The organism is Streptomyces sp. NBC_00536, from assembly GCF_036346295.1.
Lineage (GTDB): Bacteria > Actinomycetota > Actinomycetes > Streptomycetales > Streptomycetaceae > Streptomyces.
In genome coordinates this window covers 7,714,092-7,768,823 of sequence record NZ_CP107819.1, presented here as the reverse complement: position 1 = coordinate 7,768,823, position 54,732 = coordinate 7,714,092, and the positions used below count along the sequence as shown (strand labels likewise).

General features: G+C 73.0%; 56 protein-coding genes and 2 pseudogenes (2 of these 58 running past the window's edge). 34 read left to right on the top strand and 24 right to left on the bottom strand.

Features of this window, described 5'->3' with window-relative positions; genetic code table 11:
* Positions 1-264, top strand: the 3' portion of a protein-coding gene (locus OHS33_RS33275; RefSeq protein ID WP_330335300.1) for an SHOCT domain-containing protein. Its footprint begins 51 nt before the window's first position; 264 of the gene's 315 nt are visible here — the last part of the coding sequence; the start codon falls outside the window, past its left edge; its stop codon occupies positions 262-264.
* 58 nt (positions 265-322) lie between these two features.
* On the opposite strand, the gene OHS33_RS33270 is transcribed toward OHS33_RS33275, so the two are convergent.
* Positions 323-1,294, bottom strand: coding sequence for a tellurite resistance/C4-dicarboxylate transporter family protein (locus OHS33_RS33270; RefSeq protein WP_330334132.1), 972 nt, complete (start codon positions 1,292-1,294; stop codon positions 323-325).
* A 111-nt stretch (positions 1,295-1,405) separates the two neighbouring features.
* Here OHS33_RS33270 and OHS33_RS33265 point away from each other — a divergent pair, with 111 nt between their 5' ends.
* Together OHS33_RS33265 and OHS33_RS33260 are read left to right on the top strand one after the other, a co-directional pair.
* Entirely contained in the window at positions 1,406-1,603 is a 198-nt protein-coding gene (locus OHS33_RS33265; RefSeq protein WP_330334131.1) for a hypothetical protein, read from the top strand.
* Between the two features lie 116 nt (positions 1,604-1,719).
* Entirely contained in the window at positions 1,720-2,748 is a 1,029-nt protein-coding gene (locus OHS33_RS33260) for an AI-2E family transporter (RefSeq protein WP_330334130.1), read from the top strand.
* A gap of 6 nt (positions 2,749-2,754) precedes the next feature.
* Here the strand turns inward: OHS33_RS33260 and OHS33_RS33255 are convergent, their stop codons facing one another.
* Positions 2,755-3,972: a hypothetical protein gene (locus OHS33_RS33255; RefSeq protein ID WP_330334129.1), complete on the bottom strand. Its 1,218-nt coding sequence runs from the start codon at positions 3,970-3,972 to the stop codon at positions 2,755-2,757.
* Positions 3,973-4,062: 90 nt separating this feature from the next.
* The gene (locus tag OHS33_RS33250; protein ID WP_443065379.1) at positions 4,063-5,169 is read right to left on the bottom strand and encodes an alpha/beta hydrolase; all 1,107 of its coding nucleotides are present in this window, start codon (positions 5,167-5,169) and stop codon (positions 4,063-4,065) included.
* A gap of 273 nt (positions 5,170-5,442) precedes the next feature.
* Between OHS33_RS33250 and OHS33_RS33245 the strand changes: the two genes are divergently transcribed.
* From OHS33_RS33245 to OHS33_RS33235, 3 genes are read left to right on the top strand one after another with little or no spacing between them, the layout of a single operon-like run.
* Positions 5,443-5,871: a hypothetical protein gene (locus tag OHS33_RS33245; RefSeq protein ID WP_330334127.1), complete on the top strand. Its 429-nt coding sequence runs from the start codon at positions 5,443-5,445 to the stop codon at positions 5,869-5,871.
* A complete protein-coding gene (locus OHS33_RS33240; RefSeq protein ID WP_330334126.1) occupies positions 5,865-6,137 on the top strand; it encodes a helix-turn-helix transcriptional regulator in 273 nt (90 codons plus the stop codon). Before OHS33_RS33245 ends, OHS33_RS33240 begins: the two co-directional genes overlap by 7 nt.
* On the top strand, positions 6,134-7,099 hold the full coding sequence (locus OHS33_RS33235; protein ID WP_330334125.1) for an NAD(P)-dependent alcohol dehydrogenase: 966 nt from the start codon (positions 6,134-6,136) through the stop codon (positions 7,097-7,099). Before OHS33_RS33240 ends, OHS33_RS33235 begins: the two co-directional genes overlap by 4 nt.
* A 12-nt stretch (positions 7,100-7,111) precedes the next feature.
* Here OHS33_RS33235 and OHS33_RS33230 read toward each other — a convergent pair whose 3' ends face one another.
* A complete protein-coding gene (locus tag OHS33_RS33230; protein WP_330334124.1) occupies positions 7,112-7,696 on the bottom strand; it encodes a TetR/AcrR family transcriptional regulator in 585 nt (194 codons plus the stop codon).
* 124 nt (positions 7,697-7,820) lie between these two features.
* Here OHS33_RS33230 and OHS33_RS33225 point away from each other — a divergent pair, with 124 nt between their 5' ends.
* Both OHS33_RS33225 and OHS33_RS33220 read left to right on the top strand, forming a co-directional pair.
* Positions 7,821-8,117, top strand: a complete 297-nt coding sequence (locus OHS33_RS33225) for a hypothetical protein (RefSeq protein ID WP_330334123.1) — start codon at positions 7,821-7,823, stop codon at positions 8,115-8,117.
* Between the two features lie 86 nt (positions 8,118-8,203).
* Positions 8,204-8,713 carry a hypothetical protein gene (locus OHS33_RS33220; protein WP_330334122.1) on the top strand — a complete coding sequence of 170 codons (510 nt, stop codon included), beginning with the start codon at positions 8,204-8,206 and terminating at the stop codon, positions 8,711-8,713.
* Positions 8,714-8,857: 144 nt separating this feature from the next.
* On the opposite strand, the gene OHS33_RS33215 is transcribed toward OHS33_RS33220, so the two are convergent.
* The 4 genes from OHS33_RS33215 to OHS33_RS33200 form a co-directional block, all read right to left on the bottom strand.
* The gene (locus OHS33_RS33215) at positions 8,858-10,471 is read right to left on the bottom strand and encodes a phospholipase (protein ID WP_330334121.1); all 1,614 of its coding nucleotides are present in this window, start codon (positions 10,469-10,471) and stop codon (positions 8,858-8,860) included.
* Positions 10,472-10,580: 109 nt separating this feature from the next.
* Complete coding sequence (locus OHS33_RS33210; RefSeq protein WP_330334120.1) at positions 10,581-11,003, bottom strand: GntR family transcriptional regulator; 423 nt, start codon at positions 11,001-11,003, stop codon at positions 10,581-10,583.
* Positions 11,004-11,115: 112 nt separating this feature from the next.
* Positions 11,116-12,111, bottom strand: a complete 996-nt coding sequence (locus OHS33_RS33205; RefSeq protein WP_330334119.1) for an ABC transporter permease — start codon at positions 12,109-12,111, stop codon at positions 11,116-11,118.
* Entirely contained in the window at positions 12,108-13,043 is a 936-nt protein-coding gene (locus OHS33_RS33200) for an ABC transporter ATP-binding protein (protein ID WP_330334118.1), read from the bottom strand. Before OHS33_RS33200 ends, OHS33_RS33205 begins: the two co-directional genes overlap by 4 nt.
* Before the next feature lie 137 nt (positions 13,044-13,180).
* Here OHS33_RS33200 and OHS33_RS33195 point away from each other — a divergent pair, with 137 nt between their 5' ends.
* The 7 genes and pseudogenes from OHS33_RS33195 (at position 13,181) to OHS33_RS33165 (ending at position 18,536) form a co-directional block, all read left to right on the top strand.
* A complete protein-coding gene (locus OHS33_RS33195; RefSeq protein ID WP_330334117.1) occupies positions 13,181-13,576 on the top strand; it encodes a VOC family protein in 396 nt (131 codons plus the stop codon).
* 77 nt (positions 13,577-13,653) lie between these two features.
* Positions 13,654-13,842, top strand: a complete 189-nt coding sequence (locus tag OHS33_RS33190) for a DUF6381 family protein (protein ID WP_330334116.1) — start codon at positions 13,654-13,656, stop codon at positions 13,840-13,842.
* Between the two features lie 150 nt (positions 13,843-13,992).
* A complete protein-coding gene (locus tag OHS33_RS33185; protein ID WP_330334115.1) occupies positions 13,993-15,189 on the top strand; it encodes a serine hydrolase domain-containing protein in 1,197 nt (398 codons plus the stop codon).
* 192 nt (positions 15,190-15,381) lie between these two features.
* A pseudogene (locus tag OHS33_RS33180) lies at positions 15,382-15,795 on the top strand (TolB family protein); the annotation flags it as partial.
* 290 nt (positions 15,796-16,085) lie between these two features.
* Positions 16,086-17,801, top strand: a pseudogene (locus OHS33_RS33175) (amidohydrolase); the annotation flags it as partial.
* Positions 17,696-18,028, top strand: a complete 333-nt coding sequence (locus OHS33_RS33170) for a helix-turn-helix domain-containing protein (RefSeq protein WP_443065488.1) — start codon at positions 17,696-17,698, stop codon at positions 18,026-18,028. The pseudogene OHS33_RS33175 and the gene OHS33_RS33170, both read left to right, overlap by 106 nt.
* A gap of 64 nt (positions 18,029-18,092) precedes the next feature.
* Positions 18,093-18,536 carry a hypothetical protein gene (locus OHS33_RS33165; protein ID WP_330334114.1) on the top strand — a complete coding sequence of 148 codons (444 nt, stop codon included), beginning with the start codon at positions 18,093-18,095 and terminating at the stop codon, positions 18,534-18,536.
* 3 nt (positions 18,537-18,539) lie between these two features.
* On the opposite strand, the gene OHS33_RS33160 is transcribed toward OHS33_RS33165, so the two are convergent.
* Complete coding sequence (locus OHS33_RS33160; protein WP_330334113.1) at positions 18,540-19,907, bottom strand: M64 family metallopeptidase; 1,368 nt, start codon at positions 19,905-19,907, stop codon at positions 18,540-18,542.
* Positions 19,908-20,056: 149 nt separating this feature from the next.
* On the opposite strand from OHS33_RS33160, the gene OHS33_RS33155 reads away from it, so the two are divergent.
* Positions 20,057-21,430, top strand: a complete 1,374-nt coding sequence (locus OHS33_RS33155; RefSeq protein WP_330334112.1) for a tetratricopeptide repeat protein — start codon at positions 20,057-20,059, stop codon at positions 21,428-21,430.
* A gap of 106 nt (positions 21,431-21,536) precedes the next feature.
* On the opposite strand, the gene OHS33_RS33150 is transcribed toward OHS33_RS33155, so the two are convergent.
* From OHS33_RS33150 to OHS33_RS33120, 7 genes are all read right to left on the bottom strand, one after another.
* Positions 21,537-21,866, bottom strand: coding sequence for a TcmI family type II polyketide cyclase (locus OHS33_RS33150; RefSeq protein ID WP_330334111.1), 330 nt, complete (start codon positions 21,864-21,866; stop codon positions 21,537-21,539).
* A gap of 41 nt (positions 21,867-21,907) precedes the next feature.
* Positions 21,908-22,387, bottom strand: coding sequence for an SRPBCC family protein (locus tag OHS33_RS33145; protein ID WP_330334110.1), 480 nt, complete (start codon positions 22,385-22,387; stop codon positions 21,908-21,910).
* A 1-nt stretch (position 22,388) separates the two neighbouring features.
* On the bottom strand, positions 22,389-22,643 hold the full coding sequence (locus tag OHS33_RS33140; protein WP_330334109.1) for an acyl carrier protein: 255 nt from the start codon (positions 22,641-22,643) through the stop codon (positions 22,389-22,391).
* Between the two features lie 72 nt (positions 22,644-22,715).
* Positions 22,716-23,981, bottom strand: a complete 1,266-nt coding sequence (locus OHS33_RS33135) for a beta-ketoacyl synthase N-terminal-like domain-containing protein (protein ID WP_330334108.1) — start codon at positions 23,979-23,981, stop codon at positions 22,716-22,718.
* Positions 23,978-25,249 (bottom strand): beta-ketoacyl-[acyl-carrier-protein] synthase family protein, encoded by a 1,272-nt coding sequence (locus tag OHS33_RS33130; protein ID WP_330334107.1) that lies wholly within the window; start codon positions 25,247-25,249, stop codon positions 23,978-23,980. The genes OHS33_RS33135 and OHS33_RS33130 overlap by 4 nt, the downstream gene beginning before the upstream one ends.
* The gene (locus tag OHS33_RS33125; RefSeq protein WP_330334106.1) at positions 25,246-25,701 is read right to left on the bottom strand and encodes a cupin domain-containing protein; all 456 of its coding nucleotides are present in this window, start codon (positions 25,699-25,701) and stop codon (positions 25,246-25,248) included. Before OHS33_RS33125 ends, OHS33_RS33130 begins: the two co-directional genes overlap by 4 nt.
* Before the next feature lie 83 nt (positions 25,702-25,784).
* On the bottom strand, positions 25,785-26,891 hold the full coding sequence (locus tag OHS33_RS33120; protein WP_330334105.1) for a SchA/CurD-like domain-containing protein: 1,107 nt from the start codon (positions 26,889-26,891) through the stop codon (positions 25,785-25,787).
* A 212-nt stretch (positions 26,892-27,103) separates the two neighbouring features.
* Here OHS33_RS33120 and OHS33_RS33115 point away from each other — a divergent pair, with 212 nt between their 5' ends.
* Complete coding sequence (locus OHS33_RS33115; protein ID WP_330334104.1) at positions 27,104-28,741, top strand: FAD-dependent oxidoreductase; 1,638 nt, start codon at positions 27,104-27,106, stop codon at positions 28,739-28,741.
* Positions 28,742-28,846: 105 nt separating this feature from the next.
* On the opposite strand, the gene OHS33_RS33110 is transcribed toward OHS33_RS33115, so the two are convergent.
* The 3 genes from OHS33_RS33110 to OHS33_RS33100 all read right to left on the bottom strand — a co-directional run bounded on the left by OHS33_RS33110 (position 28,847) and on the right by OHS33_RS33100 (position 31,982).
* A complete protein-coding gene (locus tag OHS33_RS33110; RefSeq protein ID WP_330334103.1) occupies positions 28,847-29,077 on the bottom strand; it encodes an acyl-CoA carboxylase epsilon subunit in 231 nt (76 codons plus the stop codon).
* Positions 29,078-29,228: 151 nt separating this feature from the next.
* On the bottom strand, positions 29,229-30,698 hold the full coding sequence (locus OHS33_RS33105) for a UDP-N-acetylmuramoyl-L-alanyl-D-glutamate--2,6-diaminopimelate ligase (RefSeq protein WP_330334102.1): 1,470 nt from the start codon (positions 30,696-30,698) through the stop codon (positions 29,229-29,231).
* A 492-nt stretch (positions 30,699-31,190) separates the two neighbouring features.
* Entirely contained in the window at positions 31,191-31,982 is a 792-nt protein-coding gene (locus OHS33_RS33100) for a carbonic anhydrase (RefSeq protein WP_330334101.1), read from the bottom strand.
* Positions 31,983-32,158: 176 nt separating this feature from the next.
* On the opposite strand from OHS33_RS33100, the gene OHS33_RS33095 reads away from it, so the two are divergent.
* The 5 genes from OHS33_RS33095 (at position 32,159) to OHS33_RS33075 (ending at position 38,032) form a co-directional block, all read left to right on the top strand.
* Complete coding sequence (locus OHS33_RS33095) at positions 32,159-32,464, top strand: hypothetical protein (protein WP_330334100.1); 306 nt, start codon at positions 32,159-32,161, stop codon at positions 32,462-32,464.
* Between the two features lie 210 nt (positions 32,465-32,674).
* Entirely contained in the window at positions 32,675-34,504 is a 1,830-nt protein-coding gene (locus OHS33_RS33090; RefSeq protein WP_330334099.1) for a galactose oxidase early set domain-containing protein, read from the top strand.
* Positions 34,505-34,571: 67 nt separating this feature from the next.
* Entirely contained in the window at positions 34,572-35,114 is a 543-nt protein-coding gene (locus OHS33_RS33085) for a GNAT family N-acetyltransferase (RefSeq protein ID WP_330334098.1), read from the top strand.
* A gap of 29 nt (positions 35,115-35,143) precedes the next feature.
* The gene (locus tag OHS33_RS33080; RefSeq protein WP_330334097.1) at positions 35,144-36,961 is read left to right on the top strand and encodes a glycoside hydrolase family 15 protein; all 1,818 of its coding nucleotides are present in this window, start codon (positions 35,144-35,146) and stop codon (positions 36,959-36,961) included.
* Positions 36,962-37,141: 180 nt separating this feature from the next.
* On the top strand, positions 37,142-38,032 hold the full coding sequence (locus OHS33_RS33075; RefSeq protein WP_443065487.1) for a glycoside hydrolase family 19 protein: 891 nt from the start codon (positions 37,142-37,144) through the stop codon (positions 38,030-38,032).
* 24 nt (positions 38,033-38,056) lie between these two features.
* On the opposite strand, the gene cynS is transcribed toward OHS33_RS33075, so the two are convergent.
* Both cynS and OHS33_RS33065 read right to left on the bottom strand, forming a co-directional pair.
* Positions 38,057-38,527, bottom strand: coding sequence for a cyanase (gene cynS / locus OHS33_RS33070; protein ID WP_330334096.1), 471 nt, complete (start codon positions 38,525-38,527; stop codon positions 38,057-38,059).
* 84 nt (positions 38,528-38,611) lie between these two features.
* Entirely contained in the window at positions 38,612-39,199 is a 588-nt protein-coding gene (locus OHS33_RS33065) for a carbonic anhydrase (RefSeq protein WP_330334095.1), read from the bottom strand.
* Between the two features lie 135 nt (positions 39,200-39,334).
* Here OHS33_RS33065 and cynR point away from each other — a divergent pair, with 135 nt between their 5' ends.
* From cynR to OHS33_RS33015, 10 genes are all read left to right on the top strand, one after another.
* A complete protein-coding gene (gene cynR, locus OHS33_RS33060; RefSeq protein ID WP_330334094.1) occupies positions 39,335-40,255 on the top strand; it encodes a transcriptional regulator CynR in 921 nt (306 codons plus the stop codon).
* 116 nt (positions 40,256-40,371) lie between these two features.
* Positions 40,372-41,172: a methyltransferase domain-containing protein gene (locus tag OHS33_RS33055; RefSeq protein ID WP_443065486.1), complete on the top strand. Its 801-nt coding sequence runs from the start codon at positions 40,372-40,374 to the stop codon at positions 41,170-41,172.
* 269 nt (positions 41,173-41,441) lie between these two features.
* Entirely contained in the window at positions 41,442-42,110 is a 669-nt protein-coding gene (gene upp / locus OHS33_RS33050) for a uracil phosphoribosyltransferase (RefSeq protein ID WP_330334092.1), read from the top strand.
* Positions 42,107-43,081: an EamA family transporter gene (locus OHS33_RS33045; protein WP_330334091.1), complete on the top strand. Its 975-nt coding sequence runs from the start codon at positions 42,107-42,109 to the stop codon at positions 43,079-43,081. The genes upp and OHS33_RS33045 overlap by 4 nt, the downstream gene beginning before the upstream one ends.
* On the top strand, positions 43,078-47,001 hold the full coding sequence (locus tag OHS33_RS33040) for a non-ribosomal peptide synthetase family protein (protein ID WP_330334090.1): 3,924 nt from the start codon (positions 43,078-43,080) through the stop codon (positions 46,999-47,001). The genes OHS33_RS33045 and OHS33_RS33040 overlap by 4 nt, the downstream gene beginning before the upstream one ends.
* A 75-nt stretch (positions 47,002-47,076) precedes the next feature.
* Complete coding sequence (locus OHS33_RS33035) at positions 47,077-47,310, top strand: tautomerase family protein (RefSeq protein ID WP_330334089.1); 234 nt, start codon at positions 47,077-47,079, stop codon at positions 47,308-47,310.
* Complete coding sequence (locus OHS33_RS33030) at positions 47,307-48,260, top strand: pseudouridine-5'-phosphate glycosidase (protein WP_330334088.1); 954 nt, start codon at positions 47,307-47,309, stop codon at positions 48,258-48,260. The genes OHS33_RS33035 and OHS33_RS33030 overlap by 4 nt, the downstream gene beginning before the upstream one ends.
* Positions 48,257-48,922 carry an HAD family hydrolase gene (locus OHS33_RS33025; protein ID WP_330334087.1) on the top strand — a complete coding sequence of 222 codons (666 nt, stop codon included), beginning with the start codon at positions 48,257-48,259 and terminating at the stop codon, positions 48,920-48,922. Before OHS33_RS33030 ends, OHS33_RS33025 begins: the two co-directional genes overlap by 4 nt.
* Before the next feature lie 95 nt (positions 48,923-49,017).
* Positions 49,018-49,998, top strand: a complete 981-nt coding sequence (locus tag OHS33_RS33020) for a GlxA family transcriptional regulator (protein ID WP_330334086.1) — start codon at positions 49,018-49,020, stop codon at positions 49,996-49,998.
* A gap of 111 nt (positions 49,999-50,109) precedes the next feature.
* A complete protein-coding gene (locus tag OHS33_RS33015) occupies positions 50,110-50,742 on the top strand; it encodes an isochorismatase family protein (RefSeq protein WP_330334085.1) in 633 nt (210 codons plus the stop codon).
* A 46-nt stretch (positions 50,743-50,788) separates the two neighbouring features.
* Here the strand turns inward: OHS33_RS33015 and OHS33_RS33010 are convergent, their stop codons facing one another.
* Positions 50,789-51,490 (bottom strand): NADPH-dependent F420 reductase, encoded by a 702-nt coding sequence (locus tag OHS33_RS33010; protein ID WP_443065485.1) that lies wholly within the window; start codon positions 51,488-51,490, stop codon positions 50,789-50,791.
* Positions 51,491-51,658: 168 nt separating this feature from the next.
* Between OHS33_RS33010 and OHS33_RS33005 the strand changes: the two genes are divergently transcribed.
* Positions 51,659-52,780, top strand: coding sequence for a glycosyl hydrolase family 18 protein (locus OHS33_RS33005; RefSeq protein ID WP_330334083.1), 1,122 nt, complete (start codon positions 51,659-51,661; stop codon positions 52,778-52,780).
* 31 nt (positions 52,781-52,811) lie between these two features.
* On the opposite strand, the gene OHS33_RS33000 is transcribed toward OHS33_RS33005, so the two are convergent.
* Complete coding sequence (locus tag OHS33_RS33000) at positions 52,812-54,041, bottom strand: hypothetical protein (RefSeq protein ID WP_330334082.1); 1,230 nt, start codon at positions 54,039-54,041, stop codon at positions 52,812-52,814.
* A 133-nt stretch (positions 54,042-54,174) separates the two neighbouring features.
* On the opposite strand from OHS33_RS33000, the gene OHS33_RS32995 reads away from it, so the two are divergent.
* A complete protein-coding gene (locus OHS33_RS32995; protein WP_330334081.1) occupies positions 54,175-54,597 on the top strand; it encodes a hypothetical protein in 423 nt (140 codons plus the stop codon).
* On the opposite strand, the gene OHS33_RS32990 is transcribed toward OHS33_RS32995, so the two are convergent.
* Positions 54,594-54,732 carry the final stretch of a MarR family winged helix-turn-helix transcriptional regulator gene (locus tag OHS33_RS32990; RefSeq protein WP_330334080.1) on the bottom strand. Its footprint extends 320 nt past the window's final position, so 139 of the gene's 459 nt are visible here — the last part of the coding sequence; the start codon falls outside the window, past its right edge — the gene reads right to left on this strand; the stop codon is at positions 54,594-54,596. The two genes, OHS33_RS32995 and OHS33_RS32990, sit on opposite strands and share 4 nt — an antisense overlap.

Here is a 54,732-nt window from a genome sequence, read left to right as displayed (position 1 = left end):
CTGGTCTGGGCAGCCGTGATCTTCACCGTGGTCACCGTGCTGCGCCGCACCGTGTGGCGCGGCGGACGCGGCGGGCGCGGCCCCTGGGCGGCGGCCGGACGCGTCGCCTACGGCGAGAACTCGCCGATCGCGATCATCGGCCGGCGGTTCGCCACCGGCGAGATCGACGAGGACGAGTACTGGCGCCGGCTGTCGGTGCTGGACGAGCAGTTCGGCCGGACCGGCGTCGAAGGCGGCGGACGCGGCCGGGACATGCCCGTCTGAGCCGGTGCGGATCGGCCCCGGGGCGCCGCGGCGAGGGCCGCGGCGCCCCTGGGCCGTCTCAGCGGTCGCCTCCGGGGTGGGTCCTGACCAGGGCGGTGAAGGTCAGCAGCCAGGCGGCCAGCGCGACCCAGAGCAGGATCTCGCCCAGCGGCCGCAGCCATCCGACGCCGGTCGGACCGGCCGCGGAGAGGCACGCCGCGGCGGTCATGCCGAGCGGGAAGACGGTCGCCCAGCGCCGGATGTCGTAGCGCGGGCGCGGGCGCGCCAGTTCGGCGGCCAGCAGGACGGCGTACCAGACGAGCGAGAGGGCGAGCGTCACCAGGGTGGCGGTACGCAGGGCGGTGTGCGCCCAACCGGCCCATACGGGTGAGGCCGTGAGTTTGGAACCGGCCAGGGCGCAGATGGCGAGCGCGCCGCCCGCCACCCACTGGTCACCCGCGCCGTGCACCACCTCCCGGAAGTCGAACCGGACGAGGGCCTGCGCGTACAGCAGCAGCCCGAGGCAGAAGGCGGCGAGCGCCGCCCACGCGAGCCAGTCCTGGCCGCTGTCCGCGGCGACCACGGCCGCGAGGACGGCCAGCGCCTGGGTGGCGACGCAGACGAGGAACGCCGCCCCGGGCGCACCCCGGTGCCAGTGCCGCAGGACCGCGAGCATCAGCCCGGGCCAGAGCAGCGCGGCCAGTGCCAGCAGGACGACGGCGACCGGGCGCCAGCCCAGCAGGGACAGCCGGGTGCCGAGCACCGCGGTGGCGGCGACCGCGGTGAGCGCCGCGGGAGTGTCGGCCTCGGAGCGGAACCGGCCGCGGTCACCGGCCAGCCGGGCGCCGAAGTCGGCGGCGAGTACGAGCCACAGGGCCCCGGCGACGGCCAGTGCGACGAGGGACGGCGCCTCGTGGCCGGTCAGGTGCAGACCGACCGAGATGATGCCCGCGGCCATGACCGCTGCGCCCGCCGCCGGGGGCAGGCCGGCCCACCAGCGGGGGCCCAGGGTGTCTGGCGTTCCCCGGGGCCGCTCGGGTGCGGGGTTCACCCTTCCAGCGGACACCGCGGGCGCGCGGTGCGCGAGCGCAGGGGGCCATTGGGGCCAACGGTCCGGGCCGCCCGTGAGGCGCGGGGGCCGCCGCGGCCCTTTGATGGCTTCATGGCGGATCACCGGCGGGACGACGGAACGGGCGCGGTGCGCGGGGTGCGCGGCACACGCGGGGCACTCGGGACACGGGCGGGGCGGCCGGGCGACCGGTCCCGCGCCGTCTGGCCCGGTCCGGCCGGTCCGGGCCAGACGGCGCGTATGGCCCGTACGGCCCGTACGGGCCACGAGACCCACCGCCCCGCCGCGTAACCGTGACCAGGCGAGCCCCGGCGGGGACGGCACGGCGCTCCGCCGGACGGCGCGGGCGGCGGCGGATCCCCCCGCCGCCCAGCCGGTACCGGACCCACCCGGCGGGGTCGGCGCGCGTGTCGCCGCTGCTGCGGACCGTCGCCGCCTACGCGTGGCGGCTGCTGATCGTGGCCGTCCTGGCCTACGGCGTCTTCGTGGTGCTCGAACGCTTCCACGAGATCGGGCTCGCCGTCTTCCTCGGGCTCGTCGCGACGGCGCTGCTGCGGCCGCCCACCCATCTGCTCTCCCGCTGGATCCCCAGACCCCTGGCGGTGGCCTGCACCCTGATCGGCTCCATCGTGCTCGTCCTCGGCGCACTGGCGTTCGTGGGCGAGACGGTGGCCAGCCAGTGGACCGACCTCGTGGCGGAGTTCCGGGACGGGCTGGGCCGGATCGAGCCGTGGCTGGAACGGGCCCCGTTCCGGCTGGATCCGCACGCGCTCAGTGACATACAGGCCCGGATCGGCTCGTACCTCTCCAGCCACAGCGCCACGCTCCTCGACACCGCCGTGACCGGGGCGGGGAGGCTGGTACAGGCGCTCACCGTCATCGCCCTGGCCCTGTTCTGCTCGGTCTTCTTCATCCATTCCGGCGACCGGCAGTGGGCCTGGTTCTGCGCCCAGTTCCCGCGGGGCGCGCGGCAGCGGCTCGCGGACGCGGGCCGGGCGGCGTGGCGGACCTTCACCGGGTACACCCGCGGCATCGTGCTGGTGGCCGGGACCAACGCGATCCTCGTGGGCGTCTCGCTGCTCCTGCTCGGGGTGCCGCTGGCGGCGCCGCTCGCCCTGCTGGAGTTCGTCGCCGCGTTCATCCCGCTGATCGGATCCCCCGTGGCACTCGCCGTGGCCGCCATCGTCGCACTGGCCGTGAAGGGGCCGCTGATCGCCGGCCTGGTGGTCGTACTGATCGTGGTCATCGGCCAGATCGAGGGGCACCTGCTGCATCCGCTGGTGATGAGCTGGGCCGTGCGGCTGCACCCGGTGGTGGTGGCGCTGTCCGTGATCGCGGGGGCCATCGCCGCCGGGGTGGTGGGCGCGGTGGTGGCGGTGCCGCTGGTCTCGGTCCTCTGGTCGGTCCGCCAGACCCTGCGCGCGCCCGCACCGTAGCCGGATTCAGGCTGCCCGGCGGCCGCGGCCGAGGAGCAGGCCGAGGAGCACCTCGACGTCGGGGGTCCTGGCGAGCGGGAGGACGACGTCGCGGGCGGGTGTCTTGATGAGCGCCCGGCCGGGGGACTCCATCCGCAGCCCGCCGACGTCCCGCCAGCCGAATTCCCCGCCGGGGGTCCGCAGGCCGGTGGGGGTGGCGGTGAAGGTGCCGAAGGGGACGCTCCGGCCGTCGGCCAGGTCCCGCACCGCGCGCGGCCAGGCCGCGGCGAAGACGGCTTCGGAGGCGGCGCGGCGCAGCTCGGCGAACCCCGTCCAGCCGGAGGGGCGGAAGGTGTGGCGGGCGCCGCCGTCGGCCCGCACCGTGAACCCGGCGGTGTCCGCCGCCTTCCCGGCGGTCTGCGGTACGCCGAGCAGGCTGGCCTCGCTCCACGGGCAGACGAACACGCTGGTGTCGCCGGTGAGAACGGCGAGCCCGCGCCGCCCGATCAGGACCGCTCCGCGCTCGCCGCGGCGCACCTCGGCGAGCAGTCCGCGGCCGGCCGCGAGGACCACGGCGAGGGCGGCCGCCATGCCGGCGATCCCCGGCAGCAGCCCTTCGCCGGGGGGCAGCAGCACGGCGACCGCGAGGAAGGCCCCGAAGACCACGACCGCGCCCTCCACCAGCAGCATCGACCGGTAGTCGGGGCGCGCGGCGTACCGCCCGAGGACCTCGCCCACCGCCCCGGGCACCACCCCCGGCGCCGCCCCCGTCATGGCCGCCCGGCGGCGGCCACGCCGCAGCAGCACAGCGCTCGCGGCGGCGCCGAGCAGGGCGACGCCGGCCAGGGCGGCCGTGGTGAGGGCGGCGACGCTCTGGGAGAGCCGGGGCTCGCTGTAGGCCGTGTCGCCGAGCGCCCGGGCCCGGCCGCTGTACGACAGCGGCTCGGTGCCGGGACCGGCGTAGAAGAGGGCGCCGCCGTGGATCTCGCCGTTGTGCGGGCGCAGGGTGCCGGTCACGGTGCGGCCGTCGACCGTCCACCGGGCCCCTTCGCAGGTCGTGGCACCGCTCGACCCCATGACGGGCACCTTGCAGGAGTGCCCCAGCGTCACGGTCACCGGGGTGGCGCGCACGTAGTAGTCGTAGAGCGAACCGCTGATGACCCAGGTCAGGAGCAGGCCCACGGCCAGCAGGACGACATTGCAGTAGAACACCGGGCGTGCCGACGTTCGGTGATTCCCCGTCATGGGTCGAGTCTGGAGCAGCCCGCTTCGAATCTGGAAGGTTTTCTAGAAACTATTTCTATGAAGCCGGCTGCCCCACCGCGTCGGGGCCGGTCACTTCCCCAGGCGGGCGCTCATCCACTCCATGGCGGGCGGGATCTCCCGGCGCCAGGTGTTGAAGCCGTGTCCGCCGCTGTCGAGGGTGATCGACGCGACGCTCGCACGGCCCTTGGCCTTCTCGACGAACTCCCGCGTCGGCTTCAGGTTCGACTCGCCGATGAGGGAGGTGGTGACCAGGAAGGACGACTTCCCCTTCGGCAGGTGCTCCAGGTTCGTCATCAGGTCCGAGCGCTTCTCCAGCTTCTTGTCCCCGTGGAAGAGGTCTCCGGACTGGGCGTCCACCTCCGGCTTGTAGTCCGCCGACAGACCGATGGCCACCGAGTAGCTCTCCTGGTGCTGGAGCCCCATCTTCAAGGCGCAGTAGCCGCCGGTGGAGTCGCCCATGATCCCCCAGTCGCGCGCATCGGTACCCGTCCGGTACGACTTGGCGATCGTCCGGGTCAGGTCGGTCCCGAAGAAGGTCTCCGTGGCCGGGCCGCCCGGGATGTCGATGCACTGCGAGTTGGACGGGACGACGGTGGGCCGCATCATCACCAGGATCATCGGCTTCATCTTCTTCTCCTTGGCCAGCGTCCACGCCGTCCTCGGATAGCGCAGGTTGCGCACCAGGTTCTCGGCCATGCCCGGGTATCCGGTGAGGACCACCGCCGCGGGGAACTTCCGCTTCTCGTTCCCCTTCTGGAAGTACTCCGGCGGCAGGTAGACGTACGCCTCACCGCCCTGCCGGGACCGCTCGCCCGTCAGCAGGACCTTCTCGACCACCCCAGCCGAGCGCGGATCGGCGCTGCCGGGCACCTCGGGCTTCTGCCGCGCGAGGACCTTGACGGCGGATCCGCCGGGCAGGGCGTCGCCCTGGGCGGCTTCCGTCTTCTGTCCGGCGAACAGGTCGCCCCACGACCCGTAGAGCAGGAAGGTCCGGTTCGCCACGAGGCCCACCGAGGCCAGGACCAGCACCTGTGCGACGAGGATCAGCCCGACCCGGCCCAGCACGGCCCGCCAGGTGCGCCGGGCCAGCCGCGGCCACAGCCACACTCCGGCCACGAACACCAGAAACGTACCCAGCAGGATGGTCACCAGGAACGCGTTACTCATCAGACTCACGGATCAGAACTGCTCTCTGCGATGTTCCGGGCCGGACCCCCCGGGTCCGGGCGCCCGCCTCCGGTGCGCGTCAGGGTAGACAGTCAGGCCGGTCGATCCGTTCCACTTCGGCGCCCCTCACTCGCTCGGGTGTGCCATGCGTGCCTCCATACGGCTCCATCCCGACCCGGAAGTAAAGAATCATTGACATGAGGTCAAGCAGACCTTACGTTCACGGTGTCAAAGATGCTTTACATGACTTGAGTTGGCTCTACACGGCAACGGGGAGCACGCATGTCGTTCGAAGAGAAGCGCGCCTGGACGATGGGGCTGGTGGCCGTCGCGGCGTACGCGGTCTACCTCTCCCTGCTCCTGAGCCGGGCGGGGGACGGCCCGCTGACCGAAGTGGCGTACGTACCGCTGCTGCTGTGGTCGGTCGGCGGTTCGACCGGCGCGACCATCGCGGTCACCATCGCCCTGGGCATCGCCTCACCCCGGGGCGGCCGCAGAACGGACCAGCGCGACCGGGAGATCAGCCGGTTCGGCGAGCACATCGGACAGTCCTTCGTCGCCATCGGCGCCATCGCGGCGCTGCTGATGGCGATGGCCGACTGGGACCGCTTCTGGATCGCCAACGCCGTGTACCTGGCCTTCGTCCTGTCGGCGGTGCTCGGTTCCGCGGCGCGGATCGCCGCCTACCGGTCGGGCTTCCAGCCATGGTGAAGCCGACGGAGGTCACCAACAGCATCCGCGCCCTGCGGTTCGCGCACGGGGAGATGACCCAGGCCGAGCTGGCGGACCGGATCGGTGTGACGCGCCAGACCGTCATCGCCATCGAGAAGGGGCGCTACTCCCCCTCGCTCCAGATGGCGTTCCGGATCGCCCGCGTCTTCAAGGTCCCGCTCGACGAGGTCTTCCAGTACCCGGACGACGAAGCGTCCGGCACCGACGGCACAACGGAAACCGACACCGGAAGCGGGACACCATGAGGGCCATCGTCCAGGACGCGTACGGCACGGCCGACGCGATGAGGTTCGACGCCGACACCGAACGGCCCGTCCCCGGGGACGACGACGTCCTCGTACGGGTGCGCGCCGCCGGGGTCGACGCCGGGGTCTGGCACCTGATGACGGGGACGCCGTATCCGGTCCGGCTCATGGGCTACGGGCTCCGGCGGCCCAGACACCGCATCCCCGGCATGGACCTCGCGGGCACGGTCGAGGCGGTCGGCCCGCAGGTGACCCGACTGCGGCCGGGCGACGAGGTGTTCGGGATCGGCAAGGGCGCCTTCGCCGAGTACGCGTGCGCGCCACAGGCCAAACTCGCCCTGAAGCCGCCCTCCCTGAGCTTCGAACAGGCCGCCGCGCTGCCGGTGTCCGGGCTCACCGCGCTCCAGGCCCTGCGCGACAGCGGCGGGTTGGCGGCCGGTCAGAAGGTGCTGGTCATCGGCGCTTCCGGGGGCGTCGGATCGTACGCCGTGCAGCTGGCCAAGGCGTACGGCGCGGAGGTCACGGGGGTGTGCGGCACCGCGAAGACCGGCCTGGTCCGCTCGCTCGGCGCGGACCACGTCATCGACTACACCCGCGCGGACATCGGCGACGGCTACGACCTCGTCCTCGACATCGCGGGCGGCCGGCGCCTCTCCCGGCTGCGGCGGGCCCTCACGCCCCGGGGGACGCTCGTCCTGGTGGGCAACGAGAGCGGCGGCCCGTGGACCGGCGGGCTGGGCCGCCTGCTGCGGGCCGCTCTGCTCTCGCCGTTCGTCGGGCAGCGGCTCCGGCCGATGGCCGCGGTGGAGCGGTACGAGGACCTGCTGGCGCTCGTCGGCTTCGTCGAGGCCGGGCAGCTGATCCCGGCCCTGGACCGGACGTACCCGCTGCGCGAGGCGCCCGAGGCCGTCCGGAGCCTGGCGGAACACCGGGTCCGCGGCAAGTCCGTCGTCACCATCTGACCCGCCTGCGGCTCAGGTCGCCGTGAGGCGGCGGACCGCCTCGACCAGGGCCGCACGCTGCGCGGTGGCACCCTCATCCGCGACGGCGGGGACCAGCATCCGGGAGAGCTGCGGCAGGTTGAACCAGGACACGGTCAAGGAGATCACCGTGTGCATGAGCTGCCCGGGCGCGACGGCTCCGGTGAGCGCGCCGGCCCGCTGGGCGGCGGCGATGGCCGCGATCTTCTCGTCGTAGTGGTCGGTGCGCTCGCACTGGGCGGCCACCCAGTCCTGGCACTGGAGCCCCTCCCAGGCGAGGAGGCGCACGAAGTGCGGGTGCTGCCGGTGGTAGTCGAACACCCGGCCCGCGTAGTCGCCGAGGTCCTTGGCCTGCGCTTCGTCCAGCGGCACCGCGGCGGCGAGCTTCTGCAGTTCGCACTCCAGGACGGCGGCGAACAGCTTCTCCTTGCCGCCGAAGTACTGGTAGATGCGCTCCTTGTTGACGCCCGCGCGGGTCGCGACACGGGCGACACGGGCGCCTTCGGGGCCGTGTTCGGCGAACTCCTCGACCGCGGCGTCGAGCAGGAGCTGTTTCGTGCGCGCAGTGTCCCAGGCCATGGCCCGACTCTAGCCCATCTCCAACCAGTGGGTTGGAAATGGAGTGGATCACGTGCAAGACTCCAACCAGCTGGTTGGAGATCAGGGATCCAGCCGCTCGGCACCCCATGACCAGGAGACCCCCATGCCCGCGACCACGCCCGCCCCCGTTCCCGCCACCCCGGCCACCCAGGCCGCCTCTCCGGCCGTTCCGTCCATACACCGCCGGGCGCTGATCACCTGGCTGGCCGTCTACCCGACGATCACCCTCGCCCTCGGACTGCTCGGTCCGGTCACCGCCGGTCTCCCGCTGCCGCTGCGGACACTGATCCTCACCGGGGTGGTCGTCCCCGTGGCCGCCTACGGCCTGATCCCCCTCCTGATGAAGGCCAACGCCGCACTCGGCCGCCGCACCGGTGGAGCCATCCGGCCAATTGCATGACATGGGCCTGACATTTCAAGGTCCCTGTGGGACGTTCCCTGGCGCGTCAGTCCACCCCACTGGGCCATGACAATGAGGAGCGCACGATGAGCATGACCAGCATCAGGAAATGGACGGGCCTGACCGCCCTGGCCGCCGCCACGGTCCTCGCCGGATCCTCGGCGGCGATCGCCCTCGGACCCACCGCCGACCAGCGGGCCGACGGCGTCATCGTGGTCTCGGGCAACACCTGCACCTGGACCAACGCCAAGACGAGCGCCAATCCCCCCACCGCGCTGACGGTCGACCGCACCACCATCAACACGCCGGGCGGCAACCTGTCCTGTACCGGCGGCATCACCGCGGCGCTCAACAACAACCCCGCGTTCACCTTCGACGACGCGAACGGCCTCGCGAAGACGGACGCGATCGACATCACCGGCAAGCAGAGCTTCGTCTCCTGCCGCTACAAGGCCACCAACATCGCGTGGAACCGCGACGGGGCCACCCGCAAGTACCTCAACCAGGCCTTCACCGCGACCAAGACCTCGGGGAGCTTCCTCTGCCCCGGCTCGGTCACCACGGCCGCCGGCGGCGCGTCCATGCTGTTCCACTGATCCGCCGATCCACTGATCCACTGAACCGCCGATCCGCTGATCCGCTGATCCGCTGATCCGCTGATCCGCTGATCCGCTGATCCACCGCTCGACTGACCGGTGGTGCGCCGCGACCCCGTCCCGGGCCGCGGCGCACCGCCCGTATCAGCGACAGATGCCCTGCTCGTAGTCGACCGTGGCGGTCGCCTTGGAGTACTGCCACTGCGGCGCGAGCAGTTGCGTGCGCAGCTGCCCCGCGGCGGCCGGGCTCTCCACCACATAGCCGAAGTCCTGGAGCCACGCGGGGTAGAGGTTCTTCGACCCGATGTAGAAGGCCGCGTCGTCGACGGAGACCAGCTTGTGGTGCTGCGCGTACGGGTGACCGTCCGCCCAGGTCGGGTTCGCGGCGCTGCGGAAGGTGGCGAGCTGGAGCCCGGAGCACATCACGGTACGGGCGCGGGCCTGGTCGCCCGTGAGGCGCGCCAGGCGGTCGCGGAGCGTGTCGCTGATCTCGGAGAGGGACTTGATCTGCGAGTAGCCCCCGCTGCCCACGGCGCCGCGGTTGGCCGGATCACTGACGACGATGCGGACCTTGACGCCCGCGGCCAGGCGCTCGGCGAGGGCGTCGTAGGTGCGGATGTCGTAGCGCGGCAGGGGCGGGCAGGTGGCGTTGAGGTCCTGCTGTGAGATCTCGATGTGCGCGCCCGCACTGGAGATCAGCGTGCGCAGGGCGCTCTCCTCGGGGTTGACCGTGTCGTAGTCGCGGTCGGCGTTGGTGTTGTCGTGCAGGCCGACGACGCATTTGGTGTCGGGCGCGGTCGGCAGGACTGACTGGAAGAGCGAGGCCGGGTCGTTGCGCCGGATCCCCACGCCGAGGCCGCCGACCGCGATCACCGGTACGTCGCCCGTGGCGGGCGCGGGCGGCTCCACCCGCGCCAGTGCGGGCAGGCATCCGGCGCCGTTGGAGGAGGCGAACCAGACGCTCGCGATGTTGCCCTTGTTCTGGCAGGTCCAGGACCACAGCTCGTCCAGGTACTTCCCCGCGGAGGCGGCGGCGGGGCCGCTCAGCGCGAGGTCGACGTCGGACACCGGGTGGGCGGTGTCGAGGTAGTCGCCCTTCCAGCTGTTGATGCCACCGGTGACGGCCGACTGGCCGTCGACCACGAGGAGTTTGGAGTGGTTCCAGGAGAACGCGGTCTTGGAGGTGGTCATCGAGGCGACGTTGAGCGTGACGTTCGGCGCGTCCGCGCCGAGCCTGCCCACCAGTTCGTCCCGGTACTTCGACGGTACGACGTTCAGGTGGTACACCGGGGCCGCCCCGACCAGCACCCGGACCGTGAGCTTGTTCCCGGCCGCGGCCGATGCCTTCAGGCCGACGACGAGGGCGTCCTGGAAGGCGCCGTCGGGGAACGGCGCCAGGGTGGATATGTCCACGGTGTGCCGCGCGCGGGAGATGTTCTCGGTCATCTTGTCGAGCAGCCGCCGGGTGCCGGGGCGGTCGGCGCAGGTGGCGTCACCCCAGCAGCCGGGGGTCTGGAGCAGCCAGTCGCCGCCGCCCGGTGTGGACGCGTCGAGGCTGTTGCCCGCGGTGCGCTCCCACACCCGGCCTTCGAGACCGGGGCTGACCTGACGGAGCGTCCGTTCGACGGAATCGAGGTGCGGCGCGTCGGCGGCGGCCGCCGGGAGGACGGGCAGCAGCGCCAGCAGGAGCGCGGGAAGGACGGGCAGCGCGACGCGGGTGAACGGCGCGGCAGGACGGAGTGAGGGCTGGCGGACCAATGTGGGTTCCTTGCACGAGGGGATCGCCGTCGCACTCTGGGGCGACCGGCAAGATCAACTCGCGGAACCTATCAGTCCGATATGCGGAGTTGGTACTCCGCATATCGGATCAGGCCAATTTCGGCTCTTTGTCGCGCGGCCGCGTCCCGGCGCCCGGGAAGGTATCCGTGAGCACCGCTTCGAACAGGGTCACCAGGTCCTCGGCGGCCAGCCCCTGTTCGCGCGCCTCGCGCGCCCACTCGGCGAGCCGGGCCCGCAGCGGGGACTCGGGGCCGGTCTGCGGTGTGACCAGGGTGCGGGTGATGAACGTACCCGCGCCCTGGCGCACTTCGACCAGCCCGGCCCGTTCCAGCTCCCGGTAGGCCTTGAGCGTGGTGTTGGGATTGACCTTCGTACTGGCGGCCACCTGCGCCGCGGTCGGCAGCTTGTCCCCCTCGACCAGCGCGCCCATGCGCAGCGCCTGCTCCACCTGCGCCACGATCTGGAGGTAGGTGGGCAGGCCCGCGCGGCGCTCTATCCGGAATACGACCACGTGAACCCGCCTCCTCGCTTCCCGTTCGGTGTGCCTTCGCCGCTGTGGACAGTGTGGACCCTCAGGGCCGGAGCGGTCCGTGCCGTCCGCACGGTCCGCGCGGTCCGCGCGTTCAGCTCGGGTACCGCCGGATCCACCACATGGCCAGAGCGGTCAGGGCCGCGGCCAGAACCAGGTAGATCCCGGCCTCGGTCCACTGCATCCCGGGCATCTGGTCGAAACTGAGGTAATCCCAGACCGAGTTCACGATCCCGAGCCTGGCCCGGCAGGCGTCCGGGACCGCGTCGTGCACACAGGTGCCGTACCCGTAGAGCTTGCCGGAGGCCGTGCCCACCCACTGGTCCGTCTGGACCGCGCGGTCGAGCACCGGGTAGTGGTCGGCGAAGGGATAGGTGATGCGGTGCGTGGTCACCAGCCGGAGCCGGAGGGATTCGACGGCGATGACCGCCGCGGCGGACAGCACGTAGGTCGCGGCGCTCGCGGCCACCGCGCGGCGGGCCATGACGCCGATGGCCATGCCCAGCGCGGTGGCGAACAGCGCGCTCGCCACCAGGACGGGGCCGGTGGCGCCGAAGACGCTGCCCTGGAGCCAGTCGCCCGCGCCGAACGGGGCGATGGAGTGCCACCACCAGGTGTGCAGGGCGCTCAGCGTCCCGGTGACGACCGTGACCAGGACCAGGGCGAAGCCCAGCTTCCAGCGCAGCCACCGCCCCCGGGACACCGACTGGGTGGCGACCAGCCGCGCGGTGCCCGATTCCCGGTCCACCGCGATCAGCGGGGCGCCGAGGAAGACGCCGAACAGTACGGGCAGCCGGGTCAGATAGCCGCTGTAGGAGTTGAAGTCGTTGCCGACCCGGTTGACCACATCCGGGTCGAGCGCGTCCGCGGGCGTGCCGGGCCATCCGGCGGCGTGCAGGGTGTCGAGCATCGCGCCGCGCTGGTGGACGGTCCAGGCGGCGCCGAGCACGGTCAGCGCGGCGCAGACGATCAGGACGGTGCGGTGCTGGCGCGCGATGAGCCAGGCCAGGCCGCGCAGCCGACGGGGCCGGCCGGGACCGGCGTCCTGGTGCGCGGGGGCCTCGTCGATGGTGTGGGTGGGCACGCTCATGCCGCGCTTTCCTCTCGGTGGACGGGAACGGCGGACGGGGACAGCAGGGCGGGCGCGTGCGGTGAGCGGAGGTAGGCGAGCAGTACCTCCTCCATTCCGGGTTCGGCGCGCTGCCAGTCACCGCCGAGGGGGCCCTGGCGGCGCACCATCGCGGTGAACTGCCGTCCGGCGGTGCGGACTTCGATCAGGGTGTGGTCGTGCAGCGCCGCGGGCAGCTCCCCGTCCACGGTCAGTCCGGTGACCACGCTGTGCATGGCCACCAGTTCATCGGCTTCACCGGCCATGCGGACCCGGCCGTCGGTGAGGACGAGGACGAAGTCGCACATGCCCTCCAGCTCCGCCAGGACGTGGGAGGACATGAGGACGGTGGTTCCGTGCTCGGCGGCCTCGGACATCAGCAGGGCGCCGATCTCATCCCGGGCCACCGGGTCGAGATCGGCCAACGGCTCGTCGAGGAGCAGGAGTTCGGGGCGCTTGCCGAAGGCGAGCGCGAGGGCGACGCGGGTGCGCTGGCCGCCCGAGAGCTGACCGGCGCGGGCGTTCGCCGGGATCCGGCCCTCCGCCACGATCCGCTCGGCGGTGGCCCGGTCCCAGCCGGGGTTGAGTTCCCGTCCCATCCGCAGGTGCTCCGCGACGGTGAACCGTTTGAAGAGCGGCTTGTCCTGACCCAGGAAGGACCAGCGGGACATGCCGTCCGGGGATCCGGCCGGGAGCCCGAGGATCCGCAGCTCCCCTTCCGTCGGCGCGTCCAGGCCCGCCGCCAGCCCCAGCAGGGTGCTCTTGCCCGCCCCGTTGGGTCCCACCAGGGCACAGACCCGGCCGGCCGGGACCCGGAACGAGCAGTCCCGCAGCGCCCACCCCCGCCGGTACCTCTTGCCCAGGCCGCCCGCCTCCACGGCCCATCGGGCGCCTGTCGTACCGGACATGGTCATGTTCCGCCCCACCCCCTATCCATCAATCCACTATGCGACTAGTGGAATAATCAGTCAGTGGATCTTCCCTGTCAACCAGCGTCCGCCCCGGCGCCCGACCCTGGGCCCCGGACGGGCACGGACTACGATGGATGACCATGGAACTCACTCAAATCCGCCTGCTGGTCACGGACTTCACCGCCTGCTACCGCTTCTACCGGGACGTTCTCGGCCTCACCCCGCAGTTCGACGACGAGCGGGGCCCGTACGCCAAGCTCTCGCCCGACGGCGGCAGCGCCGCGATAGCCCTGCACGACCGCGCACAGATGGCCGCACTGGTCGGGTCGCTCGCCGAGGCGCCCGAGGGCCACCGGGCGCTGATCGCGCTGCGGGTCGACGACCTCGATGCCACCCACGCCCTGCTCACCGCGCGCGGCGGCGTGTTCCTGCGCGATCCGGCCCCGCTGGGTGACCGGATCAAGGTGGCGCACCTCGCCGACCCCGAGGGCAACCTGGTCGAGTTGCAGGAGTGGGTCCGGGCTCACCCCGCGTAACGTCCCGGGATGCGGACGGGGCGTACTGCTGGTTCGCTGAATGCGCCCGCTCTCCCCGATCGACCAGAGGAGTGATCATGAGCGTTGCAGGCGAGTCCGGTGGCCGGGCCGGGCAGATGCGCGCGAAGGCGCAGGAGCTGAACGAGGCGGCCGAGCGGGCCGCCGACCCGCAGGACCGCCAACGGCTCAAGGACAAGGCGAAGCGCCTGCAGGAGCAGAGCGAGCAGGAGAGCAGGATCGACGATCCGGGCATGGACCTGCGGTAGTCCGCCCGGCTGTCCTGCCGGCCCCGCCGCGCGGGACCGGCGTGGCATCCGCGATGAATTCGCGCGGCCCCGGGAGTCTCTTCTCCGAGGGGCCGGCCGCGGGAGCGTGCGACCGGCCGGACGGACGTCGGACACGTGGAGTGTGGAGTCATGACCGGTCTGCGCGGGATTCTGGAACCGCCGGTGAACGCCGGGACACTGCCGGGCGCGGTGGCGCTGGTGGCCCGGGGCGACCGGGTCGAGGTGGCCGCCGTGGGGACCGCCGAGGCCGGCGGGAGCACTCCGATGGCCCGGGACACGATCTTCCGGATCGCCTCGCTGACCAAGCCGGTCACCGCCGCCGCGGTGATGCTGCTGGTCGAGGAGGGCCTGCTCACGCTGGACGGCCCGGTCACGCCCTGGCTGCCGGAGCTGGCCGACCGGGTGGTCGTCCGTACCCCGTCGAGCCCCGTCGCCGACGTGGTGCCCGCGGTCCGCCCGATCACCGTGTCCGACCTGCTGACCTTCCGCGCCGGATACGGCTTCCCCCGGGACTTCTCGCTCCCCGCGGTCGGCCTGCTCTTCAGCGAGCTGCGCCAGGGCCCGCCGCAGCCGCAGCGGGTCGCGCCGCCGGACGCCTGGATGAAGGCCCTGTCGGGGATTCCGCTGCTGTACCAGCCGGGCGAGGCCTGGCTCTACAACACCTGCTCGGACATCCTGGGCGTCCTGATCGCACGCGTCTCGGGGCAGCCCCTGCCGGAGTTCCTGGCCGAGCGGATCTTCGCGCCGCTCGGCATGACGGACACCGGCTTCGCCGTCCCGGCCGCCTCGCTGGACCGTTTCACCGGCTACTACCGGGCCGCCGCCGAGGAGGGCGGCGCGCCGGAGCTGGTCGACGCCCGCGACGGCGGGTGGACCCGCGTGCCCCCGTTCCCCTCCGGCACGGGCGGGCTGGTCTCGACCGTGGACGACTGGTACGCCTTCGCCCGGATGATGCTCGCCGAGGGAGCCCTGAGCCCCGGCACGGGCACGGGTACCGGCACCCGCACCGGCGCCACCGCCGCCCGGCTGCTGTCGCCCGGGTCGGTGCGGCTGATGACCACCGACTGCCTGACCCCGGCCCAGCGCGCCGGGGGCGAGCTGTTCCTGGAGGGCCAGGGCTGGGGCTTCGGCGGATCCGTCGACGTCGAGACGCGCGAACCGTGGAACGTACCGGGCCGCTACGGGTGGGTCGGCGGCACGGGCACGGCCGCGCACCTCGTCCCCTCCACCGGCGCCGTCTCGATCCTGCTGACCCAGCTGGAAATGAGCGGCCCGACGCCGCCGCCGCTGATGCGCGCCTTCTGGCGGTACGCGGCGGGCAGCTGACCGCCCCGCGCGGCCGGATCCGGCCACTCGTCACACAACCCCCGCGCCCGGGTGGTCCGTTCGTGCGGCAGCGGCCCCGTCCTCGCCGGAACCCCACCCCGGCTCCCCTGTGTTCGTCCCGTGGATCAATGCAGCGGGCCGCCCCGCCGTGATGTCGTCCGGGTCGCGATGGGCGGAGCCGCCGCGCTGGCCGCCGCCGCCGTCCCCCCGCCCGGGCTGGATCCGGCCCGGGTGTCCTGGTCGCCGGACGGTTCGCGGGTCGCCGTGTGCGCGTACCAGGACGGCGGGTTCCACCTCTGGACCATGGCCCCGGACGGTGGCGGGCTGCACCGGCTGACCTCCGGGCCCTGGGACGACCGGGGCGTGTCCTGGTCGCCCGACGGGACCCGGATCGCCTTCTCCTCCGAGCCCTGCGGCGACCCGGCGACGGGGGCCCCGTACCGGATCTGGACCGTGGACGTGCGCTCCGGCGCCCTCACCCGGCTGACCGGCGAACCCGGCGCCGAGGACTACGACCCCGCCTGGCACCCGGACGGCAGCCGCGTGCTGTTCGTCCGGGCGGGCGCCAAGGGCGGCCGGACGCTCGCCTGGGTCCCCGCCGCGGGCGGCGCGGCGACGGTGGAACGCACCCTGGACGACGGCGTGGCGGTGGGCCCGGCCGTCGGCCCCGGCGGCCGGGTGGCGTACGTACGGATGGCCGACTCGGCGCGGCCGGGCTCGGCGGCCAGTGCTGTGGCCGGGGAGGTTTGCCGGGTCGCGGTGTCCGGTGCCCTGGGGTCTCCCCAGGCCCGAAGGGCCGAGGGGACGCATCGCAAGGCGGAGGGCCGCGACTCGTACTGGACGTACCGTCGTGGTCCGACAACGCGGCGAGGCGCCGTACCGGGCGCCGCGACACGGTGAGCCTTCCCGGCCACAGCACTGGCTGCACCCTGATGGTCGACGGCGAACCGGTGACCGCCGATGAGGACGTCTCGCCGACCCCGCCCTGCTGGACCGCCGGGGGCGACCTCCTCTATGTGGCCGACGGGCAGGTCCGCCGGCTGCGCCCGCGGGACATCCCGCGCAGCGTCCCCTTCAGCGCGTCGCTGCGCGTCCCGCGGCCGGAGTACCGGCGCAAGCGGCACGCGTTCGACGGGACCTCCCCGCTCCCCGTGCGCGGGATCCATCTGCCCGTGCTCGCCCCGGACGGCGGGTCCGTCGCCTTCGTCGCGCTCAACTCCCTCTGGGTGATGCCGATCGGCGGCCGTCCGCGCGAGCTGGTGCCCGCCGATCCCTGCGCCTACGTGCAGATGCCCTCCTGGGCGCCGGACGGGCGCAGCGTGCTGTACTCCTCCGATCAGGGGGACGGCGCCGGGAGGGGCGACGGCGCGACCGGGCTGATCCGGGTGCACCGGCACTGGCTGGACGACGGGCGGGACGAGGTGCTGGCCACGGGCGGGCGGCTGAATCCCGTCCTGTCCCCCGACGGCCGCCGCCTCGCCTGCCAGGACACGACCGGCAACCTGCTGCTCCGCGATCCCGCCTCCGGTACGGAACGCCTCCTCGTCGCCCCGCTCGGCGGCAACGGGTTGCCGAGCGCGCCCAGTTGGTCACCGGACGGCCGCTACATCGCTTTCTGCGACCGCAACCGGATCAACCAGCGCTTCCGCGAGGGATACAACCTCATCCGGGTGGTCGACACCGCGACGGGCACGTGGACCGTCCATCTCCCGTCCCTGCACGCCTCCTTGTCCGACCGCGGCAACGGCGGTCCGGTCTGGTCGCCGGACGGCCGGAGCATGGCGTTCGTCATGGAGTCCGCGCTGTGGGTGCTGCCGGTGCGTCCCGACGGGGTTCCGGCGGGCGAGCCGCGCCGGATCACCGACGAGGCCGCCGACCACCCGTCGTGGTCCGGCAACTCCCGGACCCTGCTGTACACGTCGGGGGGCCGGCTGCGGACCGTGCGCGCCGATGGCTCCGGCCGCCAGGAGGTCCGAGTGCCCCTGGAGTACACCCGGCGGCTGCCGCCGCCCGCGCGGGTCACCCGGGTGCACGCCGGGCGGCTGTGGGACGGCACCGGGGAGGCGGTGCGCGAGGACGTCGACCTCGTCATCGGCGGCCACCGCGTCCTCGCCGTCGAGCCGCACCGCCCCGGCCCCGCGCGGCCCGGCGAGACCCTGCTGGACGCCTCCGGGTCCACGGTGATCCCGGGCCTCTGGGACGCGCACACCCATCCCTGGCCGCACACGTACGGAGCGCGGCAGGGCGCTCTGATGCTCGCCTACGGGATCACCTCCAACGCCTCGCTCGGCGGTTTCGCCCACGAGGGGGTCAGGATCCGGGAGTCGGTGGCGGCGGGCCGCTCGGCCGGGCCGCGGCTGTTCACCACGGGCGAGCTGATCGACGGCAGCCGGGTCGCCTACAGCATGGCGCGCGCCCACCGCACCGAAGAGGGCGTACGGCGCACCCTGGAGCGGGCCGTCGCGCTGGACCACGACTTCGTCGAGACGTACGTCCGCGCCCCGGCCTGGATCATGCGGGAGGCGGCGCGGACCGCGCACGAGCGGCTCGGCGTCCCCGTGGGCAGCCATCTGCTCTCGCCCGGGGTGGCCATGGGCCAGGATCTGATGACCCGGGGCTGCCGCCGAAGCGCGCCGCGCAGCTCGTCCGCTTCGACAGGGCGGTACACCGCCTCGCCGCGGGTGACGCCGCGGTCCGGGTCGCGGCGGACGGCGGCTACGCCGACCAGTCCCACCTGCACCGTGACGTGGCGGCCTTCGCCGGAGTGACCCCGTCGGCCGTGGCCCGCGAGCCGTGGCTGGCCGTCGACGATGTCGCCTGGCCCGGCCGCACGCGCTGACTGTCCGCGGCCCCGGCTAGAATCACCAGCTTGTTCGATTGCCGGGTGAAGTGGGGGTGCGTGGATGTCCGCGCAACTGAGGGATATCGCGAGTGAGTTGGCCGCCGTCCTGTGGCGGGAGCACACCGTCTACCGGGACCGGTCGGGCGAGGTGGTGATCCGGGGGGATCACGTGCAGCGGTGGATCAGCCTGTCCTCGGGCGCGGGAGCGGACGAGGTCCTGCTGCGCGCCGGACGGATCCTCGACGGCGGGACGACCGCCCCGGCCCGGTGCGAGGCGATCGCCCGGCGCTCCGCCGGTACGGGTGAACTGGCCACGGTCTGCCGTCGGCTGCTGGCCGAGACGGCGCCAGGCGCCACGGGGGCACCGCGTCCCGGCCGGGCCGGGCGGCCCCGCCGCCCCCGCCGCACCGGCCGGCACACCGGTTGGGCGTCGTGGCTGGTCGTCGTCTGCGTGGTCGGGCTGGTGGCCTACTACCTCCAGCTGACGCGGGGCGTCTTCTCGTAAGACTCAGAGGCGGACCTGCCATTCGGCGGTTGACCGCAGGGTCCGGGCGATCTCCGGGTCGCGTACCGAGGGGGTGCGGTCCTCGGCGGTGACCGTCAGCCGGTGCGCGCGCAGGTCGAACAGCCACAGTTCGCCGACGTGTACCTCGGTACGGCCCTCGAATCGTTTCTGCTCCCGTCCGTCCAGGTACCAGCGCACCACCGGCTGCCGCCCGTCCGGGCCGGTCAGCCGGGGTACGGCGACCTTCGCGGCGTCCCGGAGCCGTAGCGTGCGGCCGGTCGGGGCGAGCGGGGTGACCAGGTGCGCGTGCTGGTGGAAGCCCGCGATCATCGCCTCGACGCCGGGCAGGTTGAAGGGCTTGCCCAGCACCCGCATGATCGAGGCGTCGGTGGGCCGGTAGAGGCCGGACACGTAGTACCCGCCGCCCTCGTACGCGCCGACGGTACCGCCGTCGGGCGAGGTCTCGCCGAGCCAGCGGTACCACTTGGACCGCTGCCCGGCCATGGGACCGGCCGCGAGGGTGGAGGTGTTGGACTCGGCGGGCTCGGAGCCGGTGTAGTGCTCGTACTCGGGCACCCCGGGGTAGAAGTACTCGTCGGCGAGCTTGCCCAGCGAGTGGCCGGTCTCGTGGACGGCGACCTGGCCGGACTTCGGGTGGCCCGCCGAAGCGGTCGATATGCCCTCGTAGCCGAGGGTCGCACTGCGCTCGTTGTAGCCCGCGCCGCCGTACTTGGCGCTGTTGGCGAGGACGATCACCAGGTCGGCCGCGGGCGCCTTCGCCACGTAGCCGTCCACCTTGGGCTGGTCGACGCAGAGCAGCCGCTCGATCTGCTCGCACCAGAAGTACGAGCCGAGCGCGGTGTCGCGGACCGTCGCCGGGTCCGGGTCGCCGGAGACCCCGGACTCCCGGGAGACGGCGTCGACCGTCCAGACGTTGAAGAGGTTGCGGTAACTGGCGTAGGGCTCGACCGCGGAGAGTTCGGCCCACTTCTCCTTGGCGTCGGTGTGGAAGCGGTCCAGCTCCGCGGCGGTGTATCCGTCACCGACGACCACGATGTCCAGGCGGTCGGCCACCGGACCGTTGTCGATCATTTTGGTGACCGCTCCGTCGGCCATCCGCTCGGCCTCCGAGAGCCGCAGCGCGGGCTTCGCCCGCCCTTGGGACGGCACCCGCACCGACCCGGAACCGGCCTCGCCGCCGTGCTCCGGTCCGGGCACCTCCACGGGTACGCGGGTGGCGCCCGGCGGCGCGGTGGCCGGACGCGGCGCCGGGTCGGCGCTCGCCGCGCCCGGCCCCGCGGCCAGCAGGACGGTGGCGGCGCAGCAGGCCACGGCGACCGCGCGCAGGGCCGGACGGATGACTGGTCTCATGAAGTCCCCCCGGGGACAAAGAAGTTAAGCAGCCGGTTAAGCAGACTGAATCGAGTGCTTAAATTAGGGGGCGCAGGAGGCGTGCGCAATGGTCTGCGCGGCCCAATACTGGTCGTTCAGCGGAGCGTTGGCGGGAACGGGGAGCATCGATGGACGAACCGGCGGAGATCGGGCGCAGGGTGCAGCGGTTGAGAACCGAACGCGGGCTGACCCAGCGGCAGTTGGCCGAACCCTCCTACAGCGCCGCCTACGTCTCGACCCTGGAGTCCGGCAAGGTCCGGCCGTCCGAAACGGCCCTGCGCTTCCTCGCCGGCCGCCTGGACGTCAGTTACGAGGAGCTGGTCACCGGCAGGCCCGCCCACCTGGCCACCGAGCTGCGGCTCGGGCTGACCGACGCCCAGCGCGCGCTGGCCACCGGCGCCGCCGACGAGGCCGCCGACCGCTACCTGCGCCTCCTCGCCGAGGCGGAGCGGCTCGGCCTCCCCGCGGAGCGGGCCGAAGCACTGCTGGGCCTGGGCGACTGCGCGCTGGAGTCGGGTGAACTCACCGAGGCCGTCAGCCGGTTCGAGGCGGCGGAGCGGCTCCTGGAGGGCGAGCCGCTGCACCGCCGGGCCCGCCCGATCCGGGGCCGCGCGGTCGCGCTGCTACTGGCCGGTGAGCTGCGCTACGCCTGCTACCTGCTCGAATCCACCATCGACGAGCTGAACGCGGGCGGGCTGCCCGACCCCGAGGCGCTGGTGCTGCTCTACGCCGCCGTCATCGGCCCGTACATCGACATGGGCGCGCACGCCCGGGCCGCGCACGCGGCCGAACTCGCGCTCGCGCTGGCCCCCCGGGTCGGCGATCCGGCGCTGGTCGCGGGCATGCACCGGCAGGTGGCCCGGACCTTCCTCGCCGAGGGGCGGCCCGCCGACGCCGATGCCTCGCTCGCCAAGGCCCAGGAGATCTACCGGCAGCTGCGGCTGGGGGCCGACCTGGCGCACTGCCACTGGATGCGGGGGTACGTACAGGCGCAGAACGGCGAACTGCACGCGGCGGAGCGGGAGTTGCGCACGGCGCGGGACATGCTGGCGGCGCGCCGGGCCGCGCTCTACACGGCGCAGGTCGAGGTGGAGCTGGCCGACGTGCTGCGGCGCCTCGGCCGGTACGAGGAGGCGGCGGAGCTCCTGTCGGAGCTGCTGGAGCTGGGCGACCGGCACGGCGCGGTGCACGCGGGCGGGGCCCACCGGCTGCTCGGGCTGATCGCGCAGGAGCGCGGGGACACCGGCGCGGCCGAGGAGCACTACGTACGGGCGCTCGCGCTGCTGGAGCGCAGCGGGGCCTCGGGCGATCTCGCCGACCTGTGCCGCCTGCTGGGCGATCTGCTGCGGCGGGCCGGGCGCACGGAGGCGGCGCTGGACGCGTACCGGACCGGCCTGGGCCACCGCGCGGCCCCGGGGACCACGACCCTGGGCCCGGCGCCCGCCGCCCCGGCCGTCGAGGGACCACGGAGCGGATCCGGGGTGCTCCGCCTCCCCCGGTAGCCACCGTGACCCGGTGGTCGCGGGAACGGCCCACGGGCCGGGCCGGAGCGCCGCGCGGTGTGCGCCGCGGCGTCCGTCCCGGCCCGTGGGCCGTGCGCGGGTGGGCTCAGCCCGCGGGGCGCTCCCAGCGGTAGAAGCGCTGGGCCATCGCGTCCTTCGGGCTGCGCCAGGTCTCGGGGTCGTGCGGGCTGATGTACCGGGCGAGGCTGTCGCTGAGGCTGCGGAACTCCGGGTGCCCGGTGACCTCGGCGATGGCCGGTCCCGGCGGGGTGTCGGACTCGATCAGGTGCATGTACACGTCGCCGAACTGGAACAGGCTGCGGCGCTTGACGCCGACCAGGTGGGGCAGTTCGCCCGCGTCCGAGGCCGCGAACAGGTCGGCGATGTCGGGTGCGGAGCCGGGTGCCATACGGGCCACGATGAGCGCTTGGTGCATGGGAGGGGGACGGCCTTTCTGCTCGTGATGGCGGGTGGCGGTCAGCGGCCGCCGGCGGCGGGGACGGGGTGCTCCCGGCCGTGCTGCTCGATCTTGTCGCGGATCAGCTCCATCTGGATGCGGGAGTTGTGGTTGATCCGGTCGGTCATGCCCGCGTCGTCGATGGGGGCCTCCGGCTTCATCGCGAAGTCCTGCACCCAGCGCATCCGGGTGCCGCCGGGGACCGGGGCGTACTCCCAGTGGATGTTCATGTGCGCGAACGGGCCGGTCTCGACGCGGCGGGCCTTGACGGTGAGGCCGTCGCGGTCGACGGTGCGCTCCGAGACCCAGCTCCACACCACGCCGTTCTCGTCGGGGTGCATGGCGAGGCGGAACTTGGTGGTGTCACCGGCCTGGTCGAGGATCTCGATGGACGCGTACTCGCTGAAGAGCCGCGGCCAGTTGGGGAGGTCGTTGGTCATCTCCCACACGAGGTCGACGGGGGCCTTCACGGTGATCTCGTTGTCGGTGTGGCCGGCCATCTCAGGCTCCCGTCATCAGGCTGTTGTTGACCAGGTCGAGGAATTCGGCCGGGCTCTTGCAGCGGTCCGCGTCGGTCGGCAGCGCGCGGCCGCGCCGGTTCTCCAGTTCGCCGACGACGCCGAGCAGGCCCAGCGAGTCGAGGCCGTAGTCGTCGAACACGGCGTCCGGCCGGCTCGCCATCTCGGCGGGGTCGACGGTGATGCCGGCGGTCTTCATCAGGGCCGCCAGTTCTTCCATGGTGAGTCGGTCGGACATGGTGGTTCCTTCTTTCTGCGACTGCTTCTCTCTCGGTTACGGGCTCTCCGTCGGTTACGGGATCTCCGTCGGCTACGGGTGCCGCCCGCGGATGACGACCGCCGAGTTGGAGCCCATCAGGCCCCGGCTCAGCACGAGGGCGGTGCGCAGCTCCGCGGAGCGGGCGCCGCCGGTGACCACGTCCAGGTCGTGGCACACGTCGAAGACGTTCGGGGTGGGCGGGACGATGCCGTGTTCCAGGGCCAGGACGGCGGCGGCCACGTCCAGGGTCCCGGCCGCGCAATAGGCGCGCCCGGTACCGCTCTTGGGTGCGGTCACGGCCACCGTGCGGCCGTGCGCGCCCAGCGCCGCGTGCAGGGCCCGGGCCTCGGCGGCGTCGGCTTCCGGGGTGCCGAGGGCGTCCGCGAAGACGACGTCGACCTCCTCGGGGGCGCAGCCCGCCTCGCGCAGCGCGCCGCTGATCGCCCGGGCGAGGCCCTCGGCGGACTCCGCCCAGCGGCCGGGACCGGTGAAGGTCGCGGCGTGCCCGGCGAGTTCCGCGCGTACGGGCGCCCCGCGCGCCACGGCGGCCCGCTCGTCCTCGACGACGAACATGGCGCCGCCCTCGGCAGGGACGAAGCCGCAGGCCTTGTCGGTGAAGGGGCGGTAGGCCCGTTCGGGGTCGTCGCTGACGCTCAGCCCCGGGTAACCGAGCTGGCAGACCACCGAGTACGGGGCGAGCGGTGCCTCCGTCGCGCCGACGAGCATGGCGCGGCTGCCCTGGCGGATGGCCCGGGCGGCGTGCGCGAAGGCGTCGAGCCCGCCGGCCTCGTCGCTGGCCAGCACCCCGCAGGGGCCCTTGAACCCGCGCCGGATGGAGACCTGGCCGGTGCTCGCCGCGTAGAACCAGGCGATGGACTGGTACGGGCCCACGTAGCGGGGTCCGCGTCCCCAGAGCCGTTGCAGTTCGCGCTGCCCGAACTCGCCGCCGCCCGATCCGGCGGCGGTGACCACGCCCACGGAGTACGGGTCGTCTTCGTAGTCGGCGCGCCCGAGCCGGGCGTGGTCCAGGGCGAGGTCGGCCGCGGCGAGGGCGTGGTGGCTGAACCGGTCGGTCTGGACGAGGAAGCGTTCCTCGACGAGCGTGCCCGGGTCGAAGCCGCGGACCTCGCCCGCGACGCGCAGCGGGAGGTGTTCGCAGCCCTGCCGGGTGATCCGGCCGATGACCGCGTCCCCCGCCTGGGTGGCCTTCCAGAAGGCGTCGGCGCCGGTCCCGTTGGGTGCGATGACGCCGATGCCCGTGATGACGACCGCCGGGGGGCCGGACGGGCGCCCGGCGGCACTGGTACGGGTGTTCACACGCGCACCTCCTTCGGCCGGGACATGACCACGGCGGACTGGAACCCGCCGAATCCGCTGCCGACGGAGAGCACGTGGCGCAGCGGGTGCTCGCGGGCGGTGCGCGGTACGTAGTCCAGGTCGCATTCGGGGTCGGGGGTCTCGTAGTTGGCGGTCGGGGGGACCACCTGGTGCCGCAGCGCCAGGACGCAGGCGGCGAGTTCGATGGCGCCGATGGCGCCGAGCGAGTGGCCCACCATGGATTTGATGGAACTCATCGGGGTGTTGTAGGCGTGGTCGCCGAGGACCCGTTTGACCGCGGCGGTCTCGTGCCGGTCGTTCTGTTTGGTGCCGGATCCGTGCGCGTTGACGTAGTCGATGTCCGTGGCGGCGATCCGCGCCTGGCCGAGGGCCGTTTCGATGGCCCGGGCCATTTCCAGGCCTTCGGTGGTGAGCCCCGTCATGTGGTGGGCGTTGCCGAAGGTGGCGTACCCGCCGATCTCGCAGTAGACGGTGGCGCCGCGGGCCCGGGCGTGTTCCAGCTCCTCCAGGACGAGGACGGCGCCGCCTTCGCCGAGGACGAATCCGTCGCGGTTCGCGTCGAAGGGCCGGGAGGCGTGGGCCGGGTCGTCGTTGTTCGCCGAGGTCGCCTTGATGGCGTCGAAGCAGGCGACCGTGATGGGGGACACGGGTGAGTCGGAGGCGCCGGCGATGCAGACGTCCATCCGGCCCTCCTGGATGGAGTGGACGGCGTACCCGATCGCGTCGAGCCCGGACGTGCAGCCGGTGGACACGGTCTGTACCGGGCCCCGCGCGCCCGTCTGTTCGGCCACGGCCGAGGCCAGGGTGGCGGGGGTGAAGGCGCGGTGCAGGAAGGGCGAGGCGAGGTGCTCGTCCACGTCCCACCACTCGCCCCGCTGGCTGACGGCGACGTAGTCGTGTTCCAGGCGGGTGGTGCCGCCGACGGCGGTGCCCAGGGAGACGCCGGTGCGCCAGGAATCGTCGGCGGTGAGGTCGAGGCCCGCGTCGGCCACCGCCTCCCGGGCGGCGACCAGGGCGAACTGGATGTACCGGTCCGCCCGGGCCGCCGTGTCCTCGTCGAGGCCGTGCGCGGCGGGGTCGAAGTCGACCTCCGCGGCGATCCGGGACCGGAAGCCGGCCGGATCGAAGAGGGTGATGCCACGGGTCGCCGTACGGCCGTGGGACAGCAGGTCCCAGAAGGCTGCCGTGCCGATGCCGCCGGGCGCGACGACGCCGACTCCGGTGACGGCCACCCGGCGGCGGGTCACGACACCGCTCCGGTACGGTCCGGCGGACGATCCCACTCGACGGCCGTCGTGTGCGCCGCCGTATGCGGTGATTGCTCGGTGTCGACGTGGCCGAGTTCCGGCCGGGGGGCGAGCGGGCCGAGGTGGAAGACCATCCGGGCCTCGGTGTCGCCGATGTTGCGGAACCGGTGGCGCACGTTGAGGGGGACGAGCAGTCCCTGGTCGGTGCGCAGCGGGTGGGCCTCGCCGTCGAGGTCGACCTCCAGGTGCCCGGCCACCACGTACACGAACTCCTCGGAGTACGGGTGGTAGTGCTCGGCGATGGACTCACCGGGGGCCATCACGGCCAGGCCCATGAAACCGCTGGTGCAGCCCACCGAGGTCGGTGTGAGCACGGCTCGCAGATCTCCTCCGCGCCGGGTGTTGGGCTGCGTCTCGCTGAGGTCGACGATGCGTGGGCGTTCTCTGGTCATGGCGGACTTCCTCCGGGCGGAGACGGAGCCTGCACGAGGCTGTCGTGGCGGGGGTGGGTGAAGGGGGGTGGAACAGGTGGGGATCAGGACCGCGCGGGTGCGTGGCGGTCCGTGATCAGCTTCATGGGGTGGGGTGCGGCCGGGGCGGGTCCGGCCGGGCCCGCGAGCAGCCGGGCCAGGACCGCCGCCTTGCGCGGCCCTTCGATGCCGACGGCCGCGTCGGGGCGCGCGTCGGCCGGTCCGCACACGTCCAGGAGGCGTACGACGACGTCGTCGCGCTGGAAGATGCTGCTGCTGCGCACCGGACCGCCGGGGCGCCGGGCCGCGGACTCGTCCTGCTGGGAGAGGAACCGGGCGAGCGCGGGCCCGTAGCCCGGCTTGGCGGGGTAGAAGACGGCGCGGCGGTGGACCTCGGCGGCATCGGGCTCCCCGTCGCGGGCGGCGATGTGGTGGACCGCCGGAAGTCCGGCGCGCATGAAGAACATCCGGGCCGATTCGGGGTCGGCGAGGTCCCGGTCCTGTTCCAGGTACGGGTTGATGGCCTCTTCCACGGCGCGGACCTCGGGCTGTTCGGACACGTGCCGCAGGGCCGCCATCAGGTCGCCCTGGACCTCGACCGTACGCACCACCCGGTTGCCGTGCATGAAGAGGGTGGTGCGGCACAGCCGGGTGTGGTCGTCGACCCGGGCGGCCGGTGAGGCGTACGAGGAGAGGATCTCCGCGACGGCGGATTCGCTGCCCGGCTTGACCGTGAAGGTGAGGCCGTGGCGGACGATGCCCGCGCCGAGGCGGGGCGCGGGCTGGAGCCGGGCCCGTACCGCGGGGGACGCGGGGGCGTCGTAGCGCTTGCCGGTCTCGCGCAGGACGGTGAACTTCAGCGGCTTCATGGCGCGGGCGCAGGCGCCGAGCGGGCGGACCTGTTCGGCGTGCTCCTCGCTGTTGACCCAGGCCAGGTACTGCGGTGCGCTCTCCCACTCGCTGGTGATGAGCCATTGGGAGGGGTTCTCGAAGGACTGGCACAGCTGGTCGCCGAGATGTCCCGGGACGGACGCGATGTCGTGGCGGAGCTTTTCGTACGCCTCGAAGAACCGCTGCTGGGTGCCCTCGTGGAGGTCCATCAGCAGGACGACCCGGAGCATCGAGCCGTCGAAGGCGGACTGTGACACCCGTTCGGCCAGGGTGTTGGTCATCTGCTCACTCCTTCGTGAGGGCGTGGAGGCCATCGCGTTCCGACGTGGGGGGAGCGCTGTCCCTCATGCTCATCCGGACCGGGACGAATCGCTACATCTCACAATCAAGCGGGTGACAACGGGCGAATCGCCCGGGGTCCGTGGCCGATCGGGGGCATAAAGGAGTCCACTCCCCCGCACCGACCCGCACAGAAATCAGGAGCCCTTCGCCAATGGAAGAGAACGTCGACGTCCGCGTACCGGTCCTCGTCGTGGGCGGCTCCCTCGTGGGCCTGTCCACCTCGCTGTTCCTGAGCCGTCACGGCGTCAGGCACATGCTCGTCGAGAAGCACGCCGGTACGTCCGATCACCCGCGCGGACGCGGAATCAACGCCCGGACCATGGAGCTGTTCCGCACGGCGGGCGCGGAGCCCGCGATCCGGCGGGCCGCCTCCGCCCTGGAGGGCAACAACGGCATCCTGCAGACCGAGTCGCTGACCGGCGACCAGCACAACTGGCTGGTCAAGGCCATCGACCCGGGCGGAGCGCTGGCCCGGTTCAGCCCCACCGGCTGGTGCCTGTGCAGCCAGAACAACATCGAGCCCGAACTGGCCGCGCAGAGCCGGGCACAGGGCGCCGACGTGCGGTTCTCCACCGAACTGATGAGTTTCGACCAGGACGAGACCGGTGTGGACGCCCTGGTGAAGGACCGGGAGACCGGTGAGCACATCCGGGTGCGCGCCGACTTCCTGATCGCCGCGGACGGGCCGCGCAGCCCCGTCCGGGAGGCCCTGCGCATCCCCCAGTCGGGTGGCGGCGAGCTGTTCCACAACGTCAGCATCACCTTCCGCTCCGAGCGGCTGGCCGAGGTGCTGGGCGACCTGCGCTTCATCGTCTGCTACCTGATCCGCCCGGGAGCGGACGGGGCGCTGCTGCCGGTGGACAACCAGACGAAGTGGGTCTTCCACGCCCCGTGGCACCCGGACCAGGGCGAGACGCTGGAGGACTTCACCGACGAGCGCTGCGTACGCCAGATCCGCGAGGCGATCGGCGTCCCCGACCTGGACGTCGAGATCGGCGGAAAAGCCCCCTGGCACGCGGCCGAACGGGTGGCGCAGCGCTACTCCACCGGCCGGGTGTTCCTCGCCGGGGACGCCGCCCACGAGATGTGCCCGACCGGTGCCTTCGGCTCCAACACGGGCATCCAGGACGCGCACAACCTGGCGTGGAAGATCGCGGCGGTGCTCGACGGATCCGCCGGCATCGGCCTGCTGGACACCTACGAGGCCGAACGGCTTCCGGTGGCGAAGGCCACCAGTGAGCGGGCGTCGGCGCGCTCGGCCGAGCACAGCCACCCGGGCTACGCGCCGCCGCCGGTCATGGGCGGTGGCGGCCCCAAGAGCGGGGTGCTGCCGACGGCCATGGGGTACTGCTATCCGGTCGGCGCGGTCGTGGGCGGCGACCCGGGGCGCCCGGTCATTCCGGACGGACTGCGCCTGAAGGGTGACGTCGGCACCCGGGCACCGCACATGTGGCTGACCCGGGCCGGGCAGCGGATCTCCACGCTGGACCTGTACGAGCGGTCCTTCGTGCTGCTCAGCGCCCCGGGCACGGCGTGGGCGGGGGCGGCCGGGGAAGCGGCCCGGCGCACCGGGGCACGGCTGGACTCCTACACGATCGGGTCCGGCGGCTCGGGGGCCGATCTGGTCCAGGCCGACGACGCCGACTGGACCGAGGTGCACGAGCTGCCCGCCGCGGGCGCCGTCCTGGTCCGCCCGGACGGATTCGTGGCCTGGCGCGCGGACGGCGCCGCGGCCGATCCGGAGACGGTCCTGTGCGACGTGCTGTCGAAGGTGCTCCGCACGGCCTGAGACCGCACTGCCCGAGGCCGGACCGCCTGAGATCGCACGGCCTGAGGCCGGACAGCCTGAGGCCGGAGGGGCACCCGCCCGGCCGCCACCCGGGGCCCGCCGCCGTCAGCCGCAGGCCCAGCACCCCGCCCAGCATCCGTGGGCCCGCGGTCCCGGATGCCGGTGGCGGGGTGCCCGGGCGGGCCGGGCGGGGCGGCCGGCTTCCCGGGCGGCGTGCGAGGCACGGCCCACGAGGCAGGCCACCACGACCGCGATCGCGGCCAGTTCCTCGGGTTCGGCGGTGCCGCGGTGGACCCGCAGCAGGCTCGATATCGGCGCGTCCGATTGCATCGACATGGCCTCTCATCAGGAGAGTTCACCGTGTCGGGCCGCTGGGTTGTCTCTCGGCCCCTGACGCTGTCGACGCTACGAGCACCCGGTGGTCCTGTCGTGCCGGGCGGCTCCGTCCACACCCATCCGGGCGACACGCCCGGGCGCGGGGGCGGCCCTACGGCCCGGCGAGTTCGCGGACCGTCGCCATGTCACTGAAGGGGAGCAGCCGGTCGCCGATGATCTGGTGCGGCTCGCTGCCCTTGCCCGCGATCAGGACGGTGTCGAGCGGACCCGCGACGGACAGGGCGTGGGCCACGGCCTCCCGGCGGTCGGCGAACCGCTCGAAGGGCGTACCGGTCGCCGCGAGGCCCGGCGCGATCTGGTCCAGGATCCGCTCCGGGTCCTCGTTGCGGGGGTTGTCCGAGGTCAGGACGCACAGGTCGGAGTGGGTGCCCGCGATCCGCCCCATCTCGGCCCGCTTGGTGGTGTCCCGGTCCCCGCCGCAGCCGAAGACCGTGATGACGCGGCCGCGCGCGAACCCGCGGATGGCGGTCAGCACCTTGTCCAGCGAGTCCGGCGAGTGCGCGTAGTCCACGATCACGGAGGTTCCCCCCGGGGTGCGCATCCGCTCGAACCGGCCGGGCACCGGCGGCATCACGGCGAGCGCGGCCACCAGCCCGGGCAGCTCGTGCCCCAGGACGTGGCAGGCCGCCAGGGTGGCCAGCGCGTTGGCGACGGAGAACCGGCCGGGGACGGGAAGGGACGCGGCGTACTCCCGCCCGTCGTGGCACAGGGTGAACCGGGTGCCGGAGGCGTCCATCACCAGACCGGTGGCCCGGTAGTCGGCCTCCGTGTCCAGGGCGTACGTGGTCACCGCGTCCGGCATCAGCTTGCGGATGCCCTCGCCCACCGGGTCGTCGACGTTGACCACGGCCTGCCGGCACAGCCCCTGGAACAGGCGGAGTTTGGCGTCGCGGTAGTTCTCCATCGTGCCGTGGTCGTCCAGGTGGTCCTGGGTCAGGTTGGTGAACACCCCGACGTCGATGAACGTACGGTCCACCCGGTGCGTCAGCAGGGCCATCGAGGTGGCCTCCAGGACGGCGCTGGTGGCCGCGCGGTCGCGCATGCACCCCAACAGGTACTGCAGATCGGGCGATTCGGGGGTGGTCAGCACCGAGCGGGGCATCGGGATCAGTTCGTCGCCGATGCGGCTGCCCGCCGTGCCGATAACCCCCACCTTCGCGCCCTCGGCGATCCGCAGCACCGACTCGACCATGTAGGAGACGGAGGTCTTGCCGTTGGTGCCGGTGATGGCCACCACGTCCATCTGCCGCCCCGGTTCGCCGAAGTAGCGGGAGGCGGCGACCGCGGCCGCCTTGCGGGTGTCCGCCACCCGTACGACGCATCCGCCGGGCGCCGGGACCCGCGGGGCCCCCGCCCCGACGAGGACGGCCGCGGCGCCGCGCGCGAGGGCCGGTCCGACGGCGGCGGGACCGCCCTCGACATGGCCGGGAACGGCGATGAACAGCGAACCGGGGGTGACCCGGTCGACGTCGAAGGTGGGCCCCGCGGTGATCGCCACCGTCTCCGGGTCGCCCCGGAGAACCTCGTGGTCGTGCCCTGCCAACAGCTCGCTGAGCTTCATGGTGGTCCCTTCGAAGGTGGCGCGCGGCCCGGTCGTGCGGCTGCGGCCAGGCGGCAGCTCCGGCGGTGCGCCGGTGGCTGCGGTGAGAAGTGCGCGCCCGCGGCCCGGACCGGCGGGCGGGTGCCCGCGGTGTTCCGGGTGCTGTGGGGACGGTGGTGACCGGTGATGACCGGTGGTGGTGACCGCTACGGGCCCGGGAGACGGGGCGCGGGGCGGTGCGCGCGGGTCAGTGCGCGCGGTTCGATGCGCGCGGCTCGGAGCGCGGGGCGGAGCGGCTGCGGAAGATCGCTAGCCGTGGCCGTGCAGCGCGAAGGCGGCCCGGTGCGGGCACTTCCCCTTGACGCGTGTGCGAGTACGACCCATGCGCCGAGTGTACGTGCGGTGGAGCGGCCGGAATCCCGCGTGAGCGGCGCGGGGGGTGCCGCCCGGCGCCGGGGACGGATCCCCCGCGGCGCCGGGCGGCGGCGGTCAGGACAGGCGTCAGGACAGGCGTCAGGACAGGGTGCGCACTCTCTGGTCGCGCAGCTCGTAGCGCGCGGAGACCACGGCCAGCCTGCCGGTGGCTATGCGCCGCGCCAGGTCGGGTTCCGCCGCGAGCCGCTGCCGCGTGCGCCGGGCGTGGGCGTCGATGGTCGCGCTGACGCGGGCGTCGCCGTGCTGGGTGCGGTCGATGGCGGGCCGGATCTGCTCGGCCAGGTACTGGATGTGCGCGGGCAGCGGCTCGCCGCTCTCGTCCGCGTGCACGGCGGCGCCGACGGCTCCGCACGACTGGTGGCCCAGCACCAGCACCAGCGGGACGTCCAGTTCGAGGACCCCGTAGGCGATGCTGCCGAGCACCGCCTCGTCCAGTACCTCGCCCGCCGTGCGGACGGTCAGCAGATCGCCGAGGCCCTGGTCGAAGACCAGCTCCGGAGGGACCCGGGAGTCCACGCAGCCGAGCACGACGGCGAAGGGGTGCTGGCCCTGGACCAGCTGGAGCCGTACGGACGGCGTCTCGTGCGGGTGTTCCTGGCGGTACGCCGCCCAGCGCCGGTTGCCCGCCGCCAGGCGGCGCAGCGCCTCCTGCGGGGTGGCGGGGCGGCTCTCGGCCACCGGGGCGGCGGAGGCGGGGAAGGCGGAGCCGAGGGCGAGGACGGATCCGGCGGCGGCCGTTCCGGCGACCGCGGTGCGCAGCAGGGCGCGGCGGCTCGGCGGCGCGTGGGCCGGGGCGGGGACGACGGCGGCGGGGGCGACAGGGGCGGGGACGGGGAGGACGGGGGTGGACGCCCGTCTGTTCGAATACATGGCGGGACGCTAATCCGGCACCCCCGGCACCCGGCCGACTACCGGCGGGTATTGGCGGGATCGTCCCGGGACTCGGCCAGATCGAGACGGCCATCTCACCCACCGGACGGCCGGCAGTGGTGCGCGGGCAGCCCGGGACCCCGCCGCGTAGCGTGGAAGCAGAGGAGATGAGGATCATGAGCGGACGGATATTGAGCGAAGTCAGCGCCGTCGTCGCGGCCGAGCGCGAAGCCGACCTCGTCGCCGCCTACCGTGAGCTCGTCGCCGGCCCCCTCCCCGACGGGCTGGTGCGGAGCGAGCTGCTCGGTGGAGCGGACGGACTTTGGCGCATCCAGACGCTGTGGCGGGACCGTGCCGCACTGGAGGCCGTGCGCGCCGCCCCGGAGGGGCCGTCGGCGCCCCGGCTCTTCCGCGAGGTCGGCGCCGACCCCGGACTCGCGCTGTTCGAGGTCAAGGTCCACGTGACCGCCGAACCGAGCTGACGGCCTGGACGGACACAGGCGCGGACACGGACGCTGGCACGGACGCGGACACCGGCCCCGGCACCGGCACCGGCACCGGCACGGACACGGACCCCGTCGCGTGCGCGGCACGCCCACCAAATTGTTCCTTTCCTCCTACTATGGGCCGCGATTCGGCCCGAGGGTGCGGGAGATCACCCGGTGGCGTCCCCTCTCGTGTCCAGGAGCCCCATGCCCCGCGCACACCGGTCCGCCGCCGTACGGTCCGCCGTCCTGTCCGCCTGCGTGATCCTCTCCACCCTCTCCTCCCTCGCCGCCCTGGCCCCCGCCCCCGCCTCGGCCGCTCCCCCCGCCCCCGACCCCGGCGAGGCCGCCGTGCTCGGCGAGGACCACGCCCGGGAGCACGCCCGGATGCGGCAGGCCACCGGGGGCACCGGCGCCGCCGCGTACCCGCAGGCCAGGCGCACCGCGAGCCTCGACGCCCTGCGGACCTCCCAGCTGGCGGCGAACGCCGCCTTGAGCCCCGCCGTGTCGGGCCAGTTCACGGAGTACTTCCCCTCCCCCGACTTCGGGGTCCACATCGCCCAGCTTCCGACGGGCAAGGTGCTCCTCTTCTCCTTCGAGCGCGTGGGCACCGACCCCACCAAGGAGACCGGCCCCACCGACCGGATCGGCCGTACGAACGCCGGGCGCGCCTACCTCTGGGACCCGGCCAAGGGCACCGGGTCCCGCGCCTTCAAGGAGGTCCGGCCGCCGACCGTGCTGATGCCCGACGGTCTGTACGTGCCCCGGCCCGCCCCCTTCTTCTGCGCCGGGCACGCCTTCCTGCCGAACGGCATGGTCGCCGTGTTCGGCGGCAACGTCGGCGGCAAGGGCGGTACCGGCGCCAAACTGTCCTTCGTCTTCGACCCCTGGACCGAGACCTGGTTCCGCAACCGCGACATGTCCGTGGGCCGCTGGTACCCCTCGGTGGTGACCGGCGCGGACGGACGCCAGTACGTCATGTCGGGCCAGTCCGAACGCGGTACGGGCACGCCCACCCCGGTCGTGGAGCGCTTCCCCGCGCGTTCGCGTCCCGTGCCCTGGCGGACGTACGACATCCCCGTGAACCTCCCGGTGGAACGCTTCGGGGCCGACGCGCCCTTCCGCAACGACTACCCGCACCTCTTCTCGCTGCGGGACGGCATGATCTACGGGCTCGGGCGCGACGCGGACCAGCAGTGGCTCTTCGACCCGGTCAAGGAGACCCGGAGCGACCTGGCCCGGCGGCCCGCCGACTTCCGGGGATACGGCTCGGCCGTGCCGCTGCCGGCCGGGTTCCGCGGCCCCGACGCGGTCCTCGTGCTCGGCGGGGACCCGCACGACCCGAACACCTACCGGCTCGCGGGCGGCACGTGGACCACCGAGGAGCCCCGCGCCTTCGGCCGGACCCAGGACGACACCCTGATCCTCCCCGATGCCACCCTGCTCACGGTCAACGGAGCCCTGGACACCCGGGATTACGGCCACGGCCCCTTCAATCCGGAGGCCGACCTGAAGTACCGGCAGACCGAGATCCGCGGCGCGGACGGGCGCTGGCGCCTGGGACCGGCCCAGCGGCTGCCCCGCGGCTACCACTCCAACGCCCTGGTGATGCCGGACGGGCGGGTCATGGTGACCGGGGACGAGCTCCAGCAGATCGCCAACGACCCGGACATCCGCGACGGCATGGACGGCAGCATCGAGCTGTACGAGCCCGCCTACCTGCACCGCGGCGCGCGGCCCGCCCTCGACCGGGTGCCCGGCGGCGACCTCGGCTACGACACGGAGTTCCGGGCCTCGACCTCGACGCCGGACGAGGTGGCGCGCGCCGTGCTGCTCGCCCCGACGACCGTCACCCACGCGGTGAACACCAGCCAGCGCCACCTGGAACTGCGCCTCACCGGCGCCCGGGGCGACTCGGTCGGCCTGCGCACGCCCCCCAGCGCCGCCGACGCCCCGCCCGGCTACTACATGCTGTTCCTCCTGAACGCCCAGGGCGTCCCCAGCACCGCGCGCTGGATCAAGCTCGGCACCCGCTGACCCTCGGCACCCGCTCACCACCGAAAACCCCGCGCCCCGGGCCCGGCCGCCCGGGCACAATGCGCGGATGCGCACCGACGTCACCCTGCGACCCCTCGACCCCGACCTGCTCGACGCGCTGCTGCGCACCGCGGTGGCGGACGCCGATCCGCGGGAGGTGATGCCTCCGGTGCCGGGATCCACCGGGTGGACCGCCGGGGCCCGGGAGGCGTTCCTCCGCTTCCACCGCTCCCGGTCGCTGTCCGCCGAGCCGGTGGAGGCCACCTTCGCCGTCCTCGTGGGACCGGAGGTGGCCGGGGCCGCCCGGCTGTGCCCGGCCGCGGCACCGGCCGGCCCGGCGGCCGCGTCGGGGCGGACCGTCGAGGCGGGGCGGACGGCCGAGGCGGGGGTCTGGATCGGGCGCGGGCACCGGGGGGCCGGGGTGGGCGGGGCCGTGCTGCGGCAGCTCCTCGACCGCGCACGGGCCGACGGCTTCGAGGCGGTGCTCATCAGCACGCGCCCGGACAACACCCCCGTCCACCGCCTGATCACCGCCCTGGGCGTCGCCCTCGTCCACGGGCCGGACGCCGTCACGGCCCGGGTGGACCTCACCCCCGGTCGGCCCGCTTAGCCCGTGGACCGCGGGGGAACACGAATCGCGTGAACCAACGCATCGAGGACTACGCGCTGATCGGCGATCTGATGACCACCGCCCTGGTGGGCCGGGACGGATCCATCGACTGGCTGTGCCTGCCCCGTTTCGACTCGGGCGCCTGCTTCGCGGCGCTCCTGGGCGACGAGGAGAACGGCCACTGGCGGATCGCCCCGGCCGCGGCCCCGGCGGGAACGGGCTGCACCCGGCGCGGCTACGTGGGCGACTCGCTCGTGCTCGAATCGGTCTGGGAGACCGACGAGGGCACGGTCAAGGTCACCGACTTCATGCCGCAGCGCGATGTCGCCCCCGATGTCGTGCGCATCATCGAGGGGGTCTCCGGTGCGGTGCCCATGGCGGCCACGATCCGGCTGCGGTTCGACTACGGGGCCGTCGTGCCCTGGGTGCGGCGCAGCGAGGGCCACCGCGTCGCCGTCGCCGGACCCGACTCGACCTGGCTGCGCAGCGACCCGCCCGTGGAGACCTGGGGCGAGGACAAGAGCACCCGCTCGGAGTTCACCGTGGAAGCGGGCGAACGGGTGGCCTTCGTCCTGACCTGGCACCCCTCGCACGAGCCGCGCCCGGACCTCGTCGACCCCTACGAGGCGCTGGAGCACAGCCTGGAGGACTGGCGGGCCTGGTCCGCCCAGTGCCGGTACGAGGGCCCGTACCGCGAGGCCGTCATGCGCTCGCTGATCACGCTCAAGGCACTGACCTACGCGCCCACCGGCGGGATCGTGGCCGCGCCCACGACCTCGCTCCCGGAGGAGATCGGCGGCGTACGGAACTGGGATTACCGTTACTGCTGGCTGCGCGACGCGACCCTCACCCTCGGATCGCTGCTCCAGACCGGATTCCTCGACGAAGCCCGGGCCTGGCGCAGGTGGCTGCTGCGCGCGGTCGCGGGCGATCCGGCCGATCTGCAGATCATGTACGGGATCGCGGGCGAGCGGCGGATCCCCGAGACGGAGCTGCCGTGGCTGGCCGGGTACGAGTCCTCCGCGCCGGTCCGGGTCGGCAACGCGGCGGTCGACCAGCTCCAGCTCGACGTGTACGGGGAGGTCATCGACGCCCTCTATCTGGCCCGCGCCTCGGGGCTGGTCGCGGAGTCGCACGCCTGGCAGATCAATGTGGCCCTGCTGCGGTTCGTGGCGGACAACTGGCACCGGCCCGACGAGGGCCTGTGGGAGGTGCGCGGCCCGCGCCGTCACTTCGTGCACTCCAAGGTGATGGCATGGGTGGCCGCCGACCGGGCCGTGCGCACCCTGGAAGCGAATCCGGAGTTCGACGGCAACATCGAGCGCTGGCGCACGATGCGCGAGGAGGTCCACCGCGATGTGTGCGAGAAGGGCTTCGACCCGGTGCGGGGCACCTTCACCCAGTCGTACGGCTCCGTGGAACTCGACGCGGCGACCCTGCTGATCCCCCGGGTCGGGTTCCTGCCGCCGGACGATCCGCGGGTCATCGGTACGGTCGACGCGGTCCGCGCGGAACTCGGCCACGGGGGGCTCGTACGCCGCTACTCGGCCGAGGGCCCCTCCGTGGACGGGCTGCCCGGGGCCGAAGGGACCTTCCTGGCCTGCTCCTTCTGGCTGGCGGACGCGCTGCTCATGACGGGGCGGGAGAAGGAGGCGCGCGAACTGTTCGAGCGGCTGCTGGAGTTGCGCAACGACGTGGGGCTGCTGGCCGAGGAGTACGACCCGGTCGGGGGGCGTCAGCTCGGCAACTTCCCGCAGGCCTTCAGTCACATCGGGCTGGTGGGCACGGCGCTCGCCCTCGGCGGCTGCCAGCCGACGACCGACGCCCCGACGCTGACCGACGAGTAGGCGCGGGCACCGGCACAAGCGGAACGGAACGCGGGCACAAGCGGAACACAGGCATGCGAAAGCTGGTCTAGACCTTGACAGGTCCAGACCAGCTTCGCTTGAGTGGCGGTAGTTGCCCCACACGGCAACTCCCCCCACCCAAGGAGCAGTTCCGTGATCCGTGCGCTTCGCCGCCGCGCTCTGGCCCTGGCATCCGCCGCGGCCGTCACCGCCGCCCTCGCCATCGCCCTGCCCGCCACCCCCGCCGCGGCGGCCGCCGCCTGCGCGGGGCCCTGGGCCTCCTCCGCCGTGTACACGAACGGAATGACCATCTCCTACGGCGGCCACAACTGGCAGGCCAAGTGGTGGACCCAGGGCGAGACGCCCGGCACCACGGGCCAGTGGGGCGTCTGGTCCGACCAGGGCGGCTGCGGTGGCGGCCAGGACCCGGACCCGAACCCCGGCACCCCGTCCGGATTCGTGGTCTCCGAGGCCCAGTTCAACCAGATGTTCCCGAACCGGAACCCCTTCTACACCTACAACGGGCTGGTCGCGGCCCTGTCGGCCTACCCGGGCTTCGCCAACACCGGCGACGACACGACGAAGCGGCGCGAGGCCGCCGCCTTCCTCGCCAACGTCTCCCACGAGACGGGCGGGCTGGTGTACATCGTCGAGCAGAACACGGCCAACTACCCGCACTACTGCGACGCTTCCCAGCCCTACGGCTGTCCCGCCGGGCAGGCCGCCTACTACGGCCGCGGCCCCATCCAGCTCAGCTGGAACTTCAACTACAAGGCGGCCGGTGACGCCCTGGGCATCAACCTGCTCGCGAACCCGTACCTGGTCGAGCAGGACCCGGCGGTGGCCATGAAGACGGCCCTCTGGTACTGGAACACCCAGAACGGCCCGGGCACGATGACCGCCCACGCGGCCATGGTCAACGGAGCGGGATTCGGCGAGACCATCCGCTCCATCAACGGCTCCCTGGAGTGCAACGGCGGCAACCCCGCCCAGGTCCAGAGCCGGGTGAACAGCTACCAGGCCTTCACCCAGCTGCTGGGCGTCACCCCGGGCGACCGGCTCACCTGCTGACCTGCCTGACCTGCTGAGACCCGCTCAGAAGGGCTTGGTGGGGAGGTACTTGCCGTCGAGCGTGATGACGGCGCGCTCCCCGCCCTCCGGGTCGGCGACCTTCTTCACGTCGAGCCGGAAGTTGATGGCGCTGATGATGCCGTCGCCGAACTGCTCGTGGACCAGGGCCTTCAGCGTGGTCCCGTACACCAGGAGCATCTCGTGGAAGCGGTAGATCGTCGGGTCGGTCGGGATACCGCCCGGGATCGACCCGCGGGTCGGGACGCTCTGCAGGAGGCGTACGGCGTCATCGTCCAGGTCCAGCAGAGCGCCGACGGCGGCGGCCGCGTCGGCCGGGAGCGGGTGCTGGCCGAGCAGGGCGGCGGTGACGAAGGCGACGGACAGACCGGTCACGTCGGCGATCTCCTGCCACGACAGGTCCTTGCGGGTCTTGGCCTCGACGGCCGTGATCGCGAGGGCCTGCCGGGCGGCGGGGTCGAACTGGGCGTGCAGCATGAGGGGCTTCTTTCTTCGCAAGGATCGGGTGGTGAGGATGGAGAGGGTGGTGAGGGCCGAGGCGGCCAAAGCTCAGGCCGGGGCTCAGGCCGCGGCGGTGAAGTCCTCGACGGAGCCGGTGAGGATGTCGTAGACCCAGCCGTGCAGGGCGACGGTGCCCGCGGCCAGGGCGCGCGCCACCGAGGGGTGCGTGGCCAGGTTGGCCAGCTGCGCGGCGACGTTGTCCCGGACCAGGACGCCGACCCGGTCCGGGTCGGCACCGCCGCGCTGCGCGGTGCGGGCCAGGGAGGCGTCGGCGTGGCGCAGCCAGTGGGCGACGGCGGGCAGGGCGGCCAGGTCACGGCCCTCGGCGAGCGCGGTCATCGCACCGCAGGCGGAGTGTCCGCAGACCACGATGTCGCGGACGCCCAGCACGGCGACGGCGTACTCGATGCTGGCCCCGACCCCGTCGGAGCCCGGGCCGTGGGCGGGCACCAGGTTCCCGGCCGTCCGGATCACGAACAGCTCCCCCGGCTCCCGCTGGGTGATCAGCTCGGGCACGACACGGGCATCGGAGCATCCGATGAACAGCGTGTCCGGCCGGTGGGTGGTCGCCAGGCGGGCGAAGAGCCCCGCCTTCTCCGGGAAGACGTCCTGCTGGAAGTGCGCGACACCTGTTGCGAGGTCGAGCATGGCCACTCCTTTCGGTGTGTGTCCGCCGTGACCGGCTGACGAGATCCACCATGCATGACCTGTATCTATAGTGTCCAAGTCGTACTGATCATGACTGCTATTGGTCTCATCTATACCTGGGTCTATCCTTGACCCATGGCCCCGGAACTGCGTCACCTCCGCTATCTGCTCGCCGTCGCCGAACACGGCAGCTTCACCCGCGCCGCCGAGGAGCTACGGGTCTCCCAGCCGACCCTGTCGCAGCAGATCAGGCAGCTGGAGCGGACCGTCGGCGTCCAGCTCCTGGACCGCAGCGGGCGTACCGTGCGGGCCACCGACGCCGGGGCGGTCTACCTGCACCACGCCCGCCGCGCCCTGCGGGACCTGGCCGCTGCCGAGCGGGCCGTCCTCGACGTGGCCGATCTGTCCCGCGGCACCCTGCGGCTCGCGATGACCCCCACCTTCACCGCGTACCTGCTGGGACCGCTGGTCGCCGAGCTGCACCTGCGGCATCCCGGAATCACCCTGGACGTCAAGGAGATGACGCAGGCTCAGCTGGAGTCGGGGCTGCTCGCCGACGCGCTGGACCTCGCGGTCGCCTTCGCGGGGCCGCACCTCGCGGGCATCGCCGCCACCGAACTGTTCACCGAGACGCTCGGGATGGCCGTGGGCGATGCCCACCCGCTCGCCGGACGCACCGCACCCCTGCCGGCGGCGGACCTCGCGCAGTGCGATCTCGCCCTGCTGAGCGGTGGGTTCGCGACGCGCACCCACATCGACGGGTACTTCGCCGCGCAGCGCATCGCGCCCCGGATCGCGGTGGAGGCGAACTCCCTCGGCGCCCTCACCGAGATCGTCCGGCGCACCGCCCTGGCCACGGTGCTGCCCGACGCCCTGGCCCGCGACCAGCCCGGCCTGCACCCCGTCGGCCTCACGCCGGCCCTGCCCGCGCGCACCGTCGTACTGCTGCGCCGGGAGAGCGCGTACGAGAGCGCGGCGGCCCGCGCTTTCACGGCGCTCGCCCGCGACTGGGCCGGGCCGCGCAAAAAATCCGGTGCCGTACCGCCGCGGACGTGATTTCGTCATGGCGGCTCACCGCCGGTACTCCGTACGACGTACCGCTTCCCACCACCGGATCCGAGGACCACGTGCCCCACGCTTCACCTGACCGCATCACCGAACTCGCCGACGCGATGGCCGCCGCCGACCGGGACCGCGCGGTCCAGGAGGTCCAGACCCGGTACCGGGCCGAGCTGGTGCGTCGCTGGGACATCGCGCCCGGCGCCCGTGTGCTGGAGGTCGGGTGCGGGCAGGGCGACATGACCGCCGTGCTCGCGGACGCCGTGGGGCCGCACGGTCACGTACTGGCCGTCGACGTCGCCGATCCCTCCTACGGCGCGCCGGTGACGGTCGGCGATTCCGCCGCCCGGCTCGCCGCCGGGCCGCTGGGGCCGCGCATCGACTTCCGCTTCGGCTTCGACGTCCTGGACGAGGAGGCCACGTCGGACTTCGCGGACGGCGCCTTCGACCACGTGGTCCTCGCGCACTGTTCCTGGTACTTCGCCTCGGCCGAGCAGCTCACCCGCACCCTCGCCCGGGTGCGGCCGTGGGCCCGTACGCTCTGCTTCGCCGAATGGGACCTCACCCCGCGTTCGGCCGACCGGATCCCGCACCTGCTCGCCGTACTGGCCCAGGGACAGGCCTTCGCGTACGGGCACGGCGAGGACGCCAATGTGCGCGTCCCGATGTCCCGTGACGCCCTGCGCGCCCTGCTCGGCCCCGCGGGCTGGCAGGCCACGGCGGCGGAGACCGTGGAGACCACCGGGCTCCAGGACGCGGACTGGGAGATCGCCATCTTCCGGAACCTGTACGCCACCCTCGACCCCGGCTCAGCGGTCGCCCGCGCGCTGCGGCCGACCCTGGACGCGCTCGACCCGCTCGCGCTTCCCCGGGGGAACGCCACGCTCGACGCGTACACCCTCACGGCGCGCTAGACGCCTTACCGCGCTCCGGGGCCGCCCCCACCAACCGACCAGATCCGGCCAAGGCGGGGAGCGGGAACGCGCCCGGGAGACGGCGCGGGGCGCGGCCGGAGGCGCTGGTCGGCGGGGCAGGGGACGGGGGCGCACGCCCGGCGGCGGGGTGGCGCAAGGCGGGATTCGGTCAGGCGTGCGGAAGCAGGGCCCTTGCGGACACCAAGTCACAGAGTGTTTGCTCTGTTTCCGACCGCGCCCCCATCGCCCCACCGACGAAGAGCAGGCCCATGTCGACGACCCCGAAAGTCCACGAGCTGCCCCAGACCAACCAGCTTCGCGCCCTGCACACGGTCATCCGGGACCGTGGTGCGAGCCGCGCCGACTTCGTCCTCTACTCACGCCGAGTGATCCGGTTGCTCCTCGAATCGGCCCTGGACCTGCTGCCCTTCGACAAGCACGAGGTCATCACGCCCGTCGGCGAGACCTACCACGGGCTCAAGTTCACCGGGAAGCTGTGCGCCGTCCCGGTGATCCGGGCCGGGGACTCTATGGCGGAGGTGCTGCGGGAGTTCATACCCGGCATCCGCATCGGCAAGATCCTCATCCAGCGGGACAAGACGACCAAGCTGCCCCACCTGCAGTACTGGAACCTCCCCGACGACATCGCCGAGCGGCACGTCCTGCTGCTGGAGCCGATGCTGGCCACCGGCGGCAGCGCGAACGCCGCGATCGGCGTGCTGACCGACGCCGGGGTGCGCGAGGAGAACATCGTCCTCGTCGACTTCCTCGCCGCGCCCGAGGGGATCGCGGCGGTGCACCGCGAGCACCCGGCCGTCACCATCATCACCTCGTCCATCGAGGAGTGCCTGAACCCCAACGCCTTCATGATCCCCGGCATCGGGGACTTCGGGGACCGCTTCTTCGGCACCACCGACTCGGCCGTGGCCGCGCGGTGAGCGGCCACCGGGTCGCGGCGGATTCCGCCGTCACCGCCCTCGCCCCCGCCGTGTGGGGATCGACGTACCTGGTGACCACCGAGTTCCTGCCCCCGGACCGGCCGTTGCTCGCGGCCACGGTCCGGGCCCTGCCCGCCGGGCTGATCCTGCTGCTGATCGGCCGGAAGCTGCCGCGCGGGATCTGGTGGGCGCGGGCGCTGGTCCTCGGCGTGCTGAACATCGGCGCGTTCTTCACCTTCCTCTTCCTGGCCGCCTACCACCTGCCCGGCGGGGTCGCCGCGCTGGTGGGTTCGGTGCAGCCGATGTTCGTGCTGATCCTCTCGGCCCTCCTGCTGGGCGACCGGATCAAGGCCGTGCACGTGGTGGCCTGTGTCCTGGGCGCGACCGGCGTCGGGCTGCTCGTGCTCCAGCCGAACGCCGGGCTCAACACGACCGGGGTCATCGCCGGCCTGCTGGCCGCGGTGAGCATGGCCTGCGGCATCGTGCTGACCAAGCGCTGGGGCCGCCCCGAGGGGGTCGGGCTGCTGACCTTCACGGGCTGGCAGCTGACCGTCGGCGGCCTGGTCCTCGCCCCCGTCGCCCTGTTCGGCGAGGGGCTGCCGGAGGCGGTCACCGGGCGGAACCTGGCCGGATTCGCGTACCTCGGCTTCGTCGGGGCGCTGCTGGCCTACGCCGTCTGGTTCCGCGGGGTGGAGCGGCTGCCCGCGCTCGCCGTCTCCTTCCTCGGCTTCATCTCCCCGCTCGCCGCGACCGCGCTCGGCTACCTGGTGCTGGACCAGACCCTGACGCCGCTCCAGCTGGCCGGGGCGTGCGCGGTCGTCGCGGCGGTCGTGGTGGCCCAGCCGCGCGGCGGGCGCCGGGAGCCCGCGAAGCCGTCACAGCTGCCGCAGGCCTCGCCCGGCGAGCATCCCCCCGTGTCCACCGGACGTCCGGCGCCCGCCGCGTCCCGCCCGTCCGGAGTCACCAGATGAACGCGGACCCGATCAATGGAAGACTCACACCGTCCACCGTGCTCACGGACCTGCTCGCCGAGCAGGTCCGGGTCCGACCCGACTCGGTCGCCGCCCGCTGCGCCGATCACCAGCTGACCTACGCCGAACTGGGTGCGGCAGCATCCCTGTTGGGGCGGCGGCTGCGCAGGCTGGGGGCGCGGGCGGACACCGCGGTGGGGCTGTACGCGGAGCCCTCGCTCGACCTGATGACCGGGGTGTGGGGCATCCTCGCCGCCGGCGGGGCCTACCTGCCGCTGTCGCCCGACTATCCGGAGGACCGGCTGCGCTACATGATCGAGGACTCCGCCATGGAGATCATCGTCACGCAGCGCCACCTCGTGCCCAAGGTCCGCGAGCTGGCACCGGCCGGCACCACCGTCGTGGCCCTGGGCGGCGGCGAGCCGCCCGAGACCCCGGTCCGTACCGGGCGCGGCGGACACCGGCCCACGGCCGGGCGACCGGGCGACCTCGCCTACGTCATCTACACCTCGGGATCCACGGGCCGCCCCAAGGGCGTGCTGATCGAACAGCACAGCATCGTCTCCCAGTTGGGCTGGCTCCTGGCCGAGGGCCACCTCGGACCCGGCACCACGGTGCTCCAGAAGACGCCCATGAGCTTCGACGCCGCGCAGTGGGAGATCCTCGCGCCCGCGGCGGGCGGCCAGGTGGTCATGGGGGCGCCCGGCTGCTACCGGGACCCCGAGGACCTGGTCGACACGATCACGACGCACGGGGTGACCACCCTCCAGTGCGTGCCCACCCTGCTCCAGGCCCTCATCGACACCGAACGCCTCGCCTCCTGCACCTCCCTGCGGCGGGTGTTCTCCGGGGGTGAGGCACTGACGGTCAAGCTCGCCCGTGCCTTCGCCGCGCAGCTGCCGGACACCCGCCTGGTCAATCTGTACGGGCCCACCGAGTGCACGATCAACGCGACCGCCCACACCGTGGACCCGGCCGCCCTCGCCGGGGAGGAAGCCTCGGCGATCGTGTCCATCGGCGTACCGGTGGCGCACACCCGGTGCTTCGTCCTCGACGGGGAGCTGCGCCCGGTGGCCGGCTCCGGGGAGAAGGGCGAGCTGTTCATCGGCGGGGTGCAGCTGGCGCGCGGCTATCTGAACCTGCCCGAGCAGACCCGGGAGCGGTTCCTCACCGCCCCCTTCCTGCCGGGCGAGCGGCTGTACCGGACCGGCGACCTCGCCTCGTGGAACGAGGACGGCACGATCCGCTTCCGCGGCCGCGCGGACACCCAGGTCAAACTGCGCGGGTACCGCGTCGAGCTGGAGGAGATCACCTCCGCGATCGAGGAGCACACCTGGGTCCGGCGGGCCGCCGCGGTGGTCACCGACGATCCGCGCACCGGCTTCCAGCAGCTGTCCGCGCTCGTCGAACTGAACCCGCGCGAGGCCTCGTTGATGGACCAGGGCGCGCACGGCGCGCACCACCAGTCCAAGGCGAGCAAGCTCCAGGTCAAGGCCCAGCTCTCCAATCCGGGTCTGCGCCCCGCCCCTGACCTCGTGGGCCGTCCGGTGACCGTGCTGCCCGGCCGGGAGGCCACGGGCCCTCAGCGGCGCGCGGCCTTCGCCCGCAAGACCTACCGGTTCTACGAGGGCGGCAAGGTCACCCGCGCCGATCTGCGGGAGCTGCTCACACCCGCCGCGGCCATCGCACCGACCGGGACCGCGCGCTCCGTCGGGGACCTGACGTCCGCGGAACTCGGCGCGGTGCTGCGGTGGTTCGGCCCGTTCGGCAGCGGGGAGCGGCTGCTGCCGAAGTACGCCTACGCATCCCCCGGCGCGCTGTACGCCGTGCAGATGTACCTGGAGACGGGCGGGGGCGTCGCCGGGCTGGCGGCGGGGATCCACTACTTCCACCCCGTCGAGCACACCCTCGTCCGGATCGGTGACGTCCCGGCCGGTGCCCACGCGTCCGGGCCCGGCACGCTCCGGTTGCACTTCCTGGGGCGCCGGGCGGCGATCGAGCCGGTGTACAGCACCAACATCGAGGAGGTGCTGGAGTTCGAGACCGGTCACATGCTGGGCGTGTTCGAGGAGGTGCTCCCGGAGTACGGGCTGACGGTGCGGCCCGCTGCGCACGGCGGGGCGGCGGTGAAGTCCGCCCTCGGCGTGGCCGACGAGGACCACTACGTCGGGAGCTTCGAGCTGGCCCCCGACGACCGCCCGGCGCGACCGGACCCGGTGGACCTGTTCGTCCAGGCGCACCCGGGCCGGGTGCTCGACCTGCCGGGCGGCCTGTACCGGCTGGACGGGGGCGAGTTCACGCTCGTCTCCGCCGACGCCGTCGAGAAGCGGCACGTCATCGCCATCAACCAGGGGGTGTACGAGGCCGCGAGCTTCGGCGTCAGCGCCGTCAGCCGGACCGGGGACGAGCGGCTCGCCTATGTGAGCCTGGGCCGGACCCTGCACCGGCTCCAGCGCAACGCCCTGCGGCTGGGCTTGATGTCGTCCGGCTACTCCTCCCGTTCGGGGCATCCGCTGCCCACCGCCCAGCGCATCGACGCCGTCCTCGCGGAGGCGGGCATCCCGTCCGGGCCGTCGTACTTCTTCCTCGGCGGGAAGGTCAGCGAGGAGCAGGTCTCCTCCACCGGGATGCGCGAGGACTCGGTGCACATGCGCGGTCCGACGGAGATGATCCGGGACGACCTGGCCCGGCTGCTGCCGGACTACATGATCCCCAACCGGGTGCTGGTCCTGGACGCGCTGCCGCTCACCGCCAACGGGAAGATCGACTACAAGGCGCTGGCCGGCCTGAAGGAACTCACCGCTCCCGCACACGGTTCCGGCACTCCCGTGCCACCGCGGACCCGGACCGAGCGGATGCTCGCCGGGGCCTGGGGGAAGGCGCTGAAGTACCGGGACACAGCCCGGGTGTCGATGACGGACAGCTTCTTCGCCTCCGGCGGCAATTCGCTGATCGCGATGACCCTCACCCGGTGGATCAACCGGGAGTTCGGGATCTCGCTGCCCATGCAGACGCTCTTCGGCCACCCCCGGCTGGCCGATCTGGCCGACCGGATCGCGGACGCCGATCCCGAACCGGCCTCCCGGCTGGTGCTGTTGCACGACAGCGGCCCGGCGGACGGCCGGTACGCGCAGGGGCCCGGCTCCCCGGTGTTCTGCTGGCCGGGGCTCGGCGGCTATCCGATGAACCTGCGGCTGCTCGCCCAAGAGGCCTGCGCGCGGGGCCCGTTCTACGGGGTCCAGGCGGCCGGCATCAACGCGGGCGAGGCGCCGTACCGGACCATCGGCGAGATGGCCGCCGCCGACGTCGCGGAGATCCGGCGGCTGCAGCCCGACGGCCCCTACACCCTGTGGGGCTACTCCTTCGGTGCCCGGGTGGCCTTCGAGAGCGCCTGGCAGCTGGAACAGTCCGGCCAGCGGGTCACGGACCTGCTGCTGATCTGCCCGGGCAACCCGAAGCTCCGGGACGCGCGCGGGCTTCCGTACGGCCGTGAGTCCTCCTATGCCAACCCCGGCTACGTGACGATCCTCTACTCGGTCTTCGCGGGCGCCATCGGAGCCGGGCCGGACCTCTCCGCGTGCCTGGCCGCCGCCCGGGACCAGGACTCCTTCGTGGAGTTCGTGGTGGGCCGCTTCCCCGAGCTGGATCCCGGGACGGTCCGGCGGATCACCCGGATCGTCGAGGAGACGTACGAATTCGACTACACCTTCCACGAGTTGGCCGAGCGGTGCCTGCGCGCCCCGGTGACCATCATCCGGGCCGCGGGCGACGACTACTCCTTCGTCGAGGGGCGGTCGGGGTACTCCGCCGCCCCGCCGGTCGTCATCGACCTGCCCGCCGACCACTACCAGGTGCTGCGCCGCGAGGGCATCGAGGCCCTCGCCGCGGCCGTCCGCACCCGCGTCCCGTCCGACGCCTGAACCGTCCCGTCCCGCCCCGACCGCCGACCGCCGACCGCCGACCGCACAGACCTCACGACCGAAAGGAGGGGCTCCGTGCCCCACGTCCACATCCGTCACTTTCCCAAGGACATCACTCCCGAGCGGCTCGCCGCTTTCGACAAGGCGGTCACGGCGGCCGTCACCGAGGCCTTCGACGTCGGCGAGGACGTCGTGTCGATCTCGCTCGAACCGGTGGCCGCCGAGGACTGGAACGACCTGGTCGTCACCGACATCGCCGCCCGCCGGGAGCTGCTGCTGAAGGCGCCGGGCTACTGGGACGGCGCGTGAGCGCCCTCGCGGGGGTCCCCCTCGTGTACACGGAGGAGGTCCGCGAGGCCCTCCACGAGGGCCGGGCGGTGGTGGCCCTGGAGAGCAACGTCATCACGCACGGCCTGCCCTACCCCGACAACGCGGCCACGGCCCGCAAGGTCGAGGACGCCGTCCGCGCGGGCGGGGCGGTCCCCGCCACGGTCTGCGTGGAGGACGGCGCGGTCCGCGTCGGCATGAGCGACGCGGACATCGAGCGGTTCGCCTCCCTGCCCGGCATCCCGAAGGTCTCCAGCAGGGACCTCCCGGTGGTCCTCGCCCGGGGCGGCCCGGGGGCCACCACCGTGGCCTCCTCGCTGGTGGCCGCCGAGCTGGCGGGGATCCGCTGGTTCTCCTCCGCCGGGATCGGCGGGGTGCACCGCGGTGCCCAGCAGAGCTTCGACATCTCCTCGGACCTGATCCAGTTCACCCGGTCCCGGGTCGCGGTCGTCTCCGCGGGCGCGAAGATGATCCTGGACCTCGGCCTCACCCTGGAGTACCTGGAGACCCACTGCGTACCGGTGGTGGCGTACGGCTCGGACGACTTCCCGGCCTTCTACTGCCGTACGAGCGGCCACCGCGCCCCGCACCGGATCGACGACCCGGACACCCTGGCGCGCGCCGTCGAGACCCACCGGGCGCTGGGCGGCCCCACCTCGTTCCTGATCACCACCCCGGTCAGCGAGGAGGACGCCATCGACTCGGCGGAGGTGGAGGCGGCCATCGCGCGGGCGGTGACCGCGGCCGACCGGGACGGGGTCACGGGTCAGGGGCTCACCAAGTACCTGATGCGCGCCGTGGACGCCGCCACCGACGGGCGGGCCGCGCGGGCCAACATGGCCGTGCTCGTGACCTGCGCCGAGGCGGCGGGCCGACTGGCCTCCGCGCACGGCGCGCTTCTGCGGGCCGCCCCGGTAGGTTCGGCCTCATGATCAGACTCGCCGTATTCGACCTGGACGGAACACTCGTCGACTCCCCGCGCGCGATCGTGTCGACCTTCGGGGCGGCCTTCGACGCGCTGGGCGTCACCCGGCCCGCGGACCTCGCGGTGCGGGCGACCATCGGACTCCCCCTGGAGCGGGCCTTCGCCCTCCTCCTGGAGCGAGAGCCGGCCGACGCCCAAGTGGCCGAGGCCGTCCGGCTCTACCGGAAGTTCTTCGACACCATAGTCCTCCCGCAGGCCCCCGGCCTGGTCTTTCCCGGGGTCGTGGAGGGACTCGCACGGCTGCGGGAGGACGGGGTGGCGCTCGCCGTCGCGACCAGCAAGTTCCACGCCCCGGCGGACGCGCTGCTCACCGCGGCCGGGCTGCGCGCCTCCTTCGCCGTGGTGATCGGCGCGGACGAGGTCACCCGGCCCAAGCCCGACCCCGAATCCGGACAGGTCATCCTGGAGCGGCTGGCCGTCGCCGCGGAGCACGCGGTGATGGTCGGGGACACCACCCACGACCTGCTGATGGCGAAGGCGGCCGGAATGCGGTCGGTGGCCGTCACCTACGGGGTGCACTCCGCGGCCGAACTGGCCACGGCCGGACCGACCTGGGTGGCGGACACCTTCGAGGAGGTCGTCGCGCACCTTTCCCCCGTGGCAGCGTAGCCGCGCCGGGGTTCCCCTCTCCCCGGTGGCCCGGTGTCCGTATGTGACAGAGAACCGTCATTGCGGCCATCGGACCGGGCGGTGAGGATGGACGCATGCCCACTCCCCACCGTGTCGTCATCGCGGTCTTCCCGGACGTCGACCTGCTCGATGTCACCGGCCCCGCCGAGGTCTTCGCGCTGGCCAACCGCGAGTCGGCCAGCCGCGCCTACGAGGTGCGGCTGGCGGGCCCCGAGCCCGGCCAGGTGACCACCTCGGCCGGGGTCCGCCTCGCCGTCGACCTGACGTTCGCGGAGGTCGGGGCCGCGGTGGACACCCTGCTGGTGCCCGGGGCGGTGGAGCTGGGGCCCGACGGGCCCGTCCCCCGCATCGACGACGACGTGGTCGAGTGGATCAAGGTCACCGCCCCGCACGCCCGCCGCGTGGCCTCGGTGTGCGTGGGCGCGCACCTGCTGGCCGCGGCGGGACTCCTGGACGGGCGGCGGGCCACCACGCACTGGTCCACCGCCGCACGGCTCGCGGCCGAGCACCCGCGGGTCCAGGTCGACCCGGACCCGATCTTCGTCCGCTCCGGGCGGGTGTGGACCGGGGCCGGCATCAGCGCCTGCATGGACCTGGCGCTCGCCCTGGTCACCGAGGACCTGGGCGAGGAACTGGCCCTGGCCGTGGCCCGCCATCTGGTCATGTACCTCAAACGGCAGGGCGGCCAGAGCCAGTTCAGCGTCCCGCTCAGCCGTCCGGCGGCCGCGCGCCGGGACATCGACGAGCTGTGCGCGTACATCGCCGACCATCTCGACTGCGATCTCTCCGCCGCCGCGCTCGCGGAGCGCATGTGCGTGAGCGAGCGGCACTTCGCCCGGACCTTCCGCCGGGAGACGGGCGTCGGCGCGGCCGGATACGTGGAGGCGGCCCGGGTGGAGGCCGCCCGGCGGCTGCTGGAAACCACCGACGAGCCGCTCGAACGGATCGCGGCGGCCGCCGGACTGGGGTCGGTGGAGACCCTGCACCGCGCCTTCCGCAAGCAGATCGCCACCACTCCCGCCGCCTACCGGCGCCGCTTCCGCACCGCGCTCTGACCCTCCCGCACTCCCCGGCCCGCCGCATCCGCAGCTTCGCCATGCCCATTTCGCCGTACTCAACGCACGAACCACACGAACCGTACGAACCGAACGAGAGGTCCACTTCCCATGTCCGTCACCGCTGCCCCCGTCGTCACGCCCTCCGCCACCCTGCGCGAGCTGTCCGGGCTCGACCCCGCGCTCCCCCGGCTCGGCGCCACGACGACCGTGATCATGATCGACTTCCAGCAGACCTACCGCACCGGAGTGATGGAACTGGAGGGCGCCGAGGCCGCGTTGGCGGCCGGCGCACGCCTGCTCGCCGCCGCCCGCGCCGCGGGCTCGCCCGTGGTGCACGTAGTCAACGACGGCGGCGCGGGCGGCCCGTACGACATCCGGGCCGAGATCGGCTCGATCAGCCCCGAGGTCGCACCCCGGGACGGCGAACCGGTCGTGGTCAAGACGGTCCCGAACGCCTTCCACGCCACCACGCTGGAGGAGACCCTGCGGGAGCTGGGCGCCGCTCCGGACCTGGTGCTCGCCGGTTTCATGACGCACATGTGCGTCACCTTCACCGCCCAGGGCGCCTTCAACCTCGGATACCGGCCCGCCGTGGTCGCCGAGGCGACCGCCACCCGCACGCTGGCCGCGCCCGACGGAAGCGTCGTCCCCGCCGCGGTGCTGCAGAGCGCGAGCCTGACCACCATCGGTGACCTCTTCGGGGTGGTGGCCGCCACCGTCGCGGAACTGACGGCGCGGTAGGCCGCTGCCCGGTCCGTCAGCCCATGGACCGTCAGCCCTTGGACCGTCAGCCCTTGAAGCCGTCCTGGCGGACCGGGGAGGCGGCTGCGAGCGCTTCGGTGACGGCCTGGACACCGCCGCGCAGCCCGTACACGGGGGTTTCGGGCTGCTGGCGCCAGGAGTCGTCGAGGCCGCCCGCGTCGACGGAGTCGAAGCCGAGTTCGTCGATGAGGGCGCGGACGGTCTTCTTCGCCGCCTCGTCGTCACCGGCGACCGGCAGGGCCACCCGGTCCGGGTCGCCCGCCGGGAGCGGCCGGGTCAACAGGTCTTCGGCGTAGGTGCCGTTGAAGGCCTTGACCACCGTCCGGCCGAGCTGCCGCGCCGTCCAGCGGCTCTCGGTCAGCCCCTCGTCCTCGATGCCCGCGATCCGGCCGTCGCGCTGCTGCGGGTAGTAGTTGCCGGTGTCGATCACGACGAAGCCGTCGGCCGCCCCGTCGAAGAGGCCGGAGGGCAGGTCCGGCACGTTCTTCAGGGGGATGGTGACGACGACGATCTCCGCGCCGCGCGCCGCCTCGGCGACGGTGACGGGGGTGGCCCCGGTCTCCTCGGCGAGGGCGGCCAGGGTCTGCGGGCCACGCGAGTTGGCCACGGACACCTCGTGGCCGAGGGAGGTCAGACGGCGCGTCAGGTTGCCGCCGATGTTGCCTGCGCCGATGATGCCGATCTTCATGGACTTCTCCAAGCGTGCGGTGTGGTCGGGTGTCGCGATGATCCGAACCACGCGCCGCCGCCGCGCATTCCCCGGCGCCGCCACGTCCTGCGAACGGGTGCGGCCCGCGTCGCGGACGCACGGCCGGGTGGGCCGATCGGTGTGTGCTCGGACCCATTCGGCGCGTCCGGAGCTCCCGGAGCGCTCCGACCGGGCCAGGTTCGGACTATGACGACCACGCCCTCGCCGGATTCATCCCCGTCCTGTCCCGTGCTCCCGTCCCTTCCCGTGTCCCTGCGCTGCGCCGCCGCGCTGGCCGCCGTGCTCCTCACCACGGCGAGCGCGCCCGCCGGCCGGACCGGGCCCGGCGCCGCGCCCGCCGACGCGGCCCGCGCGCGGACCCGTACCAGCTCCGCTTGGCTGCCGTACTGGGACACCGAGGCCGGTTACGCCTCGGCGCTGGCCCATGCCGACCAGCTGCACACGGTCAGTCCCTTCTGGTACACGGCCTCGGCGGCCGACACCGTCACGGGTGAGGCGGGGGCCGGTGACCGGCGGATCATCGACGGTCTACATGGCAAGGGGATCAAGGTCGTCCCGACGGTGACCGAGACCCCCGGACCCGCCGCGATGGCCGGGCTGCTGGGCGATCCGGACGAACGCGCCACGCACGTGGACGCCCTGATGGACGTGGTGACGAGCCGGTCCTACGACGGCCTCGACCTGGACTACGAGCGGATGGCCGAAACCACGGACCCGGCGCTGACCGGGAAGGTCCGTGACGGCTACAACCGGCTGACCGAGGAGCTGTGCGCCCGGCTGCACGCGGTGGGCAAGACCTGCGTCGTGACCGTCATGCCCCGGGTGGACGGGGACGGGCTCGCCTTCGACTACGCACACCTGGGCAAGGTCGCGGACACGCTGCGGATCATGGGGTACAACCTGCACGACGCGCTCGGCGAGCCGGGCCCGCTGTCCTCCCTGGACTGGTACGACCGGTTCGTCGGGTACGCCGTCGGGGTGGTCCCGCGCGCGAAGCTGGAGGTGGCGCTGCCCGCCTACGGCTGGAACTGGACCGTGGGCTCGGGGGCCCGCGCGGGCCACGTGACCAGCCGGGAGGCCGAGGCCCTGCGCGTACGGGTGGGCGCGGCCCGGGCCTTCGACCCGGTGTCCGGCACCCCGCACTTCGACTACACCGACGACGACGGGGAGGAGCACGAGGTCTGGTACCAGGACGCGCGGGGCTCGGCGGCCCACCTGGCCGTACTGGACCGTCACGGGGTCCGGGGCACCGGGCTGTGGGCCCTCGGCTTCGAGGACCCACAGCTGTGGGCCGCGCTGGAACGTTGAGGTCAGGACGGGTCAGGAAGGCTCAGAACGGTCAGGACGGGTTCAGTTTGATCGCGAAGGCGTTGAAGATCGACCACACGTCCACCCAGGCCAGGCCGGTGCTGCATTCCTGGGAGGCGTTGCAGCCGTAGCCGTAGCTGACGATGCCGTTGAGCTGGCGGGAGTTCTGGTCGTTGATGGTGATCACCGGACCACCGCTGTCGCCACCTCGGCCGACGATCCCTCCGTAGTGGGGGACGCCGTAACTTCCGTTCACGGTCGTGCCGTTGACGTTCCAGCTGGCGTTGCCCGCATAGACCGTACGGATGTTGCAGAAGACCTTGGTGTTGTAGCCGAGCTGGCAGGTGAAGTCACCGACGGCGACGTTGCGCACGCCGTTGAGGTAGCGGGTGTAGCCCGTGGCGTCGAGGCCGTCCCACGTGTAGCGGTTGGTGGGTGCCTCGATGAACGCCGAGTCGACGGCGGGGAGTTTGTACTTGACCTGGCCGATGTAGTTGCCGCCCATCGTGTAGACGTTGTCGTTCACGTTGTGGCAGTGGCCCGCCGTGACCAGCCACTGGCGGCCGTCCCAGGTGCTGACCGCCGGGATGCCGCTCGTGCAGTGGGCCTGGCCGCCGATGTTGGGGCCGAGGGCCGCTCCCGCGTAGAAGGGCGAGGTGTCGTTCTCCCGGGTCAGGGGCCGGGAGGGGGGTGCCTGGGTGACCTGGACGGCGGTGGCGGCGCCCGCGGCGCGGCGCGCCGTGACGGCCGGTGAGGCGAAGTAGCCGCGGGCGGAGGCGGGATCGTCCACGGCGAGCTGGATGGATCCGCCGTCGGGGGTGCTACCCGCGAGGGCGACCTTGAAGGGGAGATCCTTACGGTCGGCGATCTCCGCGATTTCCTTCTTGAGCTGCTGCGCGGATTTCTTTCCCCGGACGATGTGAATCAGCCCGGTGTCGGCTTTCGGATTCGTTTTGCGCACCGCGGAGAGGAAATCGCGGCCTTGTGCGACATCGGTCAGATAAACATTGACGGAACGATAGTCGGATGCGAGTTCGACCTGGGTGTACACATCCGCCCGGGCCCCTCGCCCCACCTGCGCCACGGCGTCGGCCGCCAGCCTCAACGGCCCCAGGACTTCCGCCTGTCGCTCGGGCGTCATGGCGGCCACCGTGTCGGCGGACAGCGCACCGGGTGTTCCCGCGTGTGCGGAGACGGTCATGATCGGCAGCACGGCGAGGGCGCCCACGAGTGCGATCGAGCGCCGAATTCCGATCTTCATTCATCCCCCTTGTCGACCCCGCACGAACGGGGCCATGAACTGGACGCGGGAGACGCTAGTCAGATATCCGGGGGCCGTTAAGGCGGATTACGGCCGCATTCCGGGGCCGCACACCTGTGTTTCAATGGGGCAGGTGATCGAGTTCGTATTCATTGCCCTCGCGGCCGGCGGCGCCGGCTGGCTCGTCCGGCGCAGGCACCTCCAGCGGGTGACGGCCGCCTCCGACACGGCCCCCGTCGGCATTCCCGGCATGGCCCGACTGCCCGCGGGCCACGGGCGCTGGCGCATGGGCCGGGTGTACGGCGGCCCGGAGGCCGTGCGCTGGGTACCCGCGCGCGGCGAGCCCGCGCCGCTGACCGGGGCCCGCTCCACGGGAGTCCGCCCGCCCTCCGTCCGGGAGGGCATGGTGATCAACCCCGGCTCCCGCATCCTGTCCTGCACCTACGCGGACGGCACCGCCGACATCGCCGTCATGGCCCTGGACCTGGCCGAATTGCACACCCTGATCCCGCACGCGCCGGAGGCGGCCGCGCAGGGCGGCCCCGAGAGCGTCTAGGAGTCGCGGAGCCGGCGGGCGACTTCGCCGAGGCCGTCGGCCACGGCGGACAGTTGCGCGGGGGTGAGGACGTCGATCAGGGCCTCGCGGACCGCCGCGACGTGGCCGGGGGCCGCCGCGTCGAGGCGGTCGCGG

What these genes read in the sequence shown, in the direction of transcription:
- OHS33_RS33265 (WP_330334131.1), top strand. Translation starts at nt 1,406, where the DNA reads ATGGCGGATCACCGGCGGGACGACGGAACGGGCGCGGTGCGCGGGGTG.
- OHS33_RS33255 (WP_330334129.1), bottom strand. Translation starts at nt 3,972, where the DNA reads ATGACGGGGAATCACCGAACGTCGGCACGCCCGGTGTTCTACTGCAAT.
- OHS33_RS33245 (WP_330334127.1), top strand. Translation starts at nt 5,443, where the DNA reads ATGTCGTTCGAAGAGAAGCGCGCCTGGACGATGGGGCTGGTGGCCGTC.
- OHS33_RS33240 (WP_330334126.1), top strand. Translation starts at nt 5,865, where the DNA reads ATGGTGAAGCCGACGGAGGTCACCAACAGCATCCGCGCCCTGCGGTTC.
- OHS33_RS33235 (WP_330334125.1), top strand. Translation starts at nt 6,134, where the DNA reads ATGAGGGCCATCGTCCAGGACGCGTACGGCACGGCCGACGCGATGAGG.
- OHS33_RS33230 (WP_330334124.1), bottom strand. Translation starts at nt 7,696, where the DNA reads ATGGCCTGGGACACTGCGCGCACGAAACAGCTCCTGCTCGACGCCGCG.
- OHS33_RS33225 (WP_330334123.1), top strand. Translation starts at nt 7,821, where the DNA reads ATGCCCGCGACCACGCCCGCCCCCGTTCCCGCCACCCCGGCCACCCAG.
- OHS33_RS33220 (WP_330334122.1), top strand. Translation starts at nt 8,204, where the DNA reads ATGAGCATGACCAGCATCAGGAAATGGACGGGCCTGACCGCCCTGGCC.
- OHS33_RS33205 (WP_330334119.1), bottom strand. Translation starts at nt 12,111, where the DNA reads ATGAGCGTGCCCACCCACACCATCGACGAGGCCCCCGCGCACCAGGAC.
- OHS33_RS33200 (WP_330334118.1), bottom strand. Translation starts at nt 13,043, where the DNA reads ATGACCATGTCCGGTACGACAGGCGCCCGATGGGCCGTGGAGGCGGGC.
- OHS33_RS33195 (WP_330334117.1), top strand. Translation starts at nt 13,181, where the DNA reads ATGGAACTCACTCAAATCCGCCTGCTGGTCACGGACTTCACCGCCTGC.
- OHS33_RS33190 (WP_330334116.1), top strand. Translation starts at nt 13,654, where the DNA reads ATGAGCGTTGCAGGCGAGTCCGGTGGCCGGGCCGGGCAGATGCGCGCG.
- OHS33_RS33185 (WP_330334115.1), top strand. Translation starts at nt 13,993, where the DNA reads ATGACCGGTCTGCGCGGGATTCTGGAACCGCCGGTGAACGCCGGGACA.
- OHS33_RS33165 (WP_330334114.1), top strand. Translation starts at nt 18,093, where the DNA reads ATGTCCGCGCAACTGAGGGATATCGCGAGTGAGTTGGCCGCCGTCCTG.
- OHS33_RS33160 (WP_330334113.1), bottom strand. Translation starts at nt 19,907, where the DNA reads ATGAGACCAGTCATCCGTCCGGCCCTGCGCGCGGTCGCCGTGGCCTGC.
- OHS33_RS33155 (WP_330334112.1), top strand. Translation starts at nt 20,057, where the DNA reads ATGGACGAACCGGCGGAGATCGGGCGCAGGGTGCAGCGGTTGAGAACC.
- OHS33_RS33150 (WP_330334111.1), bottom strand. Translation starts at nt 21,866, where the DNA reads ATGCACCAAGCGCTCATCGTGGCCCGTATGGCACCCGGCTCCGCACCC.
- OHS33_RS33145 (WP_330334110.1), bottom strand. Translation starts at nt 22,387, where the DNA reads ATGGCCGGCCACACCGACAACGAGATCACCGTGAAGGCCCCCGTCGAC.
- OHS33_RS33140 (WP_330334109.1), bottom strand. Translation starts at nt 22,643, where the DNA reads ATGTCCGACCGACTCACCATGGAAGAACTGGCGGCCCTGATGAAGACC.
- OHS33_RS33125 (WP_330334106.1), bottom strand. Translation starts at nt 25,701, where the DNA reads ATGACCAGAGAACGCCCACGCATCGTCGACCTCAGCGAGACGCAGCCC.
- OHS33_RS33120 (WP_330334105.1), bottom strand. Translation starts at nt 26,891, where the DNA reads ATGACCAACACCCTGGCCGAACGGGTGTCACAGTCCGCCTTCGACGGC.
- OHS33_RS33115 (WP_330334104.1), top strand. Translation starts at nt 27,104, where the DNA reads ATGGAAGAGAACGTCGACGTCCGCGTACCGGTCCTCGTCGTGGGCGGC.
- OHS33_RS33110 (WP_330334103.1), bottom strand. Translation starts at nt 29,077, where the DNA reads ATGTCGATGCAATCGGACGCGCCGATATCGAGCCTGCTGCGGGTCCAC.
- OHS33_RS33105 (WP_330334102.1), bottom strand. Translation starts at nt 30,698, where the DNA reads ATGAAGCTCAGCGAGCTGTTGGCAGGGCACGACCACGAGGTTCTCCGG.
- OHS33_RS33100 (WP_330334101.1), bottom strand. Translation starts at nt 31,982, where the DNA reads ATGTATTCGAACAGACGGGCGTCCACCCCCGTCCTCCCCGTCCCCGCC.
- OHS33_RS33095 (WP_330334100.1), top strand. Translation starts at nt 32,159, where the DNA reads ATGAGCGGACGGATATTGAGCGAAGTCAGCGCCGTCGTCGCGGCCGAG.
- OHS33_RS33090 (WP_330334099.1), top strand. Translation starts at nt 32,675, where the DNA reads ATGCCCCGCGCACACCGGTCCGCCGCCGTACGGTCCGCCGTCCTGTCC.
- OHS33_RS33085 (WP_330334098.1), top strand. Translation starts at nt 34,572, where the DNA reads ATGCGCACCGACGTCACCCTGCGACCCCTCGACCCCGACCTGCTCGAC.
- cynS (WP_330334096.1), bottom strand. Translation starts at nt 38,527, where the DNA reads ATGCTGCACGCCCAGTTCGACCCCGCCGCCCGGCAGGCCCTCGCGATC.
- OHS33_RS33065 (WP_330334095.1), bottom strand. Translation starts at nt 39,199, where the DNA reads ATGCTCGACCTCGCAACAGGTGTCGCGCACTTCCAGCAGGACGTCTTC.
- cynR (WP_330334094.1), top strand. Translation starts at nt 39,335, where the DNA reads ATGGCCCCGGAACTGCGTCACCTCCGCTATCTGCTCGCCGTCGCCGAA.
- OHS33_RS33055 (WP_443065486.1), top strand. Translation starts at nt 40,372, where the DNA reads ATGGCCGCCGCCGACCGGGACCGCGCGGTCCAGGAGGTCCAGACCCGG.
- upp (WP_330334092.1), top strand. Translation starts at nt 41,442, where the DNA reads ATGTCGACGACCCCGAAAGTCCACGAGCTGCCCCAGACCAACCAGCTT.
- OHS33_RS33040 (WP_330334090.1), top strand. Translation starts at nt 43,078, where the DNA reads ATGAACGCGGACCCGATCAATGGAAGACTCACACCGTCCACCGTGCTC.
- OHS33_RS33025 (WP_330334087.1), top strand. Translation starts at nt 48,257, where the DNA reads ATGATCAGACTCGCCGTATTCGACCTGGACGGAACACTCGTCGACTCC.
- OHS33_RS33020 (WP_330334086.1), top strand. Translation starts at nt 49,018, where the DNA reads ATGCCCACTCCCCACCGTGTCGTCATCGCGGTCTTCCCGGACGTCGAC.
- OHS33_RS33015 (WP_330334085.1), top strand. Translation starts at nt 50,110, where the DNA reads ATGTCCGTCACCGCTGCCCCCGTCGTCACGCCCTCCGCCACCCTGCGC.
- OHS33_RS33005 (WP_330334083.1), top strand. Translation starts at nt 51,659, where the DNA reads ATGACGACCACGCCCTCGCCGGATTCATCCCCGTCCTGTCCCGTGCTC.
- OHS33_RS33000 (WP_330334082.1), bottom strand. Translation starts at nt 54,041, where the DNA reads ATGAAGATCGGAATTCGGCGCTCGATCGCACTCGTGGGCGCCCTCGCC.